Raw genomic sequence first — 56,713 nt, 5'->3', positions numbered from 1 at the left:
TGCCCTTGCCACCCGCCTCGGCCTTCTGCTCAGCGGAGTTGTAGACCTTCTCGAACACGCGCGGCACCGCGAGGAGGAAGGTGGGCTGGAAGGAGCCCAGTGCCGGCAGCAGCTGCTTCGTGTCGGGCTGGTGACCGGTGCGGACGCCGGCGTGGATGGCGAGCACCGAGATGAAGCGGGCGAAGACGTGCGCGGTGGTGATGAACAGCAGGGTGGAAGCCCCGGGCATCGAGACCACGGCGTCCAGTGCCTTGGCGGAGTTGCGGGAGAGCTCGACGAAGTTGCTGTGGGTGAGCACGCAGCCCTTCGGGCGACCGGTGGATCCCGAGGTGTAGATGAGCGTCGCGATGTCCGACCCGACGGCGATGCTGCGGCGGCGCTCGATCTCGGCGTCCTCGACGTCGGCGCCCTGGGCCGTGAGCGCGTCGATGGCTCCGAGGTGCAGCTGCCAGACCTCGCGGATGAGGGGCAGATCGCCGCGGACCTCGTCCACGCGGGCGAAGTGCTCGGTGGACTCCACGATCAGGGCGATCGCCCCGGAGTCCTCCATGATCCACTGGATCTGCGCGGGGGAGCTGGTCTCGTAGACGGGGACCATCACGGCACCGGCGTAGAAGAGGGCGAAGTCGATCAGCGTCCATTCGTACGTCGTGCGCGCGATGAAGCCGACCTTGTCGCCCGGCTGGATGCCGGCGGCGACGAACCCCTTCGCCAAGGCGATCACGGCGGTCTCGAAGTCCCTGGCGGAGATGTCGCGCCAGCCGGCGCCCTCGGGCACCGAGAACAGGGCCAGGTCCGGGGTCTGCCGCGCGCGGACGGCCAGCAGATCGGAGGTGTTCGCCTCGGGGTCGGCGGGGACGATCGCGGGGACTTCGAACTGAACCACGGCAGCTCCTTCGGTACCGGATGGACGGGTGTCCTCCGATACTAGGCGATGAGATCGAGTCACGCAGTAGGTGAAACTCGGTCGCGGAAGCGCACTCGGCGCTAGACTTCCAGACGATGTTCTACTGGCTGATGAAGTACGTCGCGATCGGCCCCCTGGTCAAGGCGATCTTCCGTCCCTGGATCGTGGGGCGCGACAACGTGCCCACGGCGGGCGCGGCCATCCTGGCGAGCAACCACCTCTCCTTCGCGGACTCGATCTTCCTGCCGCTGCTGCTCGATCGCCCGATGTCCTTCCTGGCGAAGAGCGACTACTTCACCGGCCGGGGCCTGAAGGGCTGGGCCACGAGGCTCTTCATGAAGGGCACCGGGCAGATCCCCATCGACCGCTCCGGAGGAAAGGCGTCCGAGGCGTCGCTGAACACGGGTCTGCAGATCCTGGGCCGAGGCGACCTGCTCGGCATCTACCCCGAGGGCACCCGCAGCCCCGACGGCAGGCTCTACCGCGGCCGCACCGGGATCGCGCGCATGGCGCTCGAGGCCAAGGTCCCCGTGATCCCCGTCGTCATGGTCGACACCGACACCGCCATGCCCATCGGCCAGAGGATCCCCCGCGTCATGCGGGTCGGCGTCGTCATCGGCGAGCCACTGGACTTCTCGCGCTACGCGGGCATGGAGAACGATCGCTACATCCTGCGCGCCGTCACGGACGAGATCATGATCTCGCTGCAGCGGCTGGGTGCGCAGGAGTACGACGACGTGTACGCATCGACGGTCAAGGACAGACTGCCGGCGGCGGCGTCCCGCCGGCGCTGATCGGCGCCGAGTCGTGCCCGTCACAGCGCGATGGCGGGATGCCGGCGGCCACTAAGCTGGGTGGATGCTCTCCTCGCACCCCGATCTCGACGTGTGGCGATCCCTTCCGATCAAGCAGCAGCCGCAGTGGCAGGACGCCGAGCGGGTGGCCGAGGTCTCCTCGCAGCTCGCCGCACTCCCGCCGCTGGTGTTCGCCGGCGAGGTGGACAATCTCCGCGAGCGCCTGGCGCGCGCGGCATCCGGCAACGCGTTCCTGCTGCAGGGCGGCGACTGCGCCGAGACCTTCGCGGGCGCGACGGCAGATCAGATCCGCAACCGGATCAAGACGGTGCTGCAGATGGCGGTCGTGCTCACCTACGGCGCCTCCATGCCGATCGTGAAGATGGGCCGCATGGCGGGGCAGTTCGCCAAGCCGCGATCCAGCGACACCGAGACGCGCGGCGACGTGACGCTGCCCGCGTACCGGGGCGACATCGTGAACGGGTACGACTTCACCGCCGCGTCTCGTCAGGCGGATCCCGGACGTCTGCTGCAGGGCTATCACACCGCGGCCTCCACGCTGAACCTCATCCGGGCGTTCACGCAGGGCGGCTTCGCGGACCTGCGCGAGGTGCACTCCTGGAACAAGGGTTTCGCGCAGAATCCCGCCAACCAGCGCTACGAGCGCATGGCCGCGGAGATCGACCGCGCCATCAAGTTCATGGAGGCCGCCGGAGCCGATTTCGACGAGCTCAAGCGGGTGGAGTTCTTCACCGGTCACGAGGGTCTGCTGATGGACTACGAGCGGCCCATGACCCGCATCGACTCGCGCACCGACACCCCGTACAACACCTCCGCTCACTTCCTGTGGATCGGGGAGCGCACGCGTGAGCTCGACGGCGCGCACGTGGACTACTTCTCCCGCATCCGCAATCCGATCGGCGTCAAGCTCGGCCCCACGACCACCCCGGACACCGCACTCGCGCTCATCGACATGCTCGACCCCGAGCGCGAGCCGGGCCGTCTCACCTTCATCACGCGGATGGGGGCGGGCAGGATCCGCGACGCGCTGCCCCCGCTGCTGGAGGCGGTCAAGAACGCCGGTGCCACGCCGCTCTGGGTCACCGACCCCATGCACGGTAACGGCATCACGACCTCGACGGGGTACAAGACCCGTCGCTTCGACGACGTCATCGACGAGGTGCGCGGCTTCTTCGAGGCGCACCGCGCCGTGGGCACCTTTCCCGGGGGGATCCACGTGGAGCTCACCGGCGACGACGTCACCGAGTGCCTCGGCGGCTCCGAGCAGATCGGCGAGGACACTCTCGCGACCCGTTACGAGAGCCTCTGCGATCCCCGTCTGAACCACATGCAGAGCCTTGAGCTCGCGTTCCTCGTGGCGGAAGAGCTCGAGAAGCGCTGATCGGCCTCGCGGAGCGGATCAGCCCTTCAGCTGGATCGTCAGCGTGACGGTGCCGCCCTTGGGCAGCGTGCCGCTGTCGGGCTTCTGGTCCACGACCGCGGCCATGTCGGCGAAGCCGGGCAGATCGCCCCACGCCGGGTACTCCGCCCGCAGTCCGGCACCCTCGATCTTCGCCTTCGCCTCCTTGAGGGTCAGGCCCACGACCTTCGGGACGTCGACGGGCTGAGGTCCCTTCGAGACCGTCAGCGACACCGCGTCCCCCGGACGCCAGCTGCCGCCGCCGGGGCGCTCCGTCGCCTGCGCGATCACGCTGCCCTTGGCGACGGTATCGCTCCATTCCTCGTTCCTGTCGCCGATCTTGAGCCGGGCGTCGCCGAGGATCTGCTCGGCATCGGCGAGCGACTTTCCGACCACGCTGGGAACCGGTCCGAGCGAGAGCTGGATCAGCGCGCTGTCCGCCTCGAACACGTCGCAGCCGTCTCCGCACGCGTAGGCCTCCCCGCCGGCGCGGGGAGTGATCCGCACGTTCAGCACGAGGCCCCGGTCGAGCTTGGCGAAGTACTCCTGCACCTCGTCGGACACCTCGACGTTGTTGGCCGTCAGCGTCTCGCGGGCCTCGTCCTCGGTCAGGCCGCTGAGTGTGCCGAGCGTGTGCTGAGCCGGGCCGGAGGAGACGATGAGGGTGACCGTGCTCTCCTTCTCGACGCGCTCACCCGCAGCGGGATCCGAATCGATGACCTCGCCCGCGGGAACCTCGATCGAGCTCTTCGTCGTCGTGGTGGGCTCCAGCCCCTCCGCGGAGACGGCGCTCTCGGCATCCGCCGTGGTCATGCCGGCGACCTGGGGCACCGCGATGAGGGAGCCGGGGCCCGAGCCGAACCACCAGCCCGCGCCTCCTGCGGCGACGGCCAGCAGCATCACGAGGGAGAGGAGCAGTGCGCCGCGTGCGCGCCGGCGGGCGGTTCGCCGCCGAAGCCGCGAGCCGTTGTCGGCCTCGGCCGCCACGGCGACGGTGGGATTGGAGATCACCGGGGTGCCCGGGAGGATCTTGGTGACGGCGCCGGAGTCGTGATCCCCGGACGACGCGGTCGTGGCCGTGGGCACCGGCGTGACGCCGAGCTCCCGCTCGATCTCGCGCAGCCTGTCGAGCATCTCCTGCGCGTTCAGCGGCCGCTCGTCGGGGGACTTGTCGGTGGCCCACAGCACCAGTTCATCGAGCTGCTCGGGCACGCCGGGGTTGCGCACGCTGGGCCGTGGCACCTGCTCCGTCGCGTGCTGGAAGGCGATCTGCATGGGCTGCTCGCCCTTGTAGGGCTGCTCGCCCACGAGCATCTCGTAGAGCATGATCCCGAGCGCGTAGATGTCGCTGCGGGCATCCGCCGTACCGCGGGTGACGAGTTCGGGAGCGAGGTAGGCGATGGTGCCGAGCAGCTGAGCGCCCGTCGCGGTGTTCGCGGTGGTCGCCCGCGCGAGCCCGAAGTCGCCGATCTTGATGCGTCCGTCCTCGGCGAGCAGCACGTTCTCGGGCTTGACGTCGCGGTGCACGATGCCGGCGCGGTGCGCGGCGGCGAGACCCGACAGGATCGCGTCCATGATCGTGATCGTCTGCGCGACCGTGAGGCGCTTCTGCTCCCGCATCAGCTCGCGCAGGGTGATGCCGGGCAGGTACTCCATGACGAGGTAGGCGAGCTCGCCGTCCTGGCCCTGGTCGAAGACGTTGACGACGTGCGGGTCGGCGAGGCGCGCCGCTGAACGCGCCTCCTGGATGAAGCGGCTCTGGAACGCCGAGTCGTCGCTGAGGTGGGCGTGCATCACCTTCAGGGCGATCCGCCGCTCCAGGCGCATGTCCGTCGCGACGTACACGGTCGCCATGCCGCCGCGCGCGATGCGCGCGCGCACCCGGTATCGGCCGTCGACAAGCCGCCCGATGAGAGGGTCGGCCTGCGGAGTGCTCACGGGACGAGTCTATGAAGAACCTGCTGTGAGGCCCGGCAACGGCGCACCCACCCCAGGTTTCGATCCGATGACGACTCGGCCGTCATCGCAGGGTTGCGAGCCAGCGGTTGGCCTGCTGCTCCCACTGGCCGTAGCGGTTCGGGAAGGCCGAGATCTGCACGGCCTGCGCGGCGTCCGTGAACGGGCGGCTCTGCCATCCGGGGATGTCCAGCAGGCCGCGGCTGCTGCCGCCGTTGGGATCCTTCGGTCCGCCGTAGAACACGCGGATGCTGCGGTCGGCGTTCAGGATCTGCTTCGCGGTGCCCCAGCCCTGGCTCGGTCGCTGCTGGAAGAGGCCGAGCGAGTCGCGGTCGCCGTGATCGAGATTGCGCATCGAGGACTCGACCATGGCGGTGGCCAGCGCGATGGCGATGCCGCGGTCGGGCACGCCGAGTTCGCGTCCGACCCGGATGATGTGCACGGCGTGCGCCCGCTGGGTGGCGTCGAGGTTCGCGGAGCGCTGCGCGGGCCCGGCGGGAGCGAGGCGGAGGCTCTGACCCGGATAGATGATGCTGCCGTTGCCCAGTCCGTTGGCGTCCAGGAGCGCGGCCACGGTCGTGCCGTACTTCTTGGCGATCGCGAAGAGCGTGTCTCCGGCGACGACTCGGTGCGAGGTCGGCTTGGCTGTCGCGGCCGCCGGTGCGGGCGCCGACGAGCCGCCGGAGGCGGGCTTCGAAGCCTGCGCCGATGCGCCGATCCTGAGCTTCTGACCGGGATGGATCAGGGCGGTGCGGCCCAGGCCGTTCGCGGCGATCATCTTGGCCACGGTCGTGCCGTAGGCGCGCGCGATGGCGTACACGGTGTCGCCGCGCACCACCGTGTGCGTCTTCGCCGCGGCGGAGGGCGTCGCCGCCGGCTTCGCGGTGGGCTGGGCCGCCGGCTTCGCGGTCGCCGTGAGTCGCAGCGTCTGACCCGGATAGATCACGGAGCGCCAGCCCAGTCCGTTCCAGGAGAGCACGTCGGCAGGGCGCAGCCCGTGGCGGATCGCGATGCCGGAGACGGTGTCTCCGGGCCTGACCACGTACGACGTGGACCTCGCGGTGGCGTGGTGGACGGTCGCGGTCCGCGTCGGAGCGAGCTGCGGCTGCACGCGAGCGGGCATCGGATCCGTGCGCCGGGGCTCAGCGGCTTCAGCGGGTGCCGCGGTCAGCACGGCGGCGAGCGCACCGACGACCGCAGCGGGTGCGGTGACGCGGACGGCCCTGGCGTGAGTGGAGCGAGTATCCATGAGTTTCCCCCTGTCGTGCTCATGACACGCTGACACGGTTGTAAAGAGTTGTCAACAGAAGTTACTGGTGTGACTGATGTTGTTCGGTCGGCGGCCGGAGGCTCGCGGACGGGGAATCGAAGGCTCGCGGATGAGATAGTGGAGGGGTGCCTGAGAACGCCTCTGATCCCTCCGCCTGGCTGACGCTTCCCGAACTGGCCGAGTCGCTCGGCGAGACCACCGGCCGGGTGCGCCGGCTCATCGACGAGCACTACCTGATCGGCTCCCGCCGCAACGGCCCCCTCGCCGTGCCCGCGGTGTTCATCGTGGACGGACGACCGCTCGCATCGCTGCGCGGCACCGTCATCGCCCTGCAGGACGCCGGGTTCGACGACGACGAGGTCATCGACTGGCTGCTCGCCGAGGAGGAGTCTCTGGGACGCACGCCGATCGCCGCGCTGCTCGAGGGCCACAAGAGCGAGGTGCGGCGGGTCGCGCGAGCTCTCGCCTGAGCCTCAGGCGGATCGGCTGATCGCCGCCAGGCCCAGCGCGCGCAGCTCCGCGGTCGCATCCGGAAGGAGATCGGCCGCGTCCAGCGCGGCCTCGGCCTCGGCGGTGTACTGCGCGATCATCCGCTCCAGTTCCCGGGGGGCGCCGGTCCGGCCGATGAGACCCTGCAGCTCGTGCACCGCGGCCGCCGAGAGCCCCGGGTCGCCCAGCGCGGAATCCAGAGCGGTGCGCTCGGGCGCGGACAGCTGCGCCCTGGCGAGGGCGATCAGCGCAGTGCGCTTGCCCTCTCTCAGATCGTCGCCCGCCGGCTTGCCCGTCAGCTCGGGGTCGCCGAAGACGCCGAGCAGGTCGTCGCGAAGCTGGAAGGCCATCCCGACCGGATGTCCGAAGGCGCGCAGATGCGCGAGGAGCGCCGCATCCGCCCCGGCCAGGGTCGCGCCCAGCAGCAGCGGCTCGACGACGCTGTAGCGGGCGGACTTCAAAGACGCCACCCGCAGGGCGCGCTCCAGCAGCGCCTCGGGAGGATGCACGCCCCACGCGGACTCCTCGGCGATGTCGAGCAGCTGCCCGACGGTCACGTCGCGACGCATGCGCGCGTACTCCGCCCGGGTCGCCGCGGCATGCGGATGCCCGACAAGCGCCTCCTCGAGCAGGTCGTCGCTCCAGGCGACGAGCAGGTCGCCGAGGAGCACCGCAGCCGAGCGTCCGAACGCCTCCGCGTCACCGTGCCATCCGGCATCCCGATGCGAGCTCTGCAAGGCGCGGTGTGCGGCCGGACGTCCTCGTCTGGTGTCGGAGTTGTCGATCAGGTCGTCGTGCACGAGCGCGGCGGACTGGAAGATCTCCAGGGCGGCGCACAGTCCCCACAGGGCCTGCCGGTCGGCGCCGGCCGCGGGCGAGGCGGCACTCCAGCCGGCGTGGCAGAACCGCGCGCGCAGCCGTTTGCCGCCGGTGAGAGTCGAACCGGCGGTGTCGATGAATGCGGCGGCGTCGGTCCCGTACTCCTCGCTCTCGGAGCGCATTCTGGCGAGGAAGGCGGTCAGTCGCGAGGCCACGGCGTCGGCAACGGAGGAGGAGAGCACGATTCCCAGCCTAGATGCAGGAAATCGACGGCCTTCGGCTAGCCGCCCGCCCCGGGCGCGGGTAGAGTGGAGAGACCGAACCGAGGGGGTTGGAGATGCCTCTTTCCGAACAAGAGCAGCGCATGCTCGACGAGATGGAACGCCATCTCCTTCAGCACGATGCCGACGTCGTCACCGCGCCGTCCGGCGACCGTGCACTCAGCTACCGCAATCTGATCTACGGTGCGCTGCTCCTGCTCGTCGGGGTCGGCGGGCTCGTCGCAGCGGTCGCGACCGGCGACCGGCTGGGTCCGGTGGGCAGCATCATCCTGGGCGTCGTCGCCTTCCTCGCCATGCTGGGCGGTGCGATGCTCGCCTTCACGCCCGTGCGCCGCGCGTCGTCCACCGAGGCGCCGGATGCCCGGCCGCGCGGCCCGAAGCCGCGCGACACCTCGTTCATGGATCGCATGAACGACCGGTGGGACCGCCGACAGGACGAACGCTGATCTGACCCGCACGCGAAGCCCGGATGCCCTGCATCCGGGCTTTTCTGTTGTCTGGGCGGATCCTCCACTTTCCCTCCACCACGCTCCACCCCCGTGATCCCGCAGGATCACGGGGGTTTTCGTGTATCCAGCCGGGAGATGGCTGAGAAAGCCGCGGAATGTTCGTAGGAAAGTGGAGGGAAGTGGAGTAAAGTGGTGTGCACCTCGAGTTGGCCGGACGCAGAGGGGGTGATGGCCGATGTTGCTGGGGACTCACACGCCGAAGCTCGACGACAAGGGCCGTGTGATCCTTCCTGCGAAGTTCCGAGAGGATCTCGCGGGCGGCATCGTCGTCACCCGAGGGCAGGAGCGCTGTCTCTACGTGTTCAGCACCGCCGAGTTCGAGGCGATGCACGAGCGCATCCGGCAGGCTCCGCTCAGCAACAAGCAGGCGCGTGACTTCCTGCGGCTGTTCCTCTCCGGCGCCAGCGCCGAGATGCCCGACAGCCAGAACCGCATCACCCTTCCCGCACACCTGCGCCAGTACGCGGGCCTGGAGAAGGAACTGGTGGTCACGGGAGTCGGCGCCCACGCCGAGATCTGGGACGCGTCCGCATGGAACGCATACCTGGAGAGCAATGAGGAGTCCTACGCAGATCTGGAACAGGAGGTGATTCCCGGATTGTTCTGACCACGGCTGTGATGCCTCGCCGCTTCGCCCCGACACACTTCCCCGGTGCCGGGTCGAGCGGAGAGGAATCAGAGCCGGAGGTCACGGGATAGAAGAGCATGAGCCTCCGCGACATCCACACACCGGTGCTCCTCGAGCGCTGCATCGAGCTGCTCGCCCCCGCGCTCCAGAAGGACGGGGCGGTGCTCGTCGACGCCACGCTGGGCATGGGAGGGCACTCCGAGGCGTTCCTCGAGCGGTTCCCGAGCATCCGCCTGATCGGCCTCGACCGCGACACCGACGCCCTGAGGATCGCGGGGGAGCGGCTCGCTCCCTTCGGAGATCGCGTGAGACTCGTGCACACGGTGTACGACGAGATCGGCCTGCACGCTCAGGACGCCTCGGCGATCCTCTTCGATCTGGGCGTCTCGTCGCTGCAGCTCGACGAGGCCGACCGCGGCTTCGCCTACTCCAAAGACGCCCCGCTGGACATGCGGATGGACCAGACCAAGGGCCGCACCGCGGCGAGCATCCTCGCCGAGTACAGCGAAGGTCAGCTCCGGCGCATCTTCGAGCGCTACGGCGAGGAGAAGCTCGCCGGCCGGTACGCACGGTTCATCGTCGAAGCGCGGGGTACGCGGCCGCTCACCCGATCGGGCGAGCTGGTGGACCTCCTGGTCGCGGCGACCCCGGCAGCCGCGCAGCGCGCCGGACACCCCGCCAAGCGCGTGTTCCAGGCGCTGCGCATCGAGGTCAACTCCGAGCTCAGCGTGCTGGCGGACGCCATCCCCTCCGCGATGGACGCGCTGCTCGTCGGCGGTCGCATCGCCGTCATGGCGTACCAGTCGCTCGAGGACCGCCTGGTCAAGCAGGCGTTCGCGGCCGCATCCGCCTCGACCGCCCCCGCAGGACTGCCGGTGGAGCTGCCCGAGCACGCACCGCGGTTCCGGATGCTCACCAAGGGCGCCGAGCTCGCCGGCGAGCAGGAGCGGGCCGTCAACCCGCGGGCCATCCCGGTGCGCCTGCGCGCCGCCGAGAAGCTCAGGGAGAAGCCATGAGCCTGCTGAACGCGCGCGTCGCGCCCCGCACCGAGCCGCGCCCTGCGCCCGCGCGGCGCCTGCGTCCGGTCACGGCACCCGTCGAACGCCGGCGGCCGCGGATCGCCTATGCGGTGCTCGCCGTCGGCGGTGCACTCGCCGTCGGGGCCGCCCAGATGGGCATCTCGCTCGCCGCCACGCAGGACGCCTTCGTGCTGGCAGACCTCAACAGCCAGCAGCACGAGCTGAACCTGCAGAAGCAGGCGCTGGGTGATGAGATCGTCGGGTTGAGCTCGCCTCAGGCGCTCGCGGGCAAGGCGGACGGTCTCGGCCTCGTCGTGGCCGGCTCCGCCTCGTATCTGCGGTTGAGCGACGGAAAGGTCCTCGGCGCGGGACAGAGCGCCGACTGGATCTCGACGGTCACGCCGAACGGCTCGACGAAGGTCGGCAACGCGCTGCTCGCCCCGCCGCCGAACGCGAAGAAGGACGAGAAGGCGGCGGACGCCGAGAAGAGCGCAGACTCCGCCGAGAAGGACACCGACCCCGCACTGCCCCCGGCCGTCACCGAGGGTCTCCCCTCGCCGACCACCCGCTAGTCCCGTCCAGGAGGAGACCGTCGCATGACCACACGAGCAACGCGCGGAACGCGACGGCGCACGGTCGTCGCGCTCGCGGTGATCCTCACGGTTCTCGCCGCCTTCGTCTTCCGCCTCGTCGACATCCAGATGGTCCACGCCGACGATCACATCGCCGACTCGAATCTCGACTCGACCCGGAGCATCCCGGGTGCGAGGGGCGACATCGTCGACGAGAACGGCACGGTGCTGGCCTCGGACGCGTTCGTGTACGACGCGCAGCTCGACCCCAAGCTGATCCAGGACTACGAGGATGAGCCCGACCCGAAGAAGAAGCCCGAGCTGTCGTGGGCCGAGGCGAGCGAGAGGATCGCCGAGATCGTCGGGATGACCGGTGACGAAGTGCGCGCGATCGTCGCATCGGCGCTGGAGAAGAACCGCTACTCGCAGTACGCCAAGCTCAAGAACGGCCTGACCACCGAGCAGTACCTCGCACTGCGAGATCTCAACCTCGCTTACGTGTACAACAAGGCCAGAGCGGTGCGCGTCTATCCCAACGGTGCGGTCGCGGGCAACCTGGTCGGCTTCCTGAACGGCGCGGGCGAGCCCCAGTACGGCGTCGAGCGGATGCTGCAGAAGTGCCTGGCCGCGACGGACGGCTCCAGCACCTACAAGCGGGGTCAGGGCGGCGTGCGCATACCCGGCAGCGAGCGCACCGTGCCTGCCGTCGACGGCGGTTCGGTGCAGCTGACCATCGACAGCGACCTGAACTGGTATCTCCAGCAGATGATCGCCGAGGAGGCCAAGCGGCAGGGAGCGAAGGCGGGCAGCGTGACGGTCGTCGAAGTCGGCACGGGCAAGATCCGCGCGGCCGCCGAGTACCCCTCCGTCGACCCGAACAACATCAACACCGTCAGCTCGGAGTACTGGCGCTCGCACATCTTCTCGGACGCCTACGAGCCGGGCTCGACGTTCAAGGCCATCACGGCGGCGACCATCATCGATCAGGGCAAGGCGACTCCGAGCTCTCACGTGACCGCGGCCACCCGCGAGCGCTTTCCCAACGGCGCGGTGATCAACGACCCGTTCCCGCACCCCGTGTACGAATACACTCTCGCGGGCGCGCTGATCGACTCGTCGAACGTGTCGCTGTCCAAGTTCGGCACCCTGGTGGACCCGGCGACGCGCGCGGAGTACCTCGAGCGCTTCGGGGTGGGGGAGAAGACGGCGATCGGCTTCCCGGCCGAGCAGAAGGGTCTCATCAACGACCCGAGCAAGTGGGACAACCAGACGCTCTACACCACGACCTTCGGGCAGGCCTTCACGGTGACCCCGGCCCAGCTCGCCGGCGCCTACCAGGCGCTCGCGAACGACGGCAAGAAGATCGACCTGTCGCTCGTGGAGTCGTGCACCGACGCCGACGGCACCGTCCACGAGAGCGCGACGCCGGACAGCGAGCAGATCATCAAGCCCGAGACCGCGGCGCAGGTCAAGCGGATGCTGGAGAACGTCGCGGTCCAGGGAGGGAACGCCAACACGATCAAGGTGCCCGGCTATCGGATCGGCATCAAGACGGGCTCCGCGCAGAAGACCGACAACAACGGCGGCTACAAGAAGGGCGTGTACTTCACCAGCATGGTGGGCATCGCTCCCATCGAGGATCCGCAGTACGTCGTCGTGGTCACCCTGGACGAGCCGACTAAGATGAGGACTTCAGCCGCCACCGCCGTGGCCTTCCAGCAGGCGATGACCCAGGTGCTCAAGACCTATCACGTCGCGCCGTCGTCCACGCCCATGGGCGAGCTGCTTCCCAAATTCGACTAGTCGGCGTTCCGCCGCGCATGGAGATGTCACATGATCGCGCTGTCGCTCGCTGAGATCGCGGAGATCCTGGGCGGAGAGCTGCGCCTGCACGGCGCGGACTCGGCGGACACCGTCGTGGACGGGACCGTCGACACCGACTCGCGGGAGATGACGACGGGCTCCATCTTCGTCGCCAAGCCCGGTGAGACCACCGACGGACACCGCTTCGTCGGCGTCGCCGCCGAGGCGGGCGCCGTGCTGGCCGTCGTGGAGCATCCCGTGGACGCGGCCGTGTCGCAGATCGTCGTGGCCGATGCGGTTCAGGCTCTGGCCGACCTCGCACGCGCGGTCGTCGCGCGCGTGCGCGCGGGAGGCGGTCTGCGGATCGTCGGGATCACCGGATCCAACGGCAAGACGACCACGAAGAACTTCCTCGCCCGCATCCTCGAGGCAGAAGGCGAGACCGTCGCCCCGGTGCGCTCGTACAACAACGAGGTGGGCGCGCCGCTGACCATGCTGCGGGTCACCGAGAGCACTCGCTATCTCGTCAGCGAGTTCGGGGCGGCCGGACCCGGCAGCATCGCGCGGCTCGCCGGGCTCGTCGAGCCCGACGTCGTGGTCGTGCTCATGGTCGGGCTGGCGCACGCGGGCGGCTTCGGCGGCATCGAGGCGACGGCACGTGCCAAGTCCGAGCTCGTGCAGGCGGCCCGCTCCGACGGGGTCGCCGTGCTGAACCTCGACGATCCGCGCGTGTGGGCGATGCGGGACATCGCCACGGCACGCGGCATGCGCGTCGTCTCCTTCGGGCAGGGGTCCGAGGCCGACGTGCGCGCCGAGGACGTCGCGGTGTCGGCCACCGGCACGTCCAGCACCGTGGTGCACGGCGAGGAGCGCATCCCCCTGCGACTGCGGGTGCTCGGCGCCCACCACGTCGGCAACGCCCTCGCCGCGATCGCCGCAGCCGAGGTGCTCGGCGTCGCGGTCGCCGAGGCGGTCGCGCGCCTGGAGACGGTCGAGATCGCCGAACGCTGGCGGATGCAGCCGATGGGCGGCGAGCGCGTGCGCATCATCAATGACGCCTACAACGCCAGCCCGGACTCCATGGCCGCGGCTCTGCGCACGCTCGCGCAGATCACCGCTCCCGGCGAGCGCACCGTCGCCGTCCTGGGCGCCATGAGCGAACTCGGGGAGCTCGCGGGAGAGGAGCATGACCGCATCGGCCTGCTCGCCGTGCGCCTGAACATCCAGCGCATCGTCGTCGTGGGCCCCGAGGCGCGCAGGCTCTACCTTGCCGCCGTGGGCGAGGGCTCCTGGGACAGCGAGGCGGTGCATCTTCCCGATCAGGACGCCGCCTTCGAGTACCTGCGCAACGAGCTGCGCGACGGCGATCGCGTGCTCGTCAAATCGTCCAACTCCGTCGGGCTCCGGCATCTCGGCGATCGTCTGGGAGAATTGTTCTCGTGAGGTCCTTGCTTATGGCGACGGCGATATCGCTCGCCTTCTCGCTCTTCCTGACTCCGGTGTTCCTGAAGGGGTTCCGCCGGATCGGCTGGGGGCAGGTCATCCGCACCCCCGAGGACATCGCCAACCCCAGCCACGGGGCCAAGCGCGGCACGCCCACGATGGGCGGTGTCATCTTCATCCTCGGCACGATCGTCGGCTACTTCGCCGGCACCTTCTTCGGCGGGACGACGCCGGCGCTGTCGGCGATCCTGGTGCTGTGGCTGATGGTCGGCTTCGGCGCGGTCGGCTTCATCGACGACTACATGAAGGTGCGCAGCCAGCGCAGCCTCGGTCTCTCCGGCTGGCGCAAGATCGTCGGACAGCTCGCGATACTGATTCCCTTCGGCATCGTGGCGCTGAACTTCCCGAACTCATTCGGCCAGACCCCCGCCAGCGGGTCCGTCTCCCTCTTCCGCGATATCTCCTGGCTGAACCTGTTCGCGTTCGGTGCGGTGCTCGGCTGGATCCTGTACCTCATCTGGATCTCGGTGATCGGTGTCGCGACCTCGAACAGCGTCAACCTCACCGACGGGCTGGACGGGCTCGCCGCCGGCGCCGGCGTCTTCGTCGTCGGCTCGTACGGACTCATCGCGTTCTGGCAGTTCAAGCAGTCCTGCGTGGGCGAGGGCATGGCCATGGCCGGATGCTACGAGGTGCGCGAGCCGCTGAACCTGGCCACGGTCGCCGCGGCCTTCGCGGGCGGGCTCATCGGATTCCTGTGGTGGAACGCGCCCAAGGCCAAGGTGTTCATGGGCGATGTCGGTTCGATGGCGATCGGCGGCGTCATCACCGCCATGGCGATCCTCACCCGCACCGAGCTGCTCCTGTTCGTGATCGCCGGCATCTTCGTGCTGTCCTCCGGCTCGGTCATCCTGCAGCGGCTGTACTTCAAGATCACCCGGGGCAAGCGCCTGTTCCTGATGAGCCCGTTCCACCACCATCTCGAGATGCGCGGGTGGCAGGAGGTGACCATCGTGGTGCGGTTGTGGATCATCGCGGGCCTCCTGGCGGCATCCGCCGTGGGTCTCTTCTACGTCGACTGGTTCGCCCAGGCCTCGATCGGCTGAGCAGAATGACTTCACGTCTCGATGAGCTGACCAGCTGGCACGCGGACTGGACCGGCTTGAGGGTCGCAGTCCTCGGACTGTCCGTGACGGGCTTCTCCGCAGCCGACACCCTCACCGAGCTCGGGGCGGAGGTTCTCGTGCTGTCGGAGAGCGCGGCCGAGGAGTATGCGCGGCTCGTGCCCGTGATCGGCGCGCGACTCGAGCTCGGCTCCCTCGACGAGGTGCCGCAGACGCTCCGCGACTTCGCGCCCGACGTCGTCCTCGCCTCGCCGGGGTTCCCGCCTTCGCATCCGGTGATCCGCTGGACCCGGGAGACGGGCGTGCCGCTGTGGGGCGACGTGGAGCTCGCCTGGCGCGTGCGCGACAAGGTGGTGCGCGCCGACGGAACTCCGGCCGAGTGGATGCTGATCACGGGCACCAACGGCAAGACCACCACGACGCAGCTCACGGCGGCCCTGCTGAAGGCCGGTGGTCTGCGGGTGGCGCCCTGCGGCAACATCGGCGTCCCCGTGCTCGACGCCGTGCGCGACCCCGCCGGCTTCGACGTCCTCGTCGTCGAGCTCTCCAGCCATCAGCTCTGGTACATCGGGCAGTCGGCTCCCGCGGGCCAGCTCATGCCGTACTCGGCGACCTGCCTGAACCTGGCCGACGATCACCTCGTGTGGCACGGCGGAGCCGACGCCTACCGTGAGGCCAAGTCCTTCGTGTACCGGCACACGCGCGTGGCCTGCGTGTACAACAAGGCGGACGCCGCGACCCGGCGGATGGTCGAGGAGGCGGACGTCATCGAGGGCGCTCGCGCCATCGGCTTCGACCTCGGCACGCCCGGCCCGAGCGACCTCGGCGTGGTCGACGGCATCGTCGTCGATCGCGCCTTCCACGAGGATCGGCGTCACAGTGCGCTGGAGCTCACCACGGTCGCGGAGCTGAGCGCCGCCGGGCTGGCGGCTCCGCACGTGGTGCAGAACATTCTCGCGGCATCGGCGCTGGCGCGCTCGGCCGGCGTCACGCCGGAGGCCATTCACGACGCGCTGCAGGAGTTCACGCTCGACGCGCACCGCATCCAGGTCGTCGCGGAGCATGCGGGCATCACCTGGGTCGACGACTCGAAGGCCACCAACCCGCACGCCGCGGCGTCCTCGCTGCGCGCCCATCCCGGTGCCGTCTGGGTCGTCGGCGGCGACCTCAAGGGCGTCGATCTCGCCGACCTCGTCGCGGACGCCGGACGCATCGCCGGCGGCGCGATCGTCATCGGCGTCGATCGCGAGCCGGTGCTCGCGGCATTCCGGCGACACGCGCCGCAGATTCCCGTGTTCGAGGTGGTCCCTGGCGACACTGGAGAGGTCATGGACCGTGTCGTGGAGATCGCGACGGGGATGGTCGACGGTGAGGGGACGGTGCTGCTGGCCCCTGCCGCAGCATCCTTCGATCAGTTCTCCGGCTATGCGGACCGCGGAGAGCGCTTCGCCCGGGCGGTGCGCGCATGGATCGATCGGGGGAGCGCTGATGACGCAGACGGCTCACCCGCCTCGCGCTGAGGGCAGGGGTCTCGCAGCACGGGTCTCGCTGGGACGGCTGTTCGCCCCGCCCTCCACCGAGTTCGTGATGATCGCATCGACCTCGGTGCTGCTCACGCTGTTCGGAGTCGTGATGGTGCTCTCCGCGACGAGCGCCAACCCGAGCGCTCCTTTCGCGGATGCCCTCCGCCAGGGCTTCTTCGCCCTCGTCGGGATTCCCGTCATGTTCCTCGTCAGCCGGCTGCCGCTCGCATTCTTCAAGAAGATCGCCTGGCCCGCGCTGATCCTCGGCGTGCTGATCCAGCTGCTCGTGTTCGTCCCGGGTCTCGGCGTGTCCTCGTTCGGCAACAGGAACTGGATCAAGATCGCGGGCGTGCAGCTGCAGCCCTCGGAGTTCCTCAAGCTCGCCCTCGCGATCTGGATCGCGTTCGTCCTGATGCGCAAGCAGTCCCGGCTGGGCACCTGGCATCAGGTATTCATCCCCGTCGTGCCCGTCGCCGTCCTCGCGATCGGCACGGTCATCGCCGGCGACGACCTGGGCACCGTGATGGTGCTCGTGCTGGTCGTGCTCGGCTGCCTGTTCTTCTCGGGCGCGAAGCTGCGGCTGTTCATCCTGCCCCTTCTCGGCGGGATGGCCGCCGTGCTCGCGTACGCGCTCACGAGCGAGAACCGCATGAACCGCATCCTCGCCGCCTTCAACCCCGAGGCGTGCGACCCCACCAAGGAGTGCTACCAGGCCGTGCACGGCATGTGGGGCATGGCGAACGGCGGCTTCTTCGGTGTGGGACTGGGCAACTCGCAGGAGAAGTACTGGCTGCCCGCCGCCGCCAACGACTACATCTTCGCGATCGTGGGCGAGGAGCTGGGCCTGCTCGGCTGCCTGCTGGTGCTCGTCCTCTTCGGCTGCTTCGCGGTCGGCGTCTTCCACATCATCCGCAAGACGACGGACCCGTTCGTCCGCGTCGCCGCCGGTGGCATCGTCGTCTGGATCATCGGACAGGCGCTCATCAACATCGGCGTCGTCGTACGCGTCTTCCCGGTGATGGGCGTGCCGCTGCCGTTCATGTCGCAGGGCGGCACCTCGCTGCTGTCGGCCATGATGGCGTGCGGCGTGCTGCTCGCTTTCACACGCACAATCCCCTCATCCGAAAAGGGTAGGGTCGCCAGGGGCGAGAGGCTGAGCGAGCGGAGCGAGTCGAAGTGACGACCTACCTTCTGGCCGGCGGCGGGACCGCCGGCCATGTCAATCCGCTGCTCGCCGTCGGAGACCTGCTTCGTGAGCGAGAGGGTGACACGGTGCTCGTGCTCGGCACGAGGGAAGGGCTCGAGGCGCGACTGGTGCCGGCCCGCGGCTACGAGTTGCTGACCGTCGACAAGGTGCCCTTCCCGCGACGGCCGAACGGCGCCGCCCTCCGATTCCCCGCGCGCTTCCGCCGCGCGATCGCCCAGGTCCGCGCCCACATCCGCGCCCACCGCGTGGACGTGGTCGTCGGGTTCGGCGGCTACGCGGCCGCCCCGGCGTACGTCGCCGCACGCCGGGAGAAGGTGCCGTTCGTCGTGCACGAGGCCAATGCCAAACCCGGGCTCGCGAACGTGCTGGGCGCCCGATGGGCCGCGGGAGTGGGCGTCGCGTTCGCCGGGACGCCGCTCAAGCGGGGCGAACCGGTGGGGATGCCGCTGCGCCGCGAGGTCGTGGAGCTCGACCGCGCCGCCCGGCGCACGGAGGCGGCGGAGGAGTTCGGCCTCGACGCAGAACGACCCGTGCTGCTCGTCTTCGGCGGATCGCTCGGCGCCCAGCGCCTGAACGACGCGTTCTCCGGCGCGTGGAAGGACGTGCTCGCCGCCGGATGGCAGCTGCTGCACGTCACCGGGGAGCGCAGCGACCTGCCCGATCCCGGGGAGGCCGGCTACGCCATGCGCCGTTACGTGGACCGCATGGACCTCGCCTTCGCCCTCGCCGACCTCATCGTCTCGCGCTCCGGATCGGCGACGGTGAGCGAGATCAGCGCCCTTGGCCTGCCCGCGCTGTACGTGCCGTACGCGGTCGGCAACGGTGAGCAGCGACTGAACGCGGCGTCCGCCGTCGCAGCGGGAGCCGCGGTGCTGCTGGACGACGCCGGCTTCGACGCGGATGCCGTGCGCGCGCAGGTGCTTCCGCTCCTGGGCGACCGCGAGCGCATCGCGAAGATGGCACAGGCGGCGCAGCGGGTGGGCAGCCGGACCGGCACCGAGGACCTCGTGGCACTCATCGATCGCGCCCTCGCGGAAAAGTAGACTGGGACGGAAATGATCAGACCCGACCTCACCCTTCCCCTCCCCGAGACGATCACCTCCGCGCACTTCATCGGAATCGGCGGTTCCGGCATGAGCGGACTCGCCAGGATGTTCCTCGATGCGGGCATCCGCGTCTCCGGATCCGACCGCGCCGACAGCGACAATCTGCGTGCCCTCGCCGCGGCCGGCGCGACAGTGCACGTGGGGCACGACGCCGCGCACCTCCACGACGCGGACGCGGTCATCCACACCGGAGCGATCTGGCCGGAGAACCCGGAGTTCGTCACCGCGAAGGAGCGCGGCCTGCACCTGATCCACCGCTCGCAGGCGCTGCACTGGCTGATCGGCGGACGACGTCTCGTCTCGGTCGCCGGAGCGCACGGCAAGACGACCTCGACCGGGATGCTGGTGACGGCGCTGCACGCGCTGGGTGCCGATCCGAATTTCGTCAACGGCGGCGTCATCGAACAGCTGGGTGCATCGAGCAGCTCCGGCGCGGACGAGCTGTTCGTCATCGAGGCCGATGAGTCCGACGGCACCTTCCTGCTGTACGACACATCGGTCGCCGTGATCACGAACGTCGACCCCGACCACCTCGACTTCTTCGGTTCGGAGGACGCGTTCTACGACGCGTTCGTCCGCTTCGGAGACGACGCCCGGGAAGCGGTCGTGATCTCGGCCGACGACCCCGGTGCGCAGCGGGTGAGGGCAGCGCTGAGCCACCGTCGTGTGGTCACCTTCGGGCGGGCCGCGGACGCCGACCTGCGGATCTCCGACATCGACACGGCCGGCGGTGCATCCGCCACCCTGCATCACTCCGGCGAGTCCGTGCGCATGCGGCTCGCCGTGCCCGGCGCCCACAACGCGGTCAACGCGGCGGGCATCGTCGCGGTGCTGCTGACGCTCGGCCACGGGCTCGAGGAGTCCGCGCGGGCGCTCGAGGGGTTCGCGGGAACCGTGCGCCGGCTGGAGCAGCATGGTGTGGCGCGCGGCGTGCACGTGTTCGACGACTACTCGCACCACCCCACCGAGGTCAGGGCCGCACTCGAGGCGATGCGCGGTGTGGCCGGTGAGGGCCGCGTGATCGCGATCCAGCAGCCGCACACCTACTCGCGCACGCAGCACATGTACCGGGAGTTCGCCGAGGTGCTCGAAGAGCTCGCGGACCACACCGTCATGCTCGACGTCTACGGCGCACGGGAGGACCCCGTGCCCGGTGTGACAGGAGAGCTCGTCAGCGGCGCGTTCGACGACCCCGCGAAGGTGCATTACGTGCCCGACTGGCAGGAGGCCGCCGACTACACCGCGCAGATCGCTCGCGACGGCGACTACGTGGTGACCCTCGGCTGCGGCAATGTGTACCAGCTGATACCGCAGGTCCTCGACTCCCTCCGGCGCACGCCAGGAGCCTGAGTCATGCGTCGCCCGGCACCGCTTCCGGCTCCCGCGGAGGAACCGGAGCAGGTCGCGTCCGCAGCCCCGCGCGCGCGACGGCCACGGCGCGACGGCGATGAAGGCGATTCCGCGCCCGTGGCGCCGGGCGACGGCGTCGGGGGAGGTACTCAGGGCGCCAAGGAGCTCGGGGACGCCCCGGGATCGGCCGACGCCGACACCGCCGTGATCGAGGACGGCGTGGTCGAGGCGGCATCCGACGCCGACCGGACTTCGCGGGGCGAGGTGCGCAGCGCCGATGTGTGGCGTGCGGCGCGAGCCCGCCGCCGGGCGCTGCGCGCGGAGATCCGTCGGTTCACGCAGCGCTCCCGCAGGCGGCGGATCGTGTGGTGGAGCTCGATCGGCGCGGTGCTCGCGCTGGTGCTGGGGAGCGTGGTCGCGGCGTACAGCCCGCTCTTCGCCGTGCAGGACATCACCGTGGCGGGGGCGAAGACCCTCGACGTCGCAGCCGTGCAGGCCGCGCTCGAGGGGCAGAAGGGGGCGCCCCTCGCCCTCGTCGACGAGAGCGCGGTGAAGTCGGCGCTGATGCGGTTCCCGATGATCGAGTCGTACGCGCTGGAGGCCCGGCCGCCGCATGAACTGCTGGTGCGCATCGTCGAGCGCACGCCGGTCGGCGTGATCCGCTCCGACGGCGGCTACACCCTCGTGGATGCGGCGGGCGTCGTGCTGTCCACGACACCGGAGCGGCCCGAGGGGCAGCCCGTGCTGTCGATCACCGGCGGCACCGATTCGACGGCCTTCCGCAGCGCGGGCCTGGTGATCCGCTCGCTGCCCGCCGACCTGCGCGCGCAGGTCACGCAGGTCGCGGCGACCTCGACCGACGACGTCACGCTGACACTCGCGGACGGCAAGCGGATCGTGTGGGGGAGCGAGGAGGACTCGGTCGAGAAGGCGCTGGTCCTGGTCGCGCTCATCAGGAACGCTCCGAAGGCGGGTACCTTCGACGTCTCCGCGCCGGCCGTCCCGGTGGTGCGCTGACCGCCTTCCCGATCCTTCTGCGGCCGGTCGCACCCGCAGGCAGCCAGATCGGGACGAAACGCCGTGTCGTTGCGCGATCGGCGCGGGCTTGCGCATACCGTCGATCACGAGAACGCAATACCGGGAAACAGTTTAACCCTCTCGTTGAGGTTTAAAGTTTCTCCCCGTCAGGCTCGAATAACGGAGGCCGGCCATGAGCCAGAACCAGAACTACCTCGCCGTGATCAAGGTCGTCGGCGTCGGCGGTGGCGGCGTCAACGCCGTCAACCGCATGATCGAGCTCGGGCTCCGCGGAGTCGAGTTCATCGCCGTGAACACCGACGCGCAGGCGCTGCTGATGAGCGACGCCGACGTCAAGCTCGACGTGGGCCGCGAGCTCACCCGCGGTCTCGGCGCCGGGGCCGACCCGGAGGTCGGTCGCCGCGCGGCGGAGGACCACGCCGAGGAGATCGAGCAGGCCCTCACCGGCGCCGACATGGTCTTCGTGACCGCCGGAGAGGGCGGTGGCACGGGCACCGGCGGTGCGCCCGTGGTGGCGCGCATCGCGAAGTCGATCGGCGCCCTGACCATCGGCGTCGTGACCAAGCCGTTCTCCTTCGAGGGTCGTCGCCGGCAGAGCCAGGCCGAGGCGGGCGTCGCCAAGCTGAAGGAAGAGGTCGACACCCTCATCGTCGTGCCCAACGACCGTCTGCTGGAGATCAGCGACCGCGGCATCTCGATGATCGAGGCCTTCGCGACGGCCGATCAGGTGCTCCTGGCCGGTGTTCAGGGCATCACCGACCTGATCACCACCCCCGGCCTGATCAACCTGGACTTCGCCGACGTCAAGTCCGTCATGCAGGGCGCGGGCTCCGCGCTCATGGGCATCGGTTCGGCCCGGGGCGCCGATCGGGCGATCAAGGCGGCCGAGCTGGCCGTGGAGTCGCCGCTGCTCGAAGCGTCCATCGAGGGCGCGCACGGCGTGCTGCTGTCCATCCAGGGCGGCTCCAACCTCGGCATCTTCGAGATCCACGACGCGGCCGACCTCGTCAAGGAGGCCGCGCACCCCGAGGCGAACATCATCTTCGGAACGGTCATCGACGACACCCTCGGCGACGAGGTGCGCGTCACGGTGATCGCCGCCGGCTTCGACGGAGGCCAGCCCGCCCCGCGCCTGGAGCCCATGGTGGTCGAGCGCCCCGCGGCCAGCACGCTTCCCGAGGTGCGCCCGGAGGAGAAGGCCGATGAGAACGAGCGCACCGAGGCGGTCAAGCCCGTCGCGCCGGCTCCCGTCGCGACGAGCATCGAGCCCGCCTTCGCGGACGACAGCGACCTCGACATCCCCGAGTTCCTGAAGTGACCCGTGCCTGACGGGGCTCTCGCGGCGCGGCTGTCGGCGATCGACGCGCGGATCGCCGACGCCGCGCGTGCGGCGGGCCGCGAACCGGGGGAGATCACCAGGATCGTCGTCACGAAGTTCCATCCGGCGCAGCTGGTCAGCGACCTGCAGGCGCTGGGGGTCACCGATGTCGGCGAGAACCGGCAGCAGGAGATGACGGCGAAGCGCGCTTCTCTGCGCGAGGCTCGCGCCGAGTCCGCTGGTCTGCGCTGGCACTTCATCGGGCAGGCGCAGACGAACAAGGCGGCGGCGATCCGGCGGGGCGCCGACGTCGTGCACTCGGTCGACAGGCTCCGTCTCGCCGACGCACTTCACCGCGCGGCGGATGACGACCGTGTGCTCGACGTGCTCGTGCAGGTGAACCTGACCGACGACGCCGGGCGCGGCGGAAGCGCCCTGACGGATGCGGAGGAGCTGGCCGAGCACGTGCTCGGCCAGGACTCGCTGCGGCTGAGGGGCGTGATGGCCGTCGCCCCGCTCGACGAGGATCCGGCACCCGCCTTCGCGCGACTGCGCGGGGTCTCCGAGCGCGTCAGAAGCCTCGCTCCGGATGCGTCCTGGATCTCGGCCGGCATGACCGGCGACTTCGTGCAGGCGATCGACGCCGGCGCGACACACCTGCGGATCGGTTCCGCAATCACAGGACCGCGACCCGAGCGGGGATAACCTGTGAACCAGACCAGCCCGAAACGTTCGAACCGGAGGACACGATGGGTAACCCGCTGAAGAAGACCATGGTGTATCTCGGCCTCGCCGATGAGGAAGAGGTCTACGAGCAGGAGGCTTCGTCGTCTCCCGTCCGCGCACCGCGCGAGCGCGAGCGCGAGCGCGAGGAGCAGGCCCCCGCGCCTGTGACGCCCCTGCGCCGCCCGACCGCGGTGCGCCAGCCGTCCGCGGGAGCGGTGAACGAGATCCTCACCGTGCATCCGAAGCAGTACCGCGACGCACAGGTCATCGCCGAGAACTTCCGCGAGGGCGTGCCGGTGATCATCAATCTGTCGCAGATGAGCGATGCCGACGCGCGTCGCCTCATCGACTTCGCGAGCGGGCTGTCACTGGGTCTTTACGGTCGCATCGAGCGGGTCACGAGCAAGGTCTTCCTGCTGTCGCCCGAGAACATCGCGGTCTCCGGCCAGGGCGGCCTCGCCCAGGCGGAATCCGCCTCGTTCGACTCCTGACCTTGGGAGCCGCACTCAGCATCGTCGGCGGCATCGTCGAGCTGGTGCTGACGCTGTACGTGCTGGTGCTCATCGCCCGGCTCGTGCTGGACTACATCCCGCTGTTCAACAGGCAGTGGCGTCCCAAGGGCGTGGGTCTCGTGCTCGCCGAGCTGGCGTACACGCTCACGGATCCGCCGATCCGGTTCTTCCGGCGGATCGTGCCACCGCTGCGCCTGGGCACCATCTCGCTCGATTTCGGCTTCGCGCTGACCATGATCGTCGTGCTGATCCTCATGTCGATCGTGCGCGCTCTCACCTGACGCTCCCCGCGCCGTCACATCGCGTCGCACAGACGGGGGGACTATGCTTGGCTCCCAGGCGCGCGCCCCGGGTACGCGTCGACTGAACACCGCGCCATCTCTCAACGACTGGCCAAAAGAACTCATCGAAAGAGGAGCCACCCATGGCACTTACCCCGGATGACGTCGTCCACAAGGAGTTCCAGCACGTCCGATTCAAGGACGGGTTCGACCCCGAGGAGGTCGACGACTACCTCGACGAGATCGTCGTTGAATGGCGCAAGACCATCGAGGAGAACAACGAGCTCAAGGCGAAGCTCGCCGCCTTCGAGTCCGGCCAGTCCGCTGCAGAGCCCGTGGCCGCAGCGCCCGTGGCCGCAGCTCCCGCTCCCGCCGCCCCGGCCGCAGAGGCTTCCGCCACGGGCACGTCCGCCGGCATCATCGAGCTCGCTCAGCGTCTGCACGACGAGCACGTCGCGGAGGGCGAGGCCAAGCGCAAGCAGCTCATCGAGGACGCCGAGGCCGAAGTGGCTCGCATCCGCACCGAGGCAGAGGCGAAGCAGCGCGAGGAGTCCGCACGACTCGAGCGCGAGCGCAACACTCTCGAAGGTCGCATCACCGAACTCCGCGAGTTCGAGCGCGATTACCGCGGCAAGCTGCGCGCGATGATCGAGGGACAGCTGCGCGACCTCGACCAGAAGTCGTCGACGGACTCGACCCCCGTCTCCGCCATCGGCCTGTAGGTCACCCTTGGCAGGGCGTCGTCCCCTTCGTCGGTCGGCGGCCGGCGCGATCGTCGCGGTTCTCGCAGTGATCGTCCTGGCCGCCGATCAGTTCGCGAAGCACCTCACCATCGAGCACCTTCCCGAGCGGGAGGCCGTGCCGGTGCTGGGTGAGTTCCTCCAGCTTTTCTACATCCGCAACTCCGGCGCGGCGTTCTCGATCGGGTCGAGCATGACCTGGATCTTCACGATCGCGCTGTCCGTGGTCGCGGGCGTGATCGTGTGGAAGGCCGTGGGCGTGCGGTCTCGTCTGTGGGCGGTGGTGCTCGGCTGCCTGCTGGGGGGCGTGCTGGGCAACCTCACCGACCGGCTTCTGCGTGAACCCGGGTTCGCGGTCGGCCACGTCGTCGACATGATCTCGATGCCGTGGATGCTGCCGGCCATCTTCAACGTCGCCGACATCTTCATCGTGACCGGGATGATCTCCGTCGCGCTGCTCGTCGTGACGGGACTTCGGCTGGACGGCACGCGCGAACGCGATCATGCGGCGGATGACGGCGAGGCATCGCCGCCGGAAGCCGTGGCCACGCCGAGCGAAGCCTGAGCGTGCAGTCGCGAACCCTGCCCGTGCCCGACGGCATGGACGGCGTCCGTGTGGACGCCGCGCTGGCGAAGATGCTCGGCTTCTCGCGCACCTTCGCCGCCGAGGTCGCCGAAGCCGGTGGTGTGAGCCTCGACGGCACCACCCTGGGCAAGTCGGATCGGCTGCGCGCGGGGGGATGGCTGGAGGTGTCGTGGTCTCCCCGGGAGGAGCCGCGCATCGTCCCGATCGCGGTGCCGGAGCTCGGCATCGTGCACGATGACGACGACATCGTCGTGGTCGACAAGCCCACCGGCGTCGCGGCGCATCCCTCCCTCGGCTGGGAGGGGCCGACCGTGGTGGGCGCTCTGGCGGCGGCCGGGTTCCGGATCGCGACCTCCGGTGCGCCGGAGCGCCAGGGTGTCGTGCACCGGCTCGATGTCGGCACGAGCGGCCTGATGGTCGTGGCGAAGACCGAGGCGGCGTACACCGCGCTCAAGCGCGCCTTCAAGGAACGCACCGTCGAGAAGATCTATCACGCGGTGGTGCAGGGGCATCCCGATCCCCTTGCCGGCACGATCGACGCGCCCATCGGCCGGCACCCGAACCACCACTGGAAGTTCGCGGTCGTCCCCGACGGCAAACCCTCGGTGACGCACTACGAGACGCTCGAGGCGTTCCCGGGAGCCTCCCTCCTCGAGGTTCACCTGGAGACAGGGCGCACGCACCAGATCCGCGTCCACATGGCCGCGCACCGCCACCCCTGCGTGGGCGACCCGCTCTACGGTGCCGATCCGACCCTGTCGGCCCGGCTCGGCCTCACCCGGCAGTGGCTGCACGCGCATCGGCTCGCCTTCGCGCATCCGGCGACGGGCGAGTGGGTCCGGTTCGAATCGCCCTACCCGGCCGACTTCGAGCATGCGCTCGATGTGCTCGATCCCGGACGTGTGCGCGAGGACTGAGCCGCTCAGAAGGCCGCGTCGCGTGCCGCGGCGACCACCCCGTCCAGAGTGCGCTCGAGGAACGCGACGATCTCGTCCCGGTCGGGACGGCCGACCTCGTCCGGCCGGGAGGCCAGGTTGATGAGCGTCTCCTCGGTGAAGGCGACCCACGCGCGCAGGGCGAGCCGGAGCACGGCGCTGTCGGTCTCGCCGAGCTCGACCAGCGACGCCCGCAGGTGCTCGGCATTGGCCTCGCGCGCCTGGTCGACGACGGCCCGCACGGTCGGATCGCCGCTCGCGACGCCACGCACGAGCGAGAAGAAGGTGCCGCGATGTTCGTCGACGAACCGCGTGATGCGCAGCAGCACGTCGTGCACGCGCTCGCGCGGCTGCAGCTCCGGCCGGGGGAGCGTGGCGTCGAGAAGAGCGTCCCGCGCCGCCTGCACGACTGCGCGATGCATGCCCTGCCTGGTGTCGAAGTAGTGGAACACCAGCGCCCGCGACACGCCGCTGATCGCGGCGAGCCCGTCGATCGTGAGGTCGTCGAGGGAGTGATCGGAGAGGAAGTTGACGCCCGCGGCGATCAGCTGCGCCCGTCGCTCGTCCGGGGAGAGGCGGACGCGACGCTCGGCAGGCATGACGCCGATCCTAGCGGGGAGCAGTATTGACTCGGAGTCAATGACGGGTATTCTGGCGGAGCGCCGCCGTTGACGCCCCCAGGAGGATCGATGAAGTTCCCCAGCCGCAAGAAGCTGATCTCGAAGGCGACCGCGACCCACGCGGGCCGCATCACGCTCGCCGCCGTTCCGGTCGGCATCGCCGCCGCGGTGCTGCTGGGCGGGGTGGCCCAAGGACAGGTGCCCGTGTCGTTCGCGGTCTCGGGAAGTCAGTTCCAGATCAGCGCGAGCCTGCTCGAGGGCAGCGGGTTCTCCCAGTACGCCGGCGTCACGAAGGACAGCGAGGGCGGTGAGCACACCGTCGCGATCGCGAACATCAAGAGCGCGACGCTCGCAGACCTCTGTCAGTCCGTCGTGTCCGAGACCCCGCTCGGGAAGGTCGGCGTGCTGATCAAGGCAGGAGGGGGCGGCAACCCCGCCAGTGCGTCGGATCTGCAGATCGGCATGACCGGTCTGAAGGGCGACGCGTCGTTCGGCACGATCCGCATCGGCGTGGATGCGTCGACCGTCGGCACCGACGCCAAGGGCTCGGCCGGCGATTTCGCCCAGGACGCCGACACGGTGACGATCAAGAATCTCCAGCAGACCGCGTGGAGCACGCAGGCGTCCGTCTTCACGCTGACAGGCATGACGCTGGAGCTGACGGACGGATCGCAGGGATGCTTCTGAGCGAGGGCACCGCGATGACCGACGACACCGCGGCTCCGGCGGACGCGCCTCCTGCGCGCCGCGCGGCGTTCCGTCGCTGGCGGCGCAGCCGTCCTTTCGCGGGAGGGCTTCTGCTGGTCGTGGCGGGTGTCGAGATGTTCTTCTCGGGCCAGCTCGACTTCGGTGAGCTGCACATACAGCTCGGCATCGAGGGACTTCAGGCGACGATCATCCCGATCCTGCTCGTCCTGCTCGGCGTGCTGGCGGTGTCGATGCCGGCCCATCACGTCTTCTACGGGGTGATCGCGCTCGCTGTCGCGCTGTACTCCCTGGTCGGGGTCAATCTCGGAGGATTCCTCGTCGGGATGCTGCTCGGATGCGTCGGCGGCGTCCTCGTCGTCGCGTGGATGCCCAGGACGAAGCGGGTGCATGCCGGGGAGCCGCCCGCGTGAGGACGAGGCCGACACGCACCGCGGTGATCATCGCGGCGCTCTGCGCGCTGCTCACGCCGCTGACGATCGGCGCCGCGGCGTCGTCGCAGGTGCGACCGGCGCTGTGCATCCCGCTGATCTGGTGTCCGAAGCCCACGCCGGAGCCCACACCCTCGCCGCCGGCGGTGTCGCCGTCCCCGTCGCCGTCGGCGGTGCCCGAGGGGGATGCCACGCAGCCGGTCGCACCGGACGTGCCGGACGGCGACGTGGCCCCGACGGACGGCGACGAGGAGGGGGCGGGACCTGAGACACCGCAGACGCCCTCGCCCGCGGAACCGGACGATGGCGCCCCGATCTTCACCGGCACACCCGCCCAGATGGCGTCGAAGGGACTGTCGTTCACCGGGCTGAGCTCCATCGGCCTGGTCACGGTGCCCACGATCGACGGAGACCGCATCCGGGTGCTCAAGATCAGCGCCGACACGATCACGATCACCGGCTTCTCCCTCTCGGTGCGTCCGCCGGAGGAGGACGGTCTGGTGACCGACGCGGACACCATGACGCTGCGGGGGAACGTCACCGTCTACCTCGGCTCGCTCACCGCGACGGGGAAGGACGGCAGGACGCTGCTGACGCTCGGCGTGGACACGCCGCCGTCGCTGGACGACGTCGAACCGGGGCTGCTGAATGTGAGCATGGGTCTGGTCGGCACGATCGCCGACTCGATCAGCTACACGAACACCGACCAGAGGATCGTGGCGAAGAAGTGAAGCGGTCGCCGCTCAGCGCCTGACACGCCCGCCGCGGAAGTGCGCCGGGTCCTCCTCGGCCATCGCCAGGGCGATCTTGCGCACGTGCGCGTCGTCGACGTCGCCCATGGCGGCGAGGTCGTAGAAGCCCACCTCGGTCAGCTCGCCGTCGGCCGGATGGGGCTCGCCTGAGACCCAGGTGCACCGGAAGACGATGTCGATGTAGTCGACCTGGTCGCCGTTGGCGTAGGTGATGCGGGGGACCTGCTGGACGAGGGCGAGACGGTCGACCGAGACCACGACACCGGCCTCCTCCAGGCACTCCCGCGCCGCCGCGTCCGCGGGCTCCTCGCCGGGCTCGACGATGCCCGCGATCGTCTGCCAGGCCCCGTTGTCGGCCCGCTTGCCGAGCAGCACCTTCTCGTCGCGGAAGACGACCGCGGTCGCGCCGACGAGGGGGAGCGGGTCGTGTCCGATGCGCTCGCGAAGGGCGATGACGAAATCCGGTGTGGTCATGTCTCCGAGCGTATCCGGGCCCGGCCGAGGGCCCCGGCACCGGCTCCCGGTGTCGGGGTCTGCTCGTAGACTCGATGCATGGCCTCCGACTCCTTCGTGCACCTTCACGTCCACAGCGAGTACTCGATGCTGGACGGGGCGGCGAAGATCGCGGCGATGACGCAGGCGGCCGCCGATTACGGGATGCCGGCCATCGCCGTGACCGACCACGGCAACACCTTCGCGGCCTTCGAGTTCTACAACGCCGCCAGATCGGCGGGCGTCAAGCCGATCATCGGCCTCGAGGCGTACGTCACCCCCGGCACCCACCGCAGCGACAAATCCCGTGTCGCCTGGGGATCACCCGATCAGAAGAGCGACGACGTCTCCGGATCGGGTGCCTACACGCACATGACGATGTGGAGCCAGAACACGCAGGGCATGCACAACCTGTTCCGGCTCAGCTCGCTCTCCAGCATCGAGGGGTACTACTTCAAGCCGCGCATGGACCGCGACCTGCTGCAGACCTACGGCAAGGGCCTGATCGCGACCACCGGGTGCCCGTCGGGCGAGGTGCAGACCAGGCTGCGCCTCGGGCAGTACGACGCTGCGCGCGCCGCCGCGGCCGAGTTCCAGGACATCTTCGGCAAGGAGAACTACTTCGCCGAGATCATGGACCACGGACTGTCCATCGAGCGCAGGGTCATGACCGATCTGCTGCGACTGGCCAAGGACCTCGACATCCCGCTGGTCGCCACCAACGACTCGCACTACACGCACCAGCACGAGGCCGATGCGCACGAGGCGCTGCTGTGCGTGCAGTCCGGGTCGACGATGGACGACCCGAACCGGTTCAAGTTCGACGGCGACGGTTACTACATCAAGACGGCGCAGGAGATGCGCCAGATGTTCCGCGATCACCCCGAGGCGTGTGACAACACCCTGCTGATCGCCGAGCGCTGCGAGGTGGAGTTCGACACCACGGCGAACTACATGCCGCGCTTCCCGGTGCCCGACGGCGAGACGGAGGACAGCTGGCTGGTCAAGGAGGTCGAGAAGGGCCTGCACCACCGGTACCCGAACGGCATCCCGGACAAGGTCCGCAAGCAGGCCGAGTACGAGGTCGGCATCATCCTGCAGATGGGCTTCCCCGGCTACTTCCTCGTGGTCGCCGACTTCATCAACTGGGCCAAGGACAACGGCATCCGCGTCGGACCGGGACGCGGATCGGGCGCAGGGTCGATGGTCGCCTATGCGATGAAGATCACCGACCTCGACCCGCTCGAGCACGGTCTCATCTTCGAGCGCTTCCTCAACCCCGACCGCGTCTCCATGCCCGACTTCGACGTCGACTTCGACGACCGCCGTCGTGGCGAGGTGATCGAGTACGTCACGGAGAAGTACGGCTCCGAGCGCGTCGCGCAGATCGTCACCTACGGCACGATCAAGTCCAAGCAGGCGCTGAAGGACGCAGGTCGCGTGCTCGGCTTCCCGTTCAGCATGGGGGACCGGCTCACCAAGGCCATGCCACCGGCCGTGATGGGCAAGGACATGCCGCTCAGCGGAATGTACGACAGCGCCCACCCGCGGTACAAGGAGGCCAGCGAGTTCCGTGCGCTGATCGACACGGATCCCGAGGCGAAGACGGTCTTCGACCGCGCGCTGGGGCTCGAGGGACTGAAGCGGCAGTGGGGCGTGCACGCCGCCGGCGTGATCATGTCGTCGCACCCGCTGCTCGACATCATCCCCATCATGAAGCGCGAGCAGGACGGTCAGATCGTCACGCAGTTCGACTACCCGTCCTGCGAGTCGCTCGGGCTCATCAAGATGGACTTCCTGGGACTGCGCAACCTCACGATCATCTCGGACGCCCTCGACAACATCCGCATGAACCGGGGGGAGGAGCTCGACCTCGAGCATCTGGAACTCGACGATCGCGCGGTCTACGATCTGCTGGCCCGTGGCGACACGCTGGGCGTCTTCCAGCTCGACAGTCCGCCGCTGCGCTCGCTCATGCGCCTGATGAAGCCCGACAACTTCGGCGACATCTCCGCGCTCATCGCGCTGTACCGACCGGGTCCCATGGGCGCGAACTCCCATACCAACTACGCGCTGCGCAAGAACGACCAGCAGCCGATCACGCCGATCCACGCCGAGCTCGAGGAACCGCTGAAGGACATCCTGCAGGAGTCGTACGGACTCATCATCTATCAGGAGCAGGTGATGGCCATCGCGCAGAAGGTCGCGGGCTTCAGCCTCGGCCAGGCGGACATCCTGCGCCGCGCGATGGGCAAGAAGAAGAAGTCCGAGCTGGACAAGCAGTACGAGGGCTTCTCCGGAGGCATGAAGGAGCGCGGCTACGGTGAGGCCGCGATCAAGGCGCTGTGGGATATCCTGCTGCCCTTCTCGGACTACGCCTTCAACAAGGCGCACTCCGCGGCCTACGGGCTCGTCTCCTACTGGACCGCGTACCTCAAGGCGCACTACCCGGCCGAGTACATGGCGGCACTGCTGACCAGCGTCGGCGACTCCAAGGACAAGATGGCGCTGTACCTCAACGAGTGCCGGCGCATGGGCATCCGGGTGCTGCCGCCCGACGTGTCCGAGTCGATCAACTTCTTCGCCGCCGTCGGCGAGGACATCCGCTTCGGTCTGGGCGCCGTCCGCAACGTCGGCACGAACGTCGTCGACGGCATCGTCGCCACGCGCAAGGACGAGAAGTTCACCTCCTTCCACGACTTCCTGAACAAGGTGCCGCTGCACGTCGCGAACAAGCGCACCGTGGAATCGTTGATCAAGGCCGGCGCCTTCGACTCGATGGGCGACACCCGGCGTGCGCTGATGGAGGTCCACGAGGACGCCGTGGAAGCGGCCGTCGACCGCAAGCGCAACGAGGCGCAGGGGGCCATCGGCTTCGACTTCGACAGCCTCTACGACGAGATGGAGGAGGCGCCGCCCGCGAAGGTGCCGGACCGTCCCGAATGGATCAAGAAGGACAAGCTCGCCTTCGAGCGCGAGATGCTCGGCCTGTACGTCTCCGATCATCCGCTCGCCGGCCTGGAGGTGCCCCTCGCCAAGCACGCGTCGCTCTCGATCAACGACCTGCTCACCTCCGAGGATCTGCAGGACGGCGATCAGGTGACCGTCGCGGGTCTCGTCACCAGCGTCCAGCACCGTGTGGCCAAGGCGAGCGGCAATCCGTACGGCATGATCACCGTCGAGGACTTCAACGGCGAGGTGACGATCATGTTCATGGGCAAGACGTACACCGAGTTCCAGCACACTCTGCAGCAGGATGCCATCCTCGCCGTGCGCGGTCGGGTCTCGCGCCGCGACGATGGTCTGAACCTGCATGCGCAGTCCGCCTTCGCTCCCGACATCGGATCCTTCGACGCCGCCGGTCCGCTGTCGCTGCTCGTGGCGGAGCAGCGTGCCACGGAACGCGTCATGCTCGATCTCGCCGACGTGCTGCGCCGGCATTCCGGCGACACCGAGGTGCTCCTGCGCGTGCATCGCGGTGGGTCGGCGAAGGTGTTCGAGGTGCCGATGCCGGTCAAGGTGTCCGCGGACCTGTTCGGAGACCTCAAGTCGCTGCTCGGTCCCACCTGCCTCGGGTGAGCGGCTCGACCCGACACCTCTCACGAGTCGTGCGGCTCACATCGGTAGGATCGTGACTCGCGGTGAAGCGACAGCGACGAAAGGATCGGCTTCGATGAGCACCGGACAGGAGAGCATCCGGCCCCACGACGCGCCCGAGGACGCCTCGGCGACCGACGCGCCGATCGACGACGCGGTGTACTTCGAGGAGCAGGTGGAGCCGGAGTATGGCATCCTCGGGTTCACACTGCGCGAGCTGGCGATCGTCGCCGCCTGGGCGGTGATCTTCATCGTCTCCTTCTTCCCGGTGGTCCTGGACGCCGGCTCCGTGTGGACGCGGGGCATCGATTGGATCCTCACCGTCGGGGTGCCGACCGTCGCCGTCTTCCTCGTCGTGCTCCGCCGGCTCTCGCCCGACGGGATCCGTCGCGTCGGATCGCTCGGCATCGACCAGTTCGCCTCCGTGGCCGCCGCCGTGGCGGCGCTCGCATGGGCCCAGCTGCTGTGGCGTCAGATCTCGGCGAGCATCGACACGGGGGTCTTCCTCGTCGGCTGGGTGACGGTGGTGGCGCAGCTGGGAGCTCTGGCGCTCGTGGCCGCCACCGTGGCGGCGCCGCTGATCCCGCGCCTGCGCGAGGACTTCCTGGGCCGGATGGAGACCCTCGCGCACCGCAGCGCGAATCCCGTGCGACCCGTCATCGTCCGGCCGCGGCCGGACGCGCCCGCCTCCGCCCCGGCGGAGGACGAGGACGGCGCCCGGGAGCAGGACGACGCGCAGCCCGCCGCCGCGGGAGATCCGGATGCTGCTCGGACCGACGTCGCACAGCCCGGCGTGGACACCTCTCTCACGCTGGTGATCGATGATCACCCCACCGAGGAGGCCTCCGACGACCAGACCCGCGTGATCGAGACGATCCCGGCGCCCCAGCGCGGGTCCGGGAGCGGATCCGAGGCGCCTGTGCACGACGCCGATCCTCCGCTGGAGGAGGCACCCGCCGAGACGGCGGACGCACACGGCGGCGCGTGGGCCCGTGACACAGGCACGGCCTACACCGACCCGATCGGCGCGCTGGACGAGATCTTCGCGGCGACACCCGCCACCTCGCACGAACCGCCCCCGGCGGACGAGACGACGGCCGCCGCTGACGACGCGACGACGGTCGGTCGCGACCTGCCGGATGACGGGGATGCCCCACTGCGACGCCACCGCTCCGCCGAGCCCACGCCGTCCGGGGCGGAGCCGCAGCAGCCCTTCTGGGTCCTCGCGCAGACCGAACGCGACGTGCTCGACGAGCATGGGCATCCGCTGTTCCGCATCGGCCCGACCGCGTGGACCCTCGTCATCGAGGACCGCGAGGGCGCGTACGTCGTGCGGCACGACGACGGACGCATCGGCTATCTCCACGACATCACCGACATCACGAAGGGCTGAGTGCGTGCGCACCATCGATCTCCGCGGGCAGAGTCTCGCGCCGGCGGGCATGCTCGCATCCGTTCCCCGCGCCGCCCAGGCGCGCGCAGAGGCGCTCACCGCCGCCGCGCAGATCGTCGATGACGTGCGCGTCGGTGGCGAGACCGCGCTCCGCGACCAGGCCGAGCGCTTCGATCGTGTCACCGGTCACGCGATCCGGGTCCCCGCCGAGCACCTCGCCGAGGCCGTCGCCTCTGTGGACCCGGAGGTGCGGGCGGCTCTCGAGGCCGCGATCGACCGAGTGCGGCGAGGCTCCGCCGCGCAGGTGCCGGCTCCGCAGGAGACGCGGGTCGGACCGGGCGCGCGCATCACGCAGCGCTGGCAGCCGGTCACACGCGCCGGGGTGTACATCCCCGGTGGCAAAGCCGTCTACCCGTCGAGCGTCGTGATGAACGTCGTGCCGGCGCAGGTCGCCGGAGTGACCAGCATCGCCCTCGCCTCACCGCCGCAGGCCGATCTGGGCGGGCGCGTCCACCCGACCATCCTGGCGGCCGCCGCGCTGCTGGGCATCGACGAGGTGTACGCCATGGGAGGCGCCGGTGCCATCGGCGCCCTCGCACACGGCGTGGCAGGCCTCGGGCTCGACCCGGTCGACGTGGTGACCGGCCCCGGCAACAACTACGTCGCCTCGGCCAAGCGCGCCGTCGCGGGGGTGGTCGGCACGGACTCCGAGGCCGGCGCGACCGAGATCCTCATCGTCGCCGACGAGAGCGCCGACGCCGACCTCGTCGCCGCCGACCTGGTCAGCCAGGCGGAGCACGACGAGCAGGCGTCCGCTGTGCTCGTGACGGACTCGCCGGACCTCGCCGAGCGGGTGGCCGCGCGCGTCGCCGAGCGAGCGGGCACGACGAGACACGCCGAGCGGGTGGCGGCAGCGCTCGCCGGCCCCCAGTCCGCGATCGTGCTCGTCGACGACCGGCGGATGGCCGAGGCGTTCAGCAACGCGTACGGACCCGAGCACCTCGAACTGCACCTGTCGGATGCGTCATCGGCCGCCGAGCGGTTCACGAGCGCCGGCGCCGTGTTCGTCGGCGATCAGACCCCCGTCAGCCTCGGCGACTACATGGCCGGAAGCAATCACGTCCTCCCGACCGGAGGACAGGCGCGGTACGCGGCGGGCCTCGGTGCGTACACGTTCCTGCGTCCGCAGCAGGTCATCGAGTACGATCACGCGGCTCTCGCGGAGGTGCGAGCCGGCATCGTCGCACTGGCCGAGGCGGAGGTGCTGCCCGCTCATGGCGACGCCGTCCAGGCGCGGTTCGCCGGGCCGCGGACCGCTGCGGCGTCCGCCGAGTAGGCTGGGAGATCATGCACTGCCCCTTCTGCCGGCATCCGGACTCGCGAGTGATCGACTCGCGCACCAGCGACGACGGACTGTCGATCCGCCGCAGACGTCAGTGCCCGGAGTGCGGAGGCCGGTTCTCGACGACCGAGACGGCGAGCCTCATGGTGATCAAGCGGTCGGGAGTGATGGAATCCTTCAGCCGGGACAAGGTCATCTCCGGCGTGCGCAAGGCGTGCCAGGGGCGCCCGGTGACCGAGGCCGACCTGGCGGTGCTCGCCCAGAAGGTCGAGGAGGCGGTGCGCCAGACCGGGGTCTCGCAGCTCGACACCAACGAGATCGGGCTCGCGATCCTCGGCCCGCTCCGCGAGCTGGACGAGGTCGCCTACCTGCGCTTCGCCAGCGTCTACCAGGAGTTCGACTCCCTGGAGGACTTCGAGCGGTCGATCGGTGAGCTGCGCGCGGATCACGAGCGGGCCGGAGCGGAATCGTCCGAGCGGTAACCTGGCAGTGATGTATCCACTGCTCTTCCGCCACGTCCTGTCGCGCTTCGATCCGGAGTTCGCACACCACGCCGCCATGGCGGTCATCCGCGTCCTCGGGATCCGACCCTTCGCCTGGGCCGCGCGCGGGCTCACCGCGCCGCGAGCCGATCAGGCCGTGCACGCTCTGGGACTGAGCTTCCCGTCGCCGTTCGGCGTGGCCGCCGGGTTCGACAAGAACGCGGTCGGTGTGCGGGGTCTGGACGCACTGGGATTCGGGCACATCGAGGTCGGGACGGTCACGGCGATCGCCCAGGACGGCAATCCGAAGCCGCGTCTGTTCCGGCTCGTCGCCGATCGCGCGGTCATCAACAGGATGGGATTCAACAACGCCGGTGCGCGGGCGGCGGAGCGGCGTCTGTCGGCGCTGCGCCGTCGCGCGCCACGCGCCGTGATCGGCGTGAACATCGGCAAGAGCCGGGTGGTGGCGGTCGAGGACGCGGTCGCCGACTACGTGGCATCCGCCGTCCGTCTGGCACCGCTCGCCGACTATCTGGCCGTCAACGTCTCCTCGCCGAACACCCCGGGGTTGCGGGGACTGCAGGCCGTCGAGACGCTGGCGCCGCTGCTGCGTGCGGTGAAGCACGCCGCGGGCGACACGCCCCTGCTCGTGAAGATCGCCCCGGATCTGCCGGACGAGGAGATCACCGCGATCGCTCGGCTGGCGGTCGACGAGGGCCTCGCCGGCATCATCGCGCACAACACCACGATCTCCCGCGAGGGTCTGCGCACCGATGCCCGCGTGGTCGAGGCGGCGGGGGCCGGCGGACTCTCGGGCGCGCCGCTCAAGCAGCGCTCGCTCGAGGTGCTCGCCGTCGTCCGGCAGGCCGTTCCCGGTGACTTCTGCGTGATCGCGGTCGGCGGAGTCGAGACGGCCGAGGACGTGCAGGAGCGACTGGACGCCGGTGCGACACTCGTGCAGGGCTACACGGCGTTCCTGTACCGGGGGCCGCTCTGGGCCCGTCAGATCAACAGAGGCCTGCGCCGCTGAGCGGCACAGGCCTCCGATGACGACGATCCCGGATCAGTCCGGGTACTGACCGCGCTTGGCCTGCGGCTTGGGAAGACGCATGAAGCGCATCTGCAGCGCGCGCATCGCGGCGTACCAGCCGAGGCCGCGTTCGCGGCGCTCGGCACCGAACTTCACCGCTGCCTTCTTCTTGATCCGCATGCTCAGCAGCACCATGTCGAGGATCGCCAGCAGCATGTATCCCCACAGCGCGACCATCGACCACAGCTGGACGTCGGGCAGCGGCACGAGGTTGAGCAGGATGACCAGGAGCATCGCCGCCATGATCCACTCGGACAGATGCCAGCCGGCGTCGACGTAGTCGCGCACCCACCGGCGCTGCGGGCCCTTGTCGCGGGCGGGGAGGTACCTGTCCTCGCCCTGCTCCATCCCGATCCGTGCACGTTCGCGGCGCGCCTGCAGATCCGCCTTGGCCGCGGCACGCGCCTCTTTGGTGTTCGCGACCAGCGGGCGGCGGTTCGCGGCCTCGCGTTCGGCGCGCGTCGGCGTGGCGCGCCCCTTGCCCACGGCGGGCGTCTCGGGGGCGTCGTCGTTGGCGGCGGGGATGGGCTTGGACACGTTCGACCTCAGTTCGGAATCGGGTTCGCCCTTAAGATTACTCGCATGACCACGTCTGCATCGTCGGCTGGACCGGCACCCGAATCCGCTGTCGTCGAGGCGGTCGCCCTCGGCATCCCCTCCGCCCTCGCCGATCTCGGCGCGCTCGTGCGGATCCCTGGGATCGCCTGGCCGTCCTTCGACCAGACGCACCTGGAGCGCAGTGCGGATGCCATCGCCGAGCTCGCTCGCGGCACCGGGGTGTTCGACGACGTCCGGGTGCTGCGCGCGCACGTGGACGACACCGAAGAGCTCGGTCAGCCTGCGGTGCTCGCGACGAGGAAGGCCCGCAACGGCCGGCCCACGATCCTGCTCTACGCCCACCACGACGTGCAGCCCCCCGGCGACGACGCGCTGTGGGACACGCCGCCGTTCGAGCCGACGGTCCGCGGCGGCCGTCTCTACGGCCGGGGGGCGGCGGACGACAAAGCCGGGGTGATGGCGCACATCGCCGCGCTGCGAGCGGTGTCCGAGACGCTCGGCGACGATCTCGATCTCGGCGTGGCCCTGTTCATCGAGGGGGAGGAGGAGTACGGCTCCCGCTCCTTCGCCCGCTTCCTGCGCGACAACGCCGAGGCGCTGCGCGCCGACGCGATCGTCGTGGCGGACTCCGGCAACCTCGACTCCGAGACCCCCGGACTGACCGTGTCGCTGCGCGGGAACGCGCGCTTCACGCTGCGCATCCGCACGCTCGAGCACGCTTCGCACTCGGGCATGTTCGGTGGTGCGGTGCCGGATGCCATGATGGCCGCCGTCACGCTGCTGGCGACGCTCTGGGACGAAGACGGCGCTGTCGCGGTCGAGGGCATGACTTCGCGGACGGGGGAGACCCCGGCCTACGCCGAGGAGACGCTGCGCGATGAGACCGGGCTCCTTCCGGGGACCTCCCCGGTGGGCCGCGAGGACATTCTCGGTCGCATCTGGAACAAGCCCTCCATCACGATCACCGGCATCGATGCGACGAGCGTCGCCCAGGCGTCCAACACGCTCCTGCCCGAGGTGAGCGTCGTGATCAGCGCGCGTGTGGCCCCCGGTCAGGACGCGAAGGACGCGTACGCCGCCCTGAAGGCGCACCTCGACGCCCACGCGCCCTTCGGCGCCGAGCTGACCTTCTCGGACATCGATCTGGGCGACGGCTTCCTCGTCGACACGGGCGGCTGGGCGGTCGAGCTCACCCGTCAGGCGATGGCGGACGGCTACGGCAAGGCCGCCGTCGACCTCGGCGTGGGCGGTTCGATCCCGTTCATCGCCGATCTCGTCCGCGAGTTCCCCGGCGCGCAGATCCTCGTCACGGGCGTCGAGGACCCGCACTCCCGCGCGCACAGCCCCAACGAATCCCTGCACCTGAAGACCTTCCGCAACGCCGTCCGCACGGAGGCGCTTCTGCTGACGCGCATGAACGCACACCGGATCGCATCCTGAGTCGCAGCCCGCGCCCGCCCGCCCTCCGTGCACGCGCCGGCGGTAGAATCGACACCGAGCAGCAGTCCCGTGCTGCCCGTTCACAAGGAGTGACATGAGCGACACCGCACTGACCGACCAGGCCACCGCCACCCACAGCGTCTCACTGACCGACGCCGCCGCCCAGAAGGTCAAGAGCCTTCTCGAGCAGGAGGGGCGAGACGACCTGCGCCTGCGCGTCGCGGTCCAGCCCGGCGGATGCTCGGGCCTGATCTACCAGCTGTACTTCGACGAGCGCTTCCTCGACGGCGACCAGACGGTCGATTTCGACGGCGTCGAGGTCATCGTCGACAACATGAGCGTCCCGTACCTCGACGGCGCCTCCATCGACTTCAAGGACACCATCTCGGAGCAGGGTTTCACCATCGACAACCCCAACGCGGCCGGCAGCTGCGCCTGCGGCGACAGCTTCCACTGAGTCCCCGTCAACCTGCGCGGTTGGCATGAATCGGGTGTGAGGTTGCCCTAGACTGAGGGATGCCCCTGTCCGAGATCTGAAAGGTGCATCGTGCCCTCGAAACGCCGCCTTCGTTGGGCCGCACTCCCCGTGGGAGTCGCGGCAGCTGTGGTACTGGCGGGATGCTCTGCCACTGAGCTGCATGGCTTCCTCCCCGGCTTCGTGGAGGGCGAGCCCGCCACGACCAACCAGGCCGATCGCGTCGCCGGACTCTGGGTGACCTCGTGGGTCGTGCTGCTGATCGTTGGCATCATCACGTGGGGCCTCATGGCGTGGGCCGTCGTCGCCTATCGTCGTCGCGCGGGGCAGACCGGGCTCCCGGTGCAGCTGCGCTACAACATGCCGATCGAGATCCTGTACACGGTGATCCCGCTGATCCTCGTCCTCGGGATGTTCTTCTTCACCGCGCGCGACCAGGCCGAGATCGAGACGAAGTGGGAGAACCCCGACGTCGAGATCACCGCGATCGCCAAGCAGTGGGCCTGGGACTTCCAGTACGACGGCGAGCAGGAGGACAACTCCGACGCCGTGTGGACCATGGGCGTTCAGGCGGACCCGGCCGCGAACGGCGACATCGACAAGAGCAAGCTTCCGACGCTGGTGCTGCCGGTCGACCAGAAGGTCACCATCAATCTGCAGTCCCGCGATGTGATCCACTCGTTCTGGATCATCGACTTCCTGTACAAGAAGGACATGTACATCGGGAAGGACAACACCTGGTCGTTCACCCCGACGCGCGTCGGCGAGTACGACGGCAAGTGCGCCGAGCTCTGCGGCGAGTACCACTCGATGATGCTGTTCAACGTGAAGGTCGTCGAGCAGTCCGAGTACGACGCTTATCTCGAGTCCCTCCGCGACGAGGGCAACACGGGCGACATCAACGACGCCTACGACCGTCTCAGCAATCTCCCCGGCACCGGCGCGAGCACGGACGCCGAGGAAGAGGAGTAAGCCATGACGACCACAGCTGACCCCACCTCGGTGAACGGCTCCCGTCCGACCACCATCCCGCCCCGTCAGGCGGCGCTGCTCTCCTCCACGCGCGTGGAGCAGAAGGGCAACATCATCGTCAAGTGGATCACCTCCACCGACCACAAGACCATCGGGTACATGTACCTGATCGCCTCGGTGCTGTTCTTCCTGCTGGGCGGCGTGATGGCACTCGTCATCCGCGCGGAGCTTTTCGCACCCGGCATGCAGATCGTGCCGACCAAGGAGCAGTACAACCAGCTGTTCACGATGCACGGCACCATCATGCTGCTGATGTTCGCGACGCCACTGTTCGCCGGGTTCGCCAACGCGATCCTTCCCCTGCAGCTCGGCGCCCCGGACGTCGCGTTCCCGCGTCTCAACGCCTTCGCCTTCTGGCTCTTCTCGTTCGGCTCGATCATGGCGGTCGCCGGCTTCCTGACCCCGCAGGGGGCGGCCTCCTTCGGATGGTTCGCGTATCAGCCGCTCGCTAGCGCCACCTTCTCGCCCGGTGCGGGAGGAAACCTCTGGATGCTCGGACTCGGTATGTCCGGTTTCGGAACGATCCTCGGCGCGGTGAACTTCATCACCACGGTGATCACGATGCGCGCGCCCGGCATGACCATGTGGCGCATGCCGATCTTCTCGTGGAACACGCTCATCACCAGCCTGCTGATCCTGATGGCCTTCCCCGTGCTCGCGGCCGCCATGTTCGCCGCCGCGTCCGACCGTGTCCTCGGCTCGCACGTGTACGACGTGGCCAACGGCGGCGTGCTGCTCTGGCAGCACCTGTTCTGGTTCTTCGGACACCCTGAGGTCTACATCATCGCGCTGCCCTTCTTCGGCATCGTCTCGGAGATCTTCCCGGTCTTCAGCCGCAAGCCGATCTTCGGCTACAAGACGCTGGTCTACGCGACGATCGCGATCGCAGCCCTGTCGGTCGCGGTCTGGGCGCACCACATGTACGTCACCGGTTCCGTGCTGCTGCCGTTCTTCGCCCTGATGACGATGCTCATCGCGGTTCCGACCGGTGTGAAGATCTTCAACTGGATCGGCACCATGTGGCGAGGGTCGATCACCTTCGAGACGCCGATGGTGTTCTCGCTCGGCTTCCTCGTGTCGTTCGTCTTCGGTGGTCTGACCGGTGTGATCCTCGCGGCGCCGCCGCTGGACTTCCACCTCAGCGACTCCTACTTCGTCGTGGCGCACTTCCACTACGTCGTGTTCGGCACCGTCGTCTTCGCCATGTTCGCCGGCTTCTACTTCTGGTGGCCGAAGTGGACCGGCCGGATGCTCAACGAGCGCCTCGGCTACATCCACTTCTGGATGCTGTTCATCGGTTTCCACATGACCTTCCTCGTCCAGCACTGGCTCGGCGTCGACGGCATGGTGCGTCGCTACGCGGACTACTCCGCGGCCGACGGCTGGGAGTGGGGCAACCAGGTCTCCACGATCGGTGCGGTCATCCTCGGAGCATCGATGCTGCCGTTCTTCCTGAACGTCTGGATCACGGCCCGCAGGGCACCGAAGGTCACGGTCGACGACCCGTGGGGCTACGGCGCATCGCTCGAGTGGGCGACCTCGTGCCCGCCGCCGCGTCACAACTTCACGTCGATCCCGCGCATCCGCAGCGAGCGTCCCGCGTTCGACCTCAACCACCCCGAGGCGGCCGAGCATCCGGTGGGCGTACCCGCCGCCGCCGCAGCAGCAGGAGAGGGCAAGTAAGCCATGCGCAGTAACGTCGTCCTGTGGTGGGTCATCACCGTCTTCTTCGCGATCGTCGCGGTCACCTACACGGTGTGGAACCTGCTCGACGCGAATCACGGACACGTCGAGTGGGTCGGCACGGTCGCCCTGCTGTTCACGGCCTTCATGGGATCCATGATCGCCGTCTACCTCAACAAGACCTACAAGGCTCAGGGCGGCGAGCTGCCCGAAGACGTGCTCACCGCCGACATCGACGACGGTGACCCGGAGCTCGGAGAGTTCAGCCCGTGGTCGTGGTGGCCGCTCGTGCTGGCCGGTTCGGCGACGCTGTTCCTGCTCGGAATGGCGGTGGGCCACTTCCTGCTTCCGATCGGCCTCGCGGTCTTCGTCGTCGCGATCGTCGGCTGGGTCTACGAGTACTACCGCGGTCACTTCGCCCGCTGACGCACACAGACTGTGAACGCCCCCGGAGGTCTCCGGGGGCGTTCTCGTGTTCCCTGCGGTCTCGCCTCAGTACGACATGTTCTCAGGCGCGGCTGCGTACGCGGGGGACGCCGGTGGTCGGGTCGATCGGACGGCGGTGGATGCCGTCGGCATCCTCGATCGGGTAGCCCTCGCGCACCCAGTACTCGAATCCGCCGATCATCTCGCGCACTGTGTAGCCGAGCTTCGCGAACTCGAGGGCGCCCTTCGCCCCCGCGTTGCAGCCGGGGCTCCAGCAGTACACGACGACCTCTGCGTCCGCCGGGATCTCCTGGGGAGCGCGAACCGGGATCTCGCTGTAGTGCATGTGCACGGCTCCGGAAACGCGACCCTGCGCCCAAGCCTCAGCGGAGCGGACGTCGATGACCACGAGGGGAGCCCCGGCCTTCTGAGCGGTGTACACGTCGCTCGCATCGGTCTCATAGGCGAGTTTGGCGGCGAAGAAGTCCTGACGGTCGATCATGGTTCTCAGGCTACCCGGGCGAGGCGCGACGTTACGGCGCAACGACAGAGGGCCCCGTCCAGGTGGACAGGGCCCTCGGCGGGGAGTGCGACCTTACTGGCCGTCCTCGGACTTCTTCTTCGACTTCTTCACCGGCTCGGTGGCGATCACGGAGCTCGGCGTGTTCGGCGTCTCGTCGATGTGGACGTCGGCAGGTGCGATCTCGTCGTCGCTGGCGACCCCGGCACGGGCGTGCGCACCGGCGATCTCCTCCGCCTCGATCTCGGCGTCGTGCGCCAGCGTGTGCTGCTGGTGCGCGTCGGCCTCGGCGATCTCGGCCTGGGTGAGCGGCTGCAGACGGTCCTCGAAGAACCACCGCGACAGAGACGAGCGAAGGTTCTCGTGCCACGGGATGCGGCCCTTCGCATTCGGGCGGACGACCAGCGGCTCGTAGGTCGAGTAGTCGATCAGCTTCCAGCGGTCGTACACGTCGACGGGCTGGTGCACCTCGATGAACTCGCCGCCGGGAAGCCGAACGATGCGTCCGGACTCGTAGCCGTGCAGGACGATCTCACGATCCTTCTTCTGCAGCGCGATGCAGATGCGCTTGGTGATGAAGTACCCGAGCACCGGGCCGACGAACAGGAGCGCCTGGAGCGTGTGGATCACGCCCTCCATGGTGAGCATGAAGTGCGTCGCCATCAGGTCGGAGGAGGCCGCGGCCCACAGGACCGCGTAGAAGATCATCCCGGCGACACCGATCGCGGTGCGCGTCGCGGCGTTGCGGGGACGGTCGGCGATGTGGTGCTCTCGCTTGTCTCCCGTGATCCACGCCTCGATGAAGGGGTAGAGGGCGACGACCACGATGAACAGTCCGAGGACAGCCACGGGGATCAGGATGCCCAGCGACAGCGTGAACTCGCCCAGCGGCACGTCCAGGTGCGGGGGAGCGAGGCGCAGTGCGCCGTCGGCGAAGCCGATGTACCAGTCGGGCTGGGTACCCGCGGACACCGGCGAGGGGTCGTAGGGGCCGTAGTTCCACACCGGGTTGATCTGGAAGAACGTCGCGATCAGCACGATCGTGCCGAAGACGATGAACAGGAAGCCGCCCATCTTCGACATGTACACCGGCATCATCGGGTAGCCCACGACGTTGTCGTTCGTGCGGCCGGCGCCGGCGAACTGCGTGTGCTTGTTGATGATCATCAGCATGAGGTGCAGGGCGATGAAGGCGATCACCAACAGCGGCAGCAGCAGGATATGCAGCGTGTACAGACGCCCGACGATGTCGGATCCGGGGAACTCGCCGCCGAAGATGATGAACGACGTCCAGGTGCCGATCAGCGGGATGCCCTTGATCATGCCGTCGATGATCCGCAGGCCGTTGCCCGAGAGCAGGTCGTCGGGGAGCGAGTATCCGGTGAAGCCCTCGGCCATGGCCAGGACGAACAGCACGAAGCCGATCACCCAGTTCAGCTCGCGCGGCTTGCGGAACGCGCCGGTGAAGAACACGCGGAGCATGTGGATGCCGATGCCCGCGACGAAGACCAGGGCCGCCCAGTGGTGGATCTGGCGCACCAGCAGGCCGCCGCGCAGGTCGAACGAGATGTGCAGCGTCGACTCGAGGGCCGCGGACATCTCGATGCCGCGCATCGGCTCGTAGGCGCCGGTGTAGTGCGTGGGCACCATCGAAGCCTGGAAGAAGAACGTGAGGAACGTCCCCGAGAGGAAGACGACGACGAAGCTCCACAGGGCGATCTCGCCGAGCATGAACGACCAGTGATCGGGGAAGATCTTTCGGCCGAGCTCCTTGACGAAGCCGGAGAGGCTCGTGCGCTCATCGATGTAGTTGGCGGTGGCGCCGATGAAGCGCCCACCGAGGGGCTTGTCCCTCGTTTCCGCGGGCTTGGTGTCCTCGTGAAGAGTTGCGGTGCTCAATGACGCTCCCAGAAGCTCGGGCCGACGGGTTCCTTGAAGTCGCTCTGCGCGATGAGGTAGCCCTCATCGTCCACGGCGATGGGCAGCTGCGGCAGCGGACGTGCTGCCGGGCCGAAGATGACCTTGGCGTGCTCGGTGACGTCGAACTGCGACTGGTGGCACGGGCACAGCAGGTGGTGGGTCTGCTGCTCGTACAGGGCGACCGGGCACCCGACGTGGGTGCAGACCTTCGAGTACGCGACGATGCCGTCGTACGACCAGTCCTTGCGCTCCTCGGACTCGATGAGCTGCTCCGGGCGCAGGCGCATGAGCAGGACGATCGCCTTGGCCTTCTCCTCGAGCATGCCGCCCTCGTGGCCGAGCTCCTTCAGGCCCTCGGGGATGACGTGCACAGCCGATCCCAGCGTGATGTCGGCCGCGCGGATGGGCGTGCCCTCCGGGTCGTGGACCAGGCGGGTGCCCGCTTCCCACATCGTGTGCTTGAGCAGCGCGACCGGGTCTCCGGCGTGCGGGTCGTCGGGCGTGGCGAACGGCGCCAGACCGCGGAACAGCGTGACGCCGGGGACGATGGAGGCCACGACCGCGGCGATCAGCGAGTTGCGGATCATCGTGCGTCGTCCGAAGCCCGACTCCTCGTTGGCCTCCGCGAAGGCCTGGACGGCGGCCTCGCGTGTGGTGTCGCGCCCGCGGGTGGGGTGGCGGGGCTCGACGAACTCCTTGTCGCTCATGAGCGACTTGGACCAGTGGATCGCGCCGATGCCGATGCTCAGCAGCGCCAGGGCGATGCCCAGGCCGATGAAGAGGTTGTTGTAGCGGACATCGATGAGCGAGCCGGACTCGATCGGGAACAGCATGTAGGCGGCCACCGCCCAGATGCTGCCCGCCAGCGAGAGGTAGAAGAGGGTGTAGACGGTGCGAGCCGCGGCCTTCTCGGCCTTGGGGTCCTTGTCCGTCATCCGCTCACGGTGTGGCGGCAGTCCCGGGTTCACTGCGGGATCGCTGACTGCGACGCCCAGCCCCGGTGAGGGCTGGTAGGCCCTGTCCAGAGCCTGCGTGTCGTCGTCGTGTGCCATGGTGCTCCTCGTACGTGGTTCGTCGATGAAAGATCGTCAGTTGGACTTCGCCGTGATCCACACGGTGAGGGCGACGAGTGCGCCGATGCCGAAGATCCAGATGAACAGGCCCTCGGAGACGGGGCCCAGCGAGCCCAGCGTGAATCCGCCGACCTGCACGGCGTCCTGCTGGTAGACGAGCGCCGCGATGATGTCGCGCTTGTCCTCGGTGCTGAGGTTCATGTCGCCGAACACGGGCATGTTCTGGGGGCCGGTGACCATGGCCGCGTAGATGTGCAGCGCGCTGGTGGACGTCAGTGCCGGTGCGTACTTGCCCTCGGTGAGCGCGCCACCGGCGGCGGCGACGTTGTGGCACATCGCGCAGTTGATGCGGAAGAGCTCGGCGCCCTTCGAGACGCTCACCTCGTCGGAGGCGTTGTCGGGGTTGACCTCGCCGGCGGTGACCCAGGCCTCGGGGTACTCGGGTCCCGGTGCGACGGACTGCACGTAGGCGGCCATGGCCTGGATCTGCGCGTCGGTGAACTGCGGCTTCTTCTGCGGTGCCTGCGGGCCCTGCATCTGCAGGGGCATGCGGCCGGTCGCGAGCTGGAACTCGACCGAGAGCTCACCCACGCCCACCAGGCTCGGGCCGGCCGAGGTGCCCTGCAGGTCCATGCCGTGGCAGGTGGCGCAGTTCGCGGTGAACAGCTTCTGCCCGTCCTCGACGGTCAGCTCCGTCGCGGCGGTGTGGGCCTCGGCGGGGGAGGCCATCGCCGCGGACGCACCCGCGTACACACCGCCCGTGAGCAGCAGGCCGGCGCCGATGATCGCGGCGGCGGCGAAGGGACTGCGACGCCCGCGCGAGCGGTGCTTCTTCTCTCGTGCCATTTCGAAAAATCGCTCCGCTCTTATTTCAGGAAGTAGATGACGAAGAACAGGACCACCCAGACGACGTCGACGAAGTGCCAGTAGTACGACACGACGATCGAGGAGGTCGCCTCCTTGTGGCGGAAGCTCTTCACGGCGTACGCGCGGCCGATCACCAGCACGAAGGCGATCAGACCGCCGGTGACGTGCAGAGCGTGGAAGCCGGTCGTCAGGTAGAACGCCGAGGCGTAGGAGTCGGCCTGGATCGGCATGCCCTCAGTGACGAGCTGCGCGTACTCCCAGACCTGGCCGCTGACGAAGATCGCGCCGAGGACGAAGGTCAGCCAGAACCACTCGACCATTCCCCAGCCGAACAGGCGCCGGCGACCGGCCGGGTTCACCTGGCCGCGCGCGACGTGATACGGCTGCAGGTCCTCGGCGGCGAACACGCCCATCTGGCAGGTGAACGACGACGCCACCAGGATGAGGGTGTTGACGAGCGCGAACGGGACGTTCAGCAGATCGGTGCGGTCGGCCCACAGCTCGGGGGAGGTGCTGCGGAGGGTGAAGTAGATCGCGAAGAGTCCCGCGAAGAACATCACCTCGCTGCCGAGCCACACGATGGTGCCGACAGCGACCGGATTGGGGCGCTTGATGGTTCTTGCCGCCGGGGCATGCGTCGCTGAGGTGGTCACCATTCCATTATGGCCGATTCCGCCGCCCGATTCTTGCACCCCCATGGCTCGTTTCGCTGTTCTCGGACTTAGGGGAACCTAAGAGACTCCTGCGAATGAGCCGGGAGGAAGGACGTTCCCGCGGAGCTTCGGCGGACTGCCGCCTCCCGTGCGCGAGCGCGGTTCGGGTCATCTCGGAACGGTCGCGTCCGCGCGCGGATTATGATCGCAGTCATGTCCGACACGCTGACCTGGCCCGACCTGCTCACCGCGCTGCTCGATCGGCGGGACCTCAGCGTCTGGGAGTCCACCTGGGCCATGCGCCAGGTCATGAAGGGGAGCGTCTCCGAGTCCCAGCTCGCCGGATTCCTCGTGGCGCTGCGCGCGAAGGGCGAGACCGTCGACGAGGTCGTGGGCTTCCGCGACGCGATCCTCGAGGCGGCCGTCCCGCTGCCGGTGTCGTCCGACGTGCTCGACATCGTGGGAACCGGCGGCGACAGGTTCGGCACGGTGAACGTCTCGACCACGGCGGCCATCATCATCGGCGCGACAGGCGTACCGGTGGTCAAGCACGGCAATCGCGCGGCGAGCTCGTCATCGGGCTCGTCCGACGTGCTCGCCGCGCTCGGCCTGGACATCTCGCTGGATCCGGAGCACGTCGCATCCGTGCTGGAGCGCACGGGCATCACCTTCGCGTGGGCGTCGGCCTTCCATCCGGGATTCCGGCACGCGGGGGCCGTGCGGTCGGAGCTCGCGATCCCGACCGTGTTCAACATGCTCGGACCGCTGTGCAACCCCGCCCGAGCCGAGGCCAACGCGGTGGGCGTCGCACGGGTCGAACTCGTGCCGCTCATCACCGGCGTGTTCCGCACGCGCGGCGCGACAGCGCTGGTGTTCCGCGGCGATGACGGCCTCGACGAGCTGACGACGACGGGACACAGCCGGATCTGGGAGGTCGCCCGCGGCGACATCCACGAGCACGATCTCGATCCCCGCGACCTGGGCATCCCCCTCGCCGACATCTCCGACCTGCTGGGCGGCTCGCCGGAGCACAACGCGCGGATCCTCCGCAGCACGCTCGCGGGGCGGCAGGGGGCCGTGCGCGACATCGTGCTGCTGAACGCGGCGGCGGGGATCGTCGCCTACGAGCTGTCGCACGACGCGGCGCTCACGCAGCAGCCGATCGTGGAGCGCCTGCGCGACGCCTACGGCCGGGCCGCTGCGGCCGTCGACGACGGCCGGGCCGCGGCCAAGCTGGACACCTGGATCCGTGCCACGCAGGACATCGCCGCGAGCTGACCCGACATCATGGACGCCGCCGACGCGCTGCTCGAGATCGCGGGCCTGCTCGAGCGGGAGCGCGCCTCGCGCTATCGGGCGAAGGCGTTCCGGCAGGCGGCCGCGGTCGTGGCGACGCTCTCCGAGGACGTGCTCCGCGACCCCGCGCGGCTGCGCGAGCAGAAGGGGATCGGCGACTCCACGTTCGAGGTGATCCGGCAGGCGCAGCAGGGCGTGGTCCCCGACTACCTCGCCGAGTTGCGGGGTGCGGTCGAACCCGAGCGCCGCTCGGCGCTGCGGGGCCGGCTGCGGGGCGACCTGCACAGCCACACGGACTGGTCCGACGGCACCACGCCGATCCGGGCGATGGTCTCAGCCGCCCGCGCGCTCGGCCACGAGTACCTCGCGATCACGGATCATTCTCCTCGGCTTCGCGTGGCGCGCGGGCTCTCCGCGGAGCGCCTGCGCGCGCAGATGCCGCTCGTGCGCGAGCAGTCCGGCGACGGGCTGACCGTGCTCGCCGGGATCGAGGTGGACATCCTCGACGACGGCGCACTCGACCAGGAACCGGCGCTGCTCGAGGAGCTCGACATCGTGGTGGCGTCCGTGCACTCGAAGCTCCGGATGGAGTCGCCGCCGATGACGCGAAGGATGCTCGCCGCCGTCTCCGATCCGCGCGTGAATGTGCTCGGCCACTGCACCGGCCGTCTCGTCCAGGGCTCACGCGGCACGAGGCCGCAGTCGGCATTCGACGCGCGCGCCGTGTTCGCCGCCTGCGCCGAGCGCGGCGTCGCCGTGGAGATCAACTCGCGTCCCGAGCGGCAGGACCCTCCGGACGACCTGATCGCGGTGGCGATGTCGGAGGGATGCCTGTTCTCCATCGACTCGGATGCTCATGCACCGGGCCAGCTGTCGCTGCTCGACCACGGCGCGGAGCGCGCGGAGGCCGCCGGCATTCCTCCCGAGCGCGTCGTCACGACGTGGGGGCTGGAGCGCCTGCGCGCCTGGGTCGCGCGCTGACCGGTCGCTGACCGGCTCAGCCGACGGAGGCGAGTGCCGTGAGAGCCCGGGTCATCGAGGAGCCGAGGTTCCACCTGTGGGCGAGTGCCTCGGCGGCCTCGGTCCCGGCAGCATCCAGCGCCCGCACCGCGACGCCGGGCACGGCGATGTCGAGGTCGGTGACGACCCGGACGACCGTGGGCGCGACGTCGAGATAGTCGGATGCCGCCGCGAACCGGGCCGCGGCTGCGGCAGTCAGCAGGCCGGCCGAGGCGGCCCGCCGGATGCCGTCGAGATCGCCGTGCGCCTGGAGCAGGGTCGCGGCGGACTTCTCTCCGACGCCCTTCACACCGGGGAGTCCGTCGGATGCGTCGCCGCGCATCGTGGCGAAGTCGGCGTACTGCGACGGGAGCACCCCGTACCTGCCCACGACGGCGGCGTCCGTGACGATCTCGAGATTGCTCATCCCGCGTGCCGTGTAGATCACCCGCACGTCGCGAGCATCGTCGACGAGCTGGAACAGATCCCGGTCGCCGGTGACGATGTCCACCGGCAGGGCGGCGCGGGTCGCGAGAGTGCCGATGACATCGTCGGCCTCGTGCTCGGCGACGCCGATGATCGGGACGCCGATCGCTCCCAGCGCCTCTCGGATCAGGGGGATCTGCTGCTCGAGCGGGTCGGGCACCTCTTCGACGTCGGGCCCGCTCGGAACGACCTCGACGACGCGGTGGGCCTTGTAGCTCGGGATGAGATCGACCCGCCACTGGGGGCGCCAGTCGTCGTCCCAGCAGGCGACCACCTGCGTGGGGCGGTAGAGGGCGACCAGCTTGGCGACGATGTCGAGCAGACCGCGCACCGCGTTGACCGACGATCCGTCGGGCGCCTTCACCTTGTCGGGCACACCGTAGAACGCACGGAAGTAGAGGCTGGCGGTGTCGAGCAGCATGAGGCGATCGGTCACGGGGTCAGCCTAGACAATGGGGAGCGGATCGCGCCGACGTCTGATAATCTGAAGTGTCACTCGTGGCGAGCATCCGCATGCCTTCGTGACGACGCAATCCACATCCAACCGCCTCGGCAGCATCCTGGCATGCCAGCGCCCGAGGCCCGAGTTCCCATTCACAAGGACAACCCACTACATGACTAGCGCAACGACCGCCCCGGCCACCAAGCAGGTCGCGATCAACGACATCGGCTCTGCTGAGGACTTCCTGGCCGCGGTCGAGAAGACCCTGAAGTTCTTCAACGACGGCGACATCATCGAGGGCACGATCGTCAAGATCGACCGCGATGAGGTTCTGCTCGACGTGGGCTACAAGACCGAGGGCGTCATCCCCTCCCGCGAGCTCTCCATCAAGCACGACGTCGACCCCAACGAGGTCGTCGCCGTCGGCGACCAGGTCGAGGCCCTGGTCCTCCAGAAGGAGGACAAGGAAGGCCGTCTGATCCTCTCCAAGAAGCGCGCGCAGTACGAGCGCGCCTGGGGCGACGTCGAGAAGATCAAGGAGAACGACGGCGTCGTCACCGGCACCGTCATCGAGGTCGTCAAGGGCGGCCTCATCGTCGACATCGGACTGCGCGGCTTCCTTCCCGCCTCGCTCATCGAGCTGCGTCGCGTCCGCGACCTCACCCCGTACCTCGGCCAGGAGCTCGAAGCGAAGATCCTGGAGCTCGACAAGAACCGCAACAACGTCGTCCTGAGCCGCCGTGCGCTGCTCGAGCAGACGCAGTCGGAGTCGCGCACCACGTTCCTGAACAACCTGCACAAGGGTCAGGTCCGCAAGGGCGTCGTCTCCTCGATCGTCAACTTCGGTGCGTTCGTCGACCTGGGCGGTGTGGACGGCCTCGTGCACGTCTCCGAGCTGTCCTGGAAGCACATCGAGCACGCCTCCGAGGTCGTCGAGGTCGGCCAGGAGGTCACCGTCGAGATCCTCGAGGTGGACCTGGACCGCGAGCGCGTCTCCCTGTCGCTGAAGGCGACGCAGGAGGACCCGTGGCAGGTCTTCGCCCGCACCCACGCGATCGGTCAGATCGCACCGGGCAAGGTCACCAAGCTCGTCCCGTTCGGTGCGTTCGTCCGCGTGGCGGACGGCATCGAGGGTCTCGTGCACATCTCGGAGCTCTCCAGCAAGCACGTCGAGCTGGCCGAGCAGGTCGTCTCGGTGGGCGAAGAGGTCTTCGTCAAGGTCATCGACATCGACCTCGAGCGTCGCCGCATCTCGCTGTCGCTGAAGCAGGCCAACGAGTCGGTCGACCCGCACGGCACCGAGTTCGACCCGGCCCTGTACGGCATGCTCGCCGAGTACGACGAGAACGGCGAGTACAAGTACCCGGAGGGCTTCGACGCCGAGACCGGTGCCTGGAAGGAAGGCTTCGACACTCAGCGCGAGGCCTGGGAGCAGGAGTACGCCGCAGCGCAGGCTCGCTGGGAGGCTCACAAGGCTCAGGTCCTCAAGGCCGCCGAGGCCGAGGCCGCCGCGGGCGACGACTTCGGTGGAGCGCAGTCGTTCTCGACCGACGCCGCCGGCGCCGGCACCCTCGCCGACGACGAGGCTCTCGCCGCTCTGCGCGAGAAGCTCTCGGGTGGCAACGCGTAAGCACTGCGACACCGCACGAGCGGGCCGTCACCCTCACGGGTGGCGGCCCGCTTCGTGTCCGTGCGGTGCGTGTGACGGCGGATTACGGACCGACTCGTGACGGGCCCGCCCGCTCCGCGACCATGGACGCTATGAGTTCTCTCCTCCTTGCGTCGCCCGTCGACACCGCTGCGCCGAGCGGCGCCGCGACCGCTGTGCGCCTGCAGGACGTGGAGCGCCATTTCGTGGTCGACGGCGCCCGGCGTCCCGTGTTGCGCGGGCTCGACGTGCAGCTCCGCGTGGGCGAGATCGCCGCGGTCATCGGACCTTCCGGATGCGGGAAGTCGACGCTGCTGCGCCTCATCGCCGGCCTCGACGCTCCGACCGGCGGACTCATCTCCATCGACGGCTCCGACGTCACAGACACGGACGAGCGCACAGCCGTCGCCTTCCAGGAGCCGCGTCTGCTGCCATGGCGCACGCTCGCGCAGAACGTCGAACTCGGGCTGCCGCACTCCCTGCGCGGACGAGCGGCCCGCGCGGAGCGCGTCAGAGAGCTGCTGCGCCTCGTCGGACTCGAGCACGCGGCCGGTCAGCGTCCCCGGGAGGTCTCCGGCGGCATGGCGCAGCGCGCCTCCCTCGCCCGGGCGCTCGCGCGCAACCCCGATGTGCTGCTGCTCGACGAGCCCTTCGGCGCGCTGGACGCCCTCACCCGGCTGCGCATGCAGGACCTGCTCCTGGACATCCACGCCGCCGAGCCGACCACGATCCTCCTCGTGACGCACGACGTCGAAGAGGCCCTCTACCTCGCGGACCGCGTGCTGCTGCTGCGCTCGCTGACCGCCGACCCCGACCAGGAAGCCGTGTCGATCGCCCGCACGATCGACGTCCCCGGCATCCGCCCGCGCGACCGCGCCGACCGCGGTATCGCCGACCTGCGCGCCGAGCTCCTCGAGGGGCTCGGCGTCCACACCCACCACAGCACCCGACCCTCGGAGAACCGATGAGCATCCTCACCCGCCGTATCGTCCCTGCGACCGCGATCGCCGGTGCGGTGATGCTGATGGCCGCCGGCTGCGTGGCCGGCGAGAACGCCGCTGCCGCACCCGCCGACGCTTCCGGGGAGTGGTCTGCGAGCATCGTCACCGTCGACTGGGCGACCTACAATCCGCTCAGCCTCGTGATCAGGGAACAGGGCATCCTCGAAGACATCGTCGGCGAGGACGTGACGGTCGAGTGGGTTCAGTCGGCCGGATCGAACAAGGCCAACGAGCTGCTGCGCTCCGGCTCGGTGGACGTCGGCTCGACGGCCGGCTCCGCGGCGCTTCTGGCGCGCGCCAATGGCTCGCCGATCAAGGTCATCGACATCTACTCGCAGCCGGAGTGGTCGGCGATCGTCGTCGGCCCCGACAGCGACGTCCGCTCCGTCGAGGACCTCGCCGGGACCTCGATCGCCGCCACCAAGGGGACTGACCCCTACTTCTTCCTCCTGCAGGCGCTGGAGACCGCCGGCCTCGGCGTCGACGACGTCGAGGTGCAGAATCTCCAGCACGCCGACGGACGCGCAGCCCTGGACGGCGGATCCGTGGATGCGTGGGCGGGTCTCGACCCGATCATGGCCGCAGCCGAGGTCGAGTCGGGCGACGAGCTCATCTACCGGAACGTCGACTTCAACACCTATGGCTTCCTCAACGCCACGGAGGACTTCATTGAGAACCACGCCGATCTCGCGCAGGCCGTCGTGGACGCGTACGAGCAGGCCCGCGAGTGGGCCCTGGCGAACCCCGCAGAGACCGCGCAGCTGCTCGCGGATGCCGCGGGCATCGACATCGAGGTGGCCACCGCGGTCATCGAGGAGCGCTCCAACCTCGACGTGAGCGGCGTCCCGGGAGACGACCAGCTGAAGGTGCTCGAGAAGATCGCGCCCGTGATCGTCGACTCCGGCGACGTGCAAGGGGGTCAGGAGGCCGTCGACACCGCGCTCTCGGAGATCATCCACCCCGACTTCGCCGAGAAGGCCGTGCAGGACTGATGCCGGACATCGCCGAAGGCGCTGCTCTCGAGGGCGCACGCCGAAACCTCGAGCTCCCGGCCGCATCGGCCGCAGGAGCGCCGAGCGCGGCGCGTCGACGGCCCGGACTGCGCCTGGCCGGCGGGCTGCTGCTGCCCGTGATCATCCTGCTCGTCTGGCACGTGGTGACGACCACGGGACTCGTGCCGTCCTACCGGCTGCCGACTCCGGCATCCGTCGTCACCGCGGGTGTCGAACTCGCCGAGCGCGGACAGCTGTGGACGCACATCGCCATCTCGGTGCAGCGGGTGCTCCTCGGCTTCGCGATCGGGTCCGTGGCCGGCCTGGCCGTCGCCGCGGTCGTCGGCCTCTCGCGGATGGGCGATGTCCTGCTGAGTCCCACCCTGGCCGCGCTTCGCGCCGTCCCGTCGCTCGCCTGGGTGCCGCTGCTGATCCTGTGGATGCAGATCGGCGAGGAGTCGAAGGTCACGCTCATCGCGATCGGCGCCTTCTTCCCCGTCTACACCACGGTCGCCGACGCGCTGCGTCACGTCGACCCGCACCTCGTCGAGGCCGGACGCTCGTTCAGCCTGCGCGGCTGGTCGCTGTTCCGCACGGTGCAGCTTCCGGCGGTGGTGCCCTCTGTGATGTCCGGGCTGCGTCTCGCGCTCGCGCAGTCGTGGCTCTTCCTCGTCGCGGCCGAGCTCATCGCGTCGTCGATGGGCCTCGGCTTCCTGCTCGACGACTCGCAGAACAACGGTCGCGTCGACCGGATCCTGCTCGCGATCGTGCTGCTCGCCCTGCTGGGGACGGTCACGAACACGATCCTCGGTCTCGTCGAGAGACGACTGCTGAAGCGGTGGAGCTGACCGGTCGGCTCGAGCCCGATGACGTCGCCGCCCCGCCGCGGCACTCGCAACACGTCGATTCGCACAGCACCCGATTCGCACAGCACCTGATCGCACAGCAGGAGAGAGATCATGACGGAAGAACATCGCTTCGGATTCCGCACCCGAGCCCTGCACGCCGGTGGAACGCCGGATGCCGCCACCGGCGCGCGCGCCGTGCCGATCTACCAGACCACATCGTTCGTCTTCGACGATGCGAAGGACGCGGGCAACCTGTTCGCCCTGCAGAAGTACGGCAACATCTACTCGCGCATCGGCAACCCCACCGTCGCAGCGCTCGAGGAGCGACTCGCGTCGCTGGAGGGCGGGATCGGCGCCGTGGCGACCGCATCCGGCATGAGCGCGGAGTTCATCACCTTCGCAGCCCTCCTCGGTGCGGGCGACCACGTCGTGGCATCCGCCCAGCTCTACGGCGGGACCGTCACCCAGCTCGACGTGACCCTCCGCCGTTTCGGCGTCGCCACGACCTTCGTCCCGTCGAGCGATCCCGCGGACTTCGCCGCCGCGATCCGTCCCGAGACCAAGGTCGTCTACGTCGAGATGATCGGCAACCCCTCGGGCGAGATCGCCGACGTCGAAGGTCTCGCCGCGGTGGCGCACGACGCCGGCGTGCCGCTGGTCGTCGACGCGACGCTCGCGACGCCGTACCTGGCGCGCCCGCTCGAACACGGCGCCGACATCGTCATCCACTCGGTGACGAAGTTCCTCGGCGGTCACGGCACGACTCTGGGCGGCATCGTGATCGAGAAGGGCTCGTTCGACTGGGGCAACGGGAGGTTCCCGCAGATGACCGAGCCGGTCGCGTCCTATGGCGGCATCCGGTGGTGGGACAACTTCGGCGAGTACGGCTTCCTCACCAAGCTCCGCACCGAGCAGCTGCGCGACATCGGACCGGCGCTCAGCCCGCAGTCGGCCTTCAACCTGCTGCAGGGCATCGAGACCCTGCCGCAGCGCATGGATGCACACCTCGCGAACGCGCGTGCCGTCGCCGAGTGGCTGGAGTCGGATCCGCGCATCTCCTACGTCACCTGGGCCGGCCTCGCATCGCACCCGCA

At 69.1% G+C, this 56,713-nt stretch carries 55 protein-coding genes (2 of these 55 only partly in view); 42 read left to right on the top strand and 13 right to left on the bottom strand.

Annotation, left to right across the window (positions count from 1 at the left end; translation table 11 throughout):
• Nucleotides 1-886, bottom strand: the start of a protein-coding gene (locus ACFWHT_RS09565; RefSeq protein WP_378827703.1) for an AMP-dependent synthetase/ligase. Its footprint begins 941 nt before the window's first position; only the first 886 of its 1,827 coding nucleotides appear in the window; its start codon is at nt 884-886; its stop codon lies off the left edge, out of view.
• 116 nt (nt 887-1,002) lie between these two features.
• On the opposite strand from ACFWHT_RS09565, the gene ACFWHT_RS09560 reads away from it, so the two are divergent.
• Both ACFWHT_RS09560 and ACFWHT_RS09555 read left to right on the top strand, forming a co-directional pair.
• Complete coding sequence (locus tag ACFWHT_RS09560) at nt 1,003-1,701, top strand: lysophospholipid acyltransferase family protein (RefSeq protein WP_378827701.1); 699 nt, start codon at nt 1,003-1,005, stop codon at nt 1,699-1,701.
• A gap of 64 nt (nt 1,702-1,765) precedes the next feature.
• Nucleotides 1,766-3,103: a class II 3-deoxy-7-phosphoheptulonate synthase gene (locus ACFWHT_RS09555; protein WP_378827700.1), complete on the top strand. Its 1,338-nt coding sequence runs from the start codon at nt 1,766-1,768 to the stop codon at nt 3,101-3,103.
• An 18-nt stretch (nt 3,104-3,121) separates the two neighbouring features.
• Here the strand turns inward: ACFWHT_RS09555 and pknB are convergent, their stop codons facing one another.
• Together pknB and ACFWHT_RS09545 are read right to left on the bottom strand one after the other, a co-directional pair.
• On the bottom strand, nt 3,122-5,059 hold the full coding sequence (gene pknB, locus ACFWHT_RS09550) for a Stk1 family PASTA domain-containing Ser/Thr kinase (RefSeq protein ID WP_378827698.1): 1,938 nt from the start codon (nt 5,057-5,059) through the stop codon (nt 3,122-3,124).
• A gap of 82 nt (nt 5,060-5,141) precedes the next feature.
• Nucleotides 5,142-6,326: a LysM peptidoglycan-binding domain-containing protein gene (locus ACFWHT_RS09545; protein ID WP_378827696.1), complete on the bottom strand. Its 1,185-nt coding sequence runs from the start codon at nt 6,324-6,326 to the stop codon at nt 5,142-5,144.
• Nucleotides 6,327-6,472: 146 nt separating this feature from the next.
• On the opposite strand from ACFWHT_RS09545, the gene ACFWHT_RS09540 reads away from it, so the two are divergent.
• Nucleotides 6,473-6,817 carry an Rv2175c family DNA-binding protein gene (locus tag ACFWHT_RS09540; protein WP_378827694.1) on the top strand — a complete coding sequence of 115 codons (345 nt, stop codon included), beginning with the start codon at nt 6,473-6,475 and terminating at the stop codon, nt 6,815-6,817.
• Nucleotides 6,818-6,820: 3 nt separating this feature from the next.
• On the opposite strand, the gene ACFWHT_RS09535 is transcribed toward ACFWHT_RS09540, so the two are convergent.
• Nucleotides 6,821-7,900, bottom strand: a complete 1,080-nt coding sequence (locus ACFWHT_RS09535) for a polyprenyl synthetase family protein (protein ID WP_378827970.1) — start codon at nt 7,898-7,900, stop codon at nt 6,821-6,823.
• Nucleotides 7,901-7,992: 92 nt separating this feature from the next.
• On the opposite strand from ACFWHT_RS09535, the gene ACFWHT_RS09530 reads away from it, so the two are divergent.
• The 19 genes from ACFWHT_RS09530 to ACFWHT_RS09440 all read left to right on the top strand — a co-directional run bounded on the left by ACFWHT_RS09530 (nt 7,993) and on the right by ACFWHT_RS09440 (nt 26,338).
• Nucleotides 7,993-8,382 carry a DUF3040 domain-containing protein gene (locus ACFWHT_RS09530; RefSeq protein ID WP_378827692.1) on the top strand — a complete coding sequence of 130 codons (390 nt, stop codon included), beginning with the start codon at nt 7,993-7,995 and terminating at the stop codon, nt 8,380-8,382.
• Between the two features lie 238 nt (nt 8,383-8,620).
• Entirely contained in the window at nt 8,621-9,052 is a 432-nt protein-coding gene (gene mraZ, locus ACFWHT_RS09525) for a division/cell wall cluster transcriptional repressor MraZ (protein WP_378827689.1), read from the top strand.
• Between the two features lie 98 nt (nt 9,053-9,150).
• Nucleotides 9,151-10,089, top strand: coding sequence for a 16S rRNA (cytosine(1402)-N(4))-methyltransferase RsmH (gene rsmH, locus ACFWHT_RS09520; protein ID WP_378827687.1), 939 nt, complete (start codon nt 9,151-9,153; stop codon nt 10,087-10,089).
• Nucleotides 10,086-10,664 carry a hypothetical protein gene (locus ACFWHT_RS09515; RefSeq protein WP_378827685.1) on the top strand — a complete coding sequence of 193 codons (579 nt, stop codon included), beginning with the start codon at nt 10,086-10,088 and terminating at the stop codon, nt 10,662-10,664. Before rsmH ends, ACFWHT_RS09515 begins: the two co-directional genes overlap by 4 nt.
• Before the next feature lie 24 nt (nt 10,665-10,688).
• Nucleotides 10,689-12,467, top strand: coding sequence for a peptidoglycan D,D-transpeptidase FtsI family protein (locus tag ACFWHT_RS09510; protein ID WP_378827683.1), 1,779 nt, complete (start codon nt 10,689-10,691; stop codon nt 12,465-12,467).
• 30 nt (nt 12,468-12,497) lie between these two features.
• On the top strand, nt 12,498-13,910 hold the full coding sequence (gene murF / locus ACFWHT_RS09505; RefSeq protein WP_378827682.1) for a UDP-N-acetylmuramoyl-tripeptide--D-alanyl-D-alanine ligase: 1,413 nt from the start codon (nt 12,498-12,500) through the stop codon (nt 13,908-13,910).
• The gene (gene mraY, locus ACFWHT_RS09500; RefSeq protein ID WP_378827680.1) at nt 13,907-15,016 is read left to right on the top strand and encodes a phospho-N-acetylmuramoyl-pentapeptide-transferase; all 1,110 of its coding nucleotides are present in this window, start codon (nt 13,907-13,909) and stop codon (nt 15,014-15,016) included. Before murF ends, mraY begins: the two co-directional genes overlap by 4 nt.
• A 5-nt stretch (nt 15,017-15,021) precedes the next feature.
• Nucleotides 15,022-16,554, top strand: a complete 1,533-nt coding sequence (gene murD / locus ACFWHT_RS09495; protein WP_378827677.1) for a UDP-N-acetylmuramoyl-L-alanine--D-glutamate ligase — start codon at nt 15,022-15,024, stop codon at nt 16,552-16,554.
• Complete coding sequence (gene ftsW, locus ACFWHT_RS09490; protein ID WP_378827675.1) at nt 16,523-17,737, top strand: putative lipid II flippase FtsW; 1,215 nt, start codon at nt 16,523-16,525, stop codon at nt 17,735-17,737. The genes murD and ftsW overlap by 32 nt, the downstream gene beginning before the upstream one ends.
• Nucleotides 17,734-18,807, top strand: a complete 1,074-nt coding sequence (locus tag ACFWHT_RS09485; RefSeq protein WP_378827673.1) for a glycosyltransferase — start codon at nt 17,734-17,736, stop codon at nt 18,805-18,807. Before ftsW ends, ACFWHT_RS09485 begins: the two co-directional genes overlap by 4 nt.
• 12 nt (nt 18,808-18,819) lie before the next feature.
• Nucleotides 18,820-20,220 (top strand): UDP-N-acetylmuramate--L-alanine ligase, encoded by a 1,401-nt coding sequence (gene murC / locus ACFWHT_RS09480; protein WP_378827671.1) that lies wholly within the window; start codon nt 18,820-18,822, stop codon nt 20,218-20,220.
• Between the two features lie 3 nt (nt 20,221-20,223).
• Entirely contained in the window at nt 20,224-21,237 is a 1,014-nt protein-coding gene (locus ACFWHT_RS09475; protein ID WP_378827668.1) for an FtsQ-type POTRA domain-containing protein, read from the top strand.
• A gap of 193 nt (nt 21,238-21,430) precedes the next feature.
• On the top strand, nt 21,431-22,576 hold the full coding sequence (gene ftsZ, locus ACFWHT_RS09470) for a cell division protein FtsZ (protein ID WP_378827666.1): 1,146 nt from the start codon (nt 21,431-21,433) through the stop codon (nt 22,574-22,576).
• 3 nt (nt 22,577-22,579) lie between these two features.
• Nucleotides 22,580-23,281, top strand: a complete 702-nt coding sequence (locus ACFWHT_RS09465; protein WP_378827664.1) for a YggS family pyridoxal phosphate-dependent enzyme — start codon at nt 22,580-22,582, stop codon at nt 23,279-23,281.
• A 44-nt stretch (nt 23,282-23,325) separates the two neighbouring features.
• Nucleotides 23,326-23,793: a cell division protein SepF gene (locus tag ACFWHT_RS09460; protein ID WP_378827662.1), complete on the top strand. Its 468-nt coding sequence runs from the start codon at nt 23,326-23,328 to the stop codon at nt 23,791-23,793.
• 2 nt (nt 23,794-23,795) lie between these two features.
• Nucleotides 23,796-24,095 (top strand): YggT family protein, encoded by a 300-nt coding sequence (locus ACFWHT_RS09455; protein WP_378827659.1) that lies wholly within the window; start codon nt 23,796-23,798, stop codon nt 24,093-24,095.
• 143 nt (nt 24,096-24,238) lie between these two features.
• A complete protein-coding gene (locus ACFWHT_RS09450; protein ID WP_378827657.1) occupies nt 24,239-24,817 on the top strand; it encodes a DivIVA domain-containing protein in 579 nt (192 codons plus the stop codon).
• 67 nt (nt 24,818-24,884) lie between these two features.
• Complete coding sequence (gene lspA, locus ACFWHT_RS09445; protein WP_378827655.1) at nt 24,885-25,400, top strand: signal peptidase II; 516 nt, start codon at nt 24,885-24,887, stop codon at nt 25,398-25,400.
• A gap of 2 nt (nt 25,401-25,402) precedes the next feature.
• Nucleotides 25,403-26,338, top strand: coding sequence for an RluA family pseudouridine synthase (locus ACFWHT_RS09440; RefSeq protein ID WP_378827652.1), 936 nt, complete (start codon nt 25,403-25,405; stop codon nt 26,336-26,338).
• A 5-nt stretch (nt 26,339-26,343) separates the two neighbouring features.
• Here ACFWHT_RS09440 and ACFWHT_RS09435 read toward each other — a convergent pair whose 3' ends face one another.
• Nucleotides 26,344-26,955 (bottom strand): TetR/AcrR family transcriptional regulator, encoded by a 612-nt coding sequence (locus ACFWHT_RS09435; protein WP_378827650.1) that lies wholly within the window; start codon nt 26,953-26,955, stop codon nt 26,344-26,346.
• 90 nt (nt 26,956-27,045) lie between these two features.
• Here ACFWHT_RS09435 and ACFWHT_RS09430 point away from each other — a divergent pair, with 90 nt between their 5' ends.
• The 3 genes from ACFWHT_RS09430 to ACFWHT_RS09420 are packed head-to-tail and all read left to right on the top strand — an operon-like array spanning nt 27,046 to nt 28,843.
• Nucleotides 27,046-27,663, top strand: a complete 618-nt coding sequence (locus tag ACFWHT_RS09430; protein ID WP_378827649.1) for a DUF6230 family protein — start codon at nt 27,046-27,048, stop codon at nt 27,661-27,663.
• A complete protein-coding gene (locus ACFWHT_RS09425) occupies nt 27,654-28,094 on the top strand; it encodes a DUF6114 domain-containing protein (RefSeq protein ID WP_378827647.1) in 441 nt (146 codons plus the stop codon). Before ACFWHT_RS09430 ends, ACFWHT_RS09425 begins: the two co-directional genes overlap by 10 nt.
• The gene (locus ACFWHT_RS09420) at nt 28,091-28,843 is read left to right on the top strand and encodes a hypothetical protein (RefSeq protein ID WP_378827645.1); all 753 of its coding nucleotides are present in this window, start codon (nt 28,091-28,093) and stop codon (nt 28,841-28,843) included. Before ACFWHT_RS09425 ends, ACFWHT_RS09420 begins: the two co-directional genes overlap by 4 nt.
• A 12-nt stretch (nt 28,844-28,855) precedes the next feature.
• On the opposite strand, the gene ACFWHT_RS09415 is transcribed toward ACFWHT_RS09420, so the two are convergent.
• Nucleotides 28,856-29,338 carry an NUDIX domain-containing protein gene (locus tag ACFWHT_RS09415; RefSeq protein ID WP_378827643.1) on the bottom strand — a complete coding sequence of 161 codons (483 nt, stop codon included), beginning with the start codon at nt 29,336-29,338 and terminating at the stop codon, nt 28,856-28,858.
• Between the two features lie 78 nt (nt 29,339-29,416).
• Here ACFWHT_RS09415 and dnaE point away from each other — a divergent pair, with 78 nt between their 5' ends.
• The 5 genes from dnaE to ACFWHT_RS09390 all read left to right on the top strand — a co-directional run bounded on the left by dnaE (nt 29,417) and on the right by ACFWHT_RS09390 (nt 37,200).
• Nucleotides 29,417-32,935 (top strand): DNA polymerase III subunit alpha, encoded by a 3,519-nt coding sequence (gene dnaE / locus ACFWHT_RS09410; protein WP_378827641.1) that lies wholly within the window; start codon nt 29,417-29,419, stop codon nt 32,933-32,935.
• Between the two features lie 94 nt (nt 32,936-33,029).
• Complete coding sequence (locus ACFWHT_RS09405) at nt 33,030-34,346, top strand: hypothetical protein (RefSeq protein ID WP_378827639.1); 1,317 nt, start codon at nt 33,030-33,032, stop codon at nt 34,344-34,346.
• Nucleotides 34,347-34,350: 4 nt separating this feature from the next.
• Entirely contained in the window at nt 34,351-35,682 is a 1,332-nt protein-coding gene (gene hisD, locus ACFWHT_RS09400; protein ID WP_378827637.1) for a histidinol dehydrogenase, read from the top strand.
• Between the two features lie 11 nt (nt 35,683-35,693).
• Nucleotides 35,694-36,170, top strand: a complete 477-nt coding sequence (gene nrdR, locus ACFWHT_RS09395) for a transcriptional regulator NrdR (RefSeq protein WP_378827635.1) — start codon at nt 35,694-35,696, stop codon at nt 36,168-36,170.
• A 10-nt stretch (nt 36,171-36,180) separates the two neighbouring features.
• A complete protein-coding gene (locus ACFWHT_RS09390) occupies nt 36,181-37,200 on the top strand; it encodes a quinone-dependent dihydroorotate dehydrogenase (RefSeq protein ID WP_378827633.1) in 1,020 nt (339 codons plus the stop codon).
• A gap of 33 nt (nt 37,201-37,233) precedes the next feature.
• Here ACFWHT_RS09390 and ACFWHT_RS09385 read toward each other — a convergent pair whose 3' ends face one another.
• Nucleotides 37,234-37,797 (bottom strand): DUF3043 domain-containing protein, encoded by a 564-nt coding sequence (locus ACFWHT_RS09385; RefSeq protein WP_378827631.1) that lies wholly within the window; start codon nt 37,795-37,797, stop codon nt 37,234-37,236.
• Nucleotides 37,798-37,842: 45 nt separating this feature from the next.
• Between ACFWHT_RS09385 and ACFWHT_RS09380 the strand changes: the two genes are divergently transcribed.
• The 5 genes from ACFWHT_RS09380 to ACFWHT_RS09360 all read left to right on the top strand — a co-directional run bounded on the left by ACFWHT_RS09380 (nt 37,843) and on the right by ACFWHT_RS09360 (nt 42,874).
• Nucleotides 37,843-39,258, top strand: coding sequence for a dipeptidase (locus tag ACFWHT_RS09380; protein ID WP_378827629.1), 1,416 nt, complete (start codon nt 37,843-37,845; stop codon nt 39,256-39,258).
• Between the two features lie 94 nt (nt 39,259-39,352).
• Entirely contained in the window at nt 39,353-39,715 is a 363-nt protein-coding gene (gene erpA / locus ACFWHT_RS09375; protein WP_378827627.1) for an iron-sulfur cluster insertion protein ErpA, read from the top strand.
• A gap of 90 nt (nt 39,716-39,805) precedes the next feature.
• Nucleotides 39,806-40,705, top strand: a complete 900-nt coding sequence (gene coxB, locus ACFWHT_RS09370; protein ID WP_378827625.1) for a cytochrome c oxidase subunit II — start codon at nt 39,806-39,808, stop codon at nt 40,703-40,705.
• Nucleotides 40,706-40,708: 3 nt separating this feature from the next.
• Complete coding sequence (gene ctaD / locus ACFWHT_RS09365; RefSeq protein ID WP_378827623.1) at nt 40,709-42,448, top strand: cytochrome c oxidase subunit I; 1,740 nt, start codon at nt 40,709-40,711, stop codon at nt 42,446-42,448.
• Nucleotides 42,449-42,451: 3 nt separating this feature from the next.
• Entirely contained in the window at nt 42,452-42,874 is a 423-nt protein-coding gene (locus ACFWHT_RS09360; protein WP_378827622.1) for a cytochrome c oxidase subunit 4, read from the top strand.
• An 82-nt stretch (nt 42,875-42,956) separates the two neighbouring features.
• Here ACFWHT_RS09360 and ACFWHT_RS09355 read toward each other — a convergent pair whose 3' ends face one another.
• The 5 genes from ACFWHT_RS09355 to ACFWHT_RS09335 form a co-directional block, all read right to left on the bottom strand.
• Nucleotides 42,957-43,376, bottom strand: coding sequence for a rhodanese-like domain-containing protein (locus ACFWHT_RS09355; protein WP_378827620.1), 420 nt, complete (start codon nt 43,374-43,376; stop codon nt 42,957-42,959).
• Between the two features lie 93 nt (nt 43,377-43,469).
• On the bottom strand, nt 43,470-45,293 hold the full coding sequence (locus tag ACFWHT_RS09350) for a cytochrome bc complex cytochrome b subunit (protein WP_378827618.1): 1,824 nt from the start codon (nt 45,291-45,293) through the stop codon (nt 43,470-43,472).
• Nucleotides 45,290-46,366, bottom strand: coding sequence for a Rieske 2Fe-2S domain-containing protein (locus ACFWHT_RS09345; RefSeq protein WP_378827617.1), 1,077 nt, complete (start codon nt 46,364-46,366; stop codon nt 45,290-45,292). Before ACFWHT_RS09345 ends, ACFWHT_RS09350 begins: the two co-directional genes overlap by 4 nt.
• A gap of 36 nt (nt 46,367-46,402) precedes the next feature.
• Nucleotides 46,403-47,233, bottom strand: coding sequence for a c-type cytochrome (locus tag ACFWHT_RS09340; protein ID WP_378827614.1), 831 nt, complete (start codon nt 47,231-47,233; stop codon nt 46,403-46,405).
• A gap of 20 nt (nt 47,234-47,253) precedes the next feature.
• On the bottom strand, nt 47,254-47,910 hold the full coding sequence (locus tag ACFWHT_RS09335; RefSeq protein ID WP_378827612.1) for a heme-copper oxidase subunit III: 657 nt from the start codon (nt 47,908-47,910) through the stop codon (nt 47,254-47,256).
• 210 nt (nt 47,911-48,120) lie between these two features.
• Here ACFWHT_RS09335 and trpD point away from each other — a divergent pair, with 210 nt between their 5' ends.
• Nucleotides 48,121-49,185 (top strand): anthranilate phosphoribosyltransferase, encoded by a 1,065-nt coding sequence (trpD, locus tag ACFWHT_RS09330; RefSeq protein WP_378827610.1) that lies wholly within the window; start codon nt 48,121-48,123, stop codon nt 49,183-49,185.
• Between the two features lie 9 nt (nt 49,186-49,194).
• Nucleotides 49,195-50,184, top strand: a complete 990-nt coding sequence (locus ACFWHT_RS09325) for a PHP domain-containing protein (protein ID WP_378827608.1) — start codon at nt 49,195-49,197, stop codon at nt 50,182-50,184.
• Nucleotides 50,185-50,200: 16 nt separating this feature from the next.
• On the opposite strand, the gene ACFWHT_RS09320 is transcribed toward ACFWHT_RS09325, so the two are convergent.
• Nucleotides 50,201-51,124 (bottom strand): 5'-3' exonuclease H3TH domain-containing protein, encoded by a 924-nt coding sequence (locus ACFWHT_RS09320; RefSeq protein ID WP_378827606.1) that lies wholly within the window; start codon nt 51,122-51,124, stop codon nt 50,201-50,203.
• A gap of 178 nt (nt 51,125-51,302) precedes the next feature.
• On the opposite strand from ACFWHT_RS09320, the gene rpsA reads away from it, so the two are divergent.
• From rpsA to ACFWHT_RS09295, 5 genes are all read left to right on the top strand, one after another.
• Complete coding sequence (gene rpsA, locus ACFWHT_RS09315; protein ID WP_378827604.1) at nt 51,303-52,760, top strand: 30S ribosomal protein S1; 1,458 nt, start codon at nt 51,303-51,305, stop codon at nt 52,758-52,760.
• 131 nt (nt 52,761-52,891) lie between these two features.
• Nucleotides 52,892-53,746 carry an ABC transporter ATP-binding protein gene (locus ACFWHT_RS09310; protein WP_378827601.1) on the top strand — a complete coding sequence of 285 codons (855 nt, stop codon included), beginning with the start codon at nt 52,892-52,894 and terminating at the stop codon, nt 53,744-53,746.
• A complete protein-coding gene (locus tag ACFWHT_RS09305; protein ID WP_378827599.1) occupies nt 53,743-54,771 on the top strand; it encodes an aliphatic sulfonate ABC transporter substrate-binding protein in 1,029 nt (342 codons plus the stop codon). The genes ACFWHT_RS09310 and ACFWHT_RS09305 overlap by 4 nt, the downstream gene beginning before the upstream one ends.
• Nucleotides 54,771-55,619 (top strand): ABC transporter permease, encoded by an 849-nt coding sequence (locus ACFWHT_RS09300; RefSeq protein ID WP_378827598.1) that lies wholly within the window; start codon nt 54,771-54,773, stop codon nt 55,617-55,619. The genes ACFWHT_RS09305 and ACFWHT_RS09300 overlap by 1 nt, the downstream gene beginning before the upstream one ends.
• Before the next feature lie 111 nt (nt 55,620-55,730).
• Nucleotides 55,731-56,713 carry the 5' portion of an O-acetylhomoserine aminocarboxypropyltransferase/cysteine synthase family protein gene (locus tag ACFWHT_RS09295; RefSeq protein ID WP_378827596.1) on the top strand. It continues 322 nt past the right edge of the window, so 983 of the gene's 1,305 nt are visible here — the first part of the coding sequence; the start codon lies at nt 55,731-55,733; the stop codon falls past the right edge of the window.

The sequence above is a fragment of the Microbacterium sp. NPDC058342 genome, from assembly GCF_042723935.1.
GTDB lineage: Bacteria > Actinomycetota > Actinomycetes > Actinomycetales > Microbacteriaceae > Microbacterium.
This window is presented reverse-complemented; position numbering and strand designations above follow the sequence as displayed.

Bases quoted from the DNA above. Each gene is read 5' to 3' on its own strand.
- trpD (WP_378827610.1), top strand. From the start codon at position 48,121: ATGTCCGACACGCTGACCTGGCCCGACCTGCTCACCGCGCTGCTCGAT.
- ACFWHT_RS09430 (WP_378827649.1), top strand. From the start codon at position 27,046: ATGAAGTTCCCCAGCCGCAAGAAGCTGATCTCGAAGGCGACCGCGACC.
- ftsW (WP_378827675.1), top strand. From the start codon at position 16,523: ATGACGCAGACGGCTCACCCGCCTCGCGCTGAGGGCAGGGGTCTCGCA.
- ACFWHT_RS09530 (WP_378827692.1), top strand. From the start codon at position 7,993: ATGCCTCTTTCCGAACAAGAGCAGCGCATGCTCGACGAGATGGAACGC.
- ctaD (WP_378827623.1), top strand. From the start codon at position 40,709: ATGACGACCACAGCTGACCCCACCTCGGTGAACGGCTCCCGTCCGACC.
- ACFWHT_RS09355 (WP_378827620.1), bottom strand. From the start codon at position 43,376: ATGATCGACCGTCAGGACTTCTTCGCCGCCAAACTCGCCTATGAGACC.
- rpsA (WP_378827604.1), top strand. From the start codon at position 51,303: ATGACTAGCGCAACGACCGCCCCGGCCACCAAGCAGGTCGCGATCAAC.
- ACFWHT_RS09560 (WP_378827701.1), top strand. From the start codon at position 1,003: ATGTTCTACTGGCTGATGAAGTACGTCGCGATCGGCCCCCTGGTCAAG.
- ftsZ (WP_378827666.1), top strand. From the start codon at position 21,431: ATGAGCCAGAACCAGAACTACCTCGCCGTGATCAAGGTCGTCGGCGTC.
- ACFWHT_RS09545 (WP_378827696.1), bottom strand. From the start codon at position 6,326: ATGGATACTCGCTCCACTCACGCCAGGGCCGTCCGCGTCACCGCACCC.
- ACFWHT_RS09305 (WP_378827599.1), top strand. From the start codon at position 53,743: ATGAGCATCCTCACCCGCCGTATCGTCCCTGCGACCGCGATCGCCGGT.
- ACFWHT_RS09325 (WP_378827608.1), top strand. From the start codon at position 49,195: ATGGACGCCGCCGACGCGCTGCTCGAGATCGCGGGCCTGCTCGAGCGG.
- ACFWHT_RS09345 (WP_378827617.1), bottom strand. From the start codon at position 46,366: ATGGCACACGACGACGACACGCAGGCTCTGGACAGGGCCTACCAGCCC.
- dnaE (WP_378827641.1), top strand. From the start codon at position 29,417: ATGGCCTCCGACTCCTTCGTGCACCTTCACGTCCACAGCGAGTACTCG.
- ACFWHT_RS09435 (WP_378827650.1), bottom strand. From the start codon at position 26,955: ATGCCTGCCGAGCGTCGCGTCCGCCTCTCCCCGGACGAGCGACGGGCG.
- ACFWHT_RS09515 (WP_378827685.1), top strand. From the start codon at position 10,086: ATGAGCCTGCTGAACGCGCGCGTCGCGCCCCGCACCGAGCCGCGCCCT.
- ACFWHT_RS09340 (WP_378827614.1), bottom strand. From the start codon at position 47,233: ATGGCACGAGAGAAGAAGCACCGCTCGCGCGGGCGTCGCAGTCCCTTC.
- erpA (WP_378827627.1), top strand. From the start codon at position 39,353: ATGAGCGACACCGCACTGACCGACCAGGCCACCGCCACCCACAGCGTC.
- ACFWHT_RS09300 (WP_378827598.1), top strand. From the start codon at position 54,771: ATGCCGGACATCGCCGAAGGCGCTGCTCTCGAGGGCGCACGCCGAAAC.
- ACFWHT_RS09360 (WP_378827622.1), top strand. From the start codon at position 42,452: ATGCGCAGTAACGTCGTCCTGTGGTGGGTCATCACCGTCTTCTTCGCG.
- rsmH (WP_378827687.1), top strand. From the start codon at position 9,151: ATGAGCCTCCGCGACATCCACACACCGGTGCTCCTCGAGCGCTGCATC.
- ACFWHT_RS09405 (WP_378827639.1), top strand. From the start codon at position 33,030: ATGAGCACCGGACAGGAGAGCATCCGGCCCCACGACGCGCCCGAGGAC.
- nrdR (WP_378827635.1), top strand. From the start codon at position 35,694: ATGCACTGCCCCTTCTGCCGGCATCCGGACTCGCGAGTGATCGACTCG.
- ACFWHT_RS09380 (WP_378827629.1), top strand. From the start codon at position 37,843: ATGACCACGTCTGCATCGTCGGCTGGACCGGCACCCGAATCCGCTGTC.
- ACFWHT_RS09555 (WP_378827700.1), top strand. From the start codon at position 1,766: ATGCTCTCCTCGCACCCCGATCTCGACGTGTGGCGATCCCTTCCGATC.
- ACFWHT_RS09335 (WP_378827612.1), bottom strand. From the start codon at position 47,910: ATGGTGACCACCTCAGCGACGCATGCCCCGGCGGCAAGAACCATCAAG.
- ACFWHT_RS09510 (WP_378827683.1), top strand. From the start codon at position 10,689: ATGACCACACGAGCAACGCGCGGAACGCGACGGCGCACGGTCGTCGCG.
- murD (WP_378827677.1), top strand. From the start codon at position 15,022: ATGACTTCACGTCTCGATGAGCTGACCAGCTGGCACGCGGACTGGACC.
- ACFWHT_RS09390 (WP_378827633.1), top strand. From the start codon at position 36,181: ATGTATCCACTGCTCTTCCGCCACGTCCTGTCGCGCTTCGATCCGGAG.
- ACFWHT_RS09450 (WP_378827657.1), top strand. From the start codon at position 24,239: ATGGCACTTACCCCGGATGACGTCGTCCACAAGGAGTTCCAGCACGTC.
- ACFWHT_RS09475 (WP_378827668.1), top strand. From the start codon at position 20,224: ATGCGTCGCCCGGCACCGCTTCCGGCTCCCGCGGAGGAACCGGAGCAG.
- ACFWHT_RS09310 (WP_378827601.1), top strand. From the start codon at position 52,892: ATGAGTTCTCTCCTCCTTGCGTCGCCCGTCGACACCGCTGCGCCGAGC.
- mraZ (WP_378827689.1), top strand. From the start codon at position 8,621: ATGTTGCTGGGGACTCACACGCCGAAGCTCGACGACAAGGGCCGTGTG.
- murC (WP_378827671.1), top strand. From the start codon at position 18,820: ATGATCAGACCCGACCTCACCCTTCCCCTCCCCGAGACGATCACCTCC.
- ACFWHT_RS09425 (WP_378827647.1), top strand. From the start codon at position 27,654: ATGCTTCTGAGCGAGGGCACCGCGATGACCGACGACACCGCGGCTCCG.
- ACFWHT_RS09460 (WP_378827662.1), top strand. From the start codon at position 23,326: ATGGGTAACCCGCTGAAGAAGACCATGGTGTATCTCGGCCTCGCCGAT.
- murF (WP_378827682.1), top strand. From the start codon at position 12,498: ATGATCGCGCTGTCGCTCGCTGAGATCGCGGAGATCCTGGGCGGAGAG.
- ACFWHT_RS09415 (WP_378827643.1), bottom strand. From the start codon at position 29,338: ATGACCACACCGGATTTCGTCATCGCCCTTCGCGAGCGCATCGGACAC.